The organism is uncultured Albimonas sp., from assembly GCF_963977235.1.
Taxonomy (GTDB): Bacteria; Pseudomonadota; Alphaproteobacteria; order Rhodobacterales; family Rhodobacteraceae; genus Albimonas.
In genome coordinates this window covers 1-54,573 of sequence record NZ_CAXBOD010000015.1, presented here as the reverse complement: position 1 = coordinate 54,573, position 54,573 = coordinate 1, and the positions used below count along the sequence as shown (strand labels likewise).

Annotated in this window: 53 protein-coding genes, 2 tRNA genes and 1 riboswitch (1 of these 56 only partly in view); of the genes, 27 read left to right on the top strand and 28 right to left on the bottom strand. The window is 72.1% G+C overall.

Annotated elements, in window-relative coordinates; all coding sequences use genetic code 11:
• Window positions 1–1,307, bottom strand: the 5' portion of a protein-coding gene (locus AAC134_RS09985; RefSeq protein WP_339948940.1) for a M3 family metallopeptidase. It extends 751 nt beyond the left edge of the window; only the first 1,307 of its 2,058 coding nucleotides appear in the window; the start codon lies at window positions 1,305–1,307; its stop codon lies off the left edge, out of view.
• 347 nt (window positions 1,308–1,654) lie between these two features.
• Here AAC134_RS09985 and AAC134_RS09980 point away from each other — a divergent pair, with 347 nt between their 5' ends.
• Entirely contained in the window at window positions 1,655–3,649 is a 1,995-nt protein-coding gene (locus tag AAC134_RS09980) for a BTAD domain-containing putative transcriptional regulator (protein WP_339948939.1), read from the top strand.
• 12 nt (window positions 3,650–3,661) lie between these two features.
• On the opposite strand, the gene AAC134_RS09975 is transcribed toward AAC134_RS09980, so the two are convergent.
• The 5 genes from AAC134_RS09975 to rpiA all read right to left on the bottom strand — a co-directional run bounded on the left by AAC134_RS09975 (window position 3,662) and on the right by rpiA (window position 8,551).
• Window positions 3,662–3,865 (bottom strand): DUF2065 domain-containing protein, encoded by a 204-nt coding sequence (locus AAC134_RS09975; protein WP_339948938.1) that lies wholly within the window; start codon window positions 3,863–3,865, stop codon window positions 3,662–3,664.
• Between the two features lie 104 nt (window positions 3,866–3,969).
• Window positions 3,970–5,004 (bottom strand): protease modulator HflC, encoded by a 1,035-nt coding sequence (locus AAC134_RS09970; RefSeq protein WP_339948937.1) that lies wholly within the window; start codon window positions 5,002–5,004, stop codon window positions 3,970–3,972.
• Window positions 5,004–6,191: an FtsH protease activity modulator HflK gene (hflK, locus tag AAC134_RS09965; protein WP_339948936.1), complete on the bottom strand. Its 1,188-nt coding sequence runs from the start codon at window positions 6,189–6,191 to the stop codon at window positions 5,004–5,006. The genes AAC134_RS09970 and hflK overlap by 1 nt, the downstream gene beginning before the upstream one ends.
• 101 nt (window positions 6,192–6,292) lie before the next feature.
• Window positions 6,293–7,648, bottom strand: a complete 1,356-nt coding sequence (gor, locus tag AAC134_RS09960; protein WP_339948935.1) for a glutathione-disulfide reductase — start codon at window positions 7,646–7,648, stop codon at window positions 6,293–6,295.
• A gap of 162 nt (window positions 7,649–7,810) precedes the next feature.
• Window positions 7,811–8,551: a ribose-5-phosphate isomerase RpiA gene (gene rpiA, locus AAC134_RS09955; protein ID WP_339948934.1), complete on the bottom strand. Its 741-nt coding sequence runs from the start codon at window positions 8,549–8,551 to the stop codon at window positions 7,811–7,813.
• A gap of 269 nt (window positions 8,552–8,820) precedes the next feature.
• Here rpiA and AAC134_RS09950 point away from each other — a divergent pair, with 269 nt between their 5' ends.
• The 3 genes from AAC134_RS09950 (at window position 8,821) to AAC134_RS09940 (ending at window position 12,196) form a co-directional block, all read left to right on the top strand.
• Window positions 8,821–9,744, top strand: coding sequence for a ferric reductase-like transmembrane domain-containing protein (locus tag AAC134_RS09950; RefSeq protein WP_339948933.1), 924 nt, complete (start codon window positions 8,821–8,823; stop codon window positions 9,742–9,744).
• An 81-nt stretch (window positions 9,745–9,825) separates the two neighbouring features.
• A complete protein-coding gene (locus tag AAC134_RS09945; protein WP_339948932.1) occupies window positions 9,826–11,058 on the top strand; it encodes an MFS transporter in 1,233 nt (410 codons plus the stop codon).
• Window positions 11,059–11,134: 76 nt separating this feature from the next.
• Window positions 11,135–12,196, top strand: a complete 1,062-nt coding sequence (locus AAC134_RS09940) for a dipeptidase (protein WP_339948931.1) — start codon at window positions 11,135–11,137, stop codon at window positions 12,194–12,196.
• Between the two features lie 232 nt (window positions 12,197–12,428).
• On the opposite strand, the gene hspQ is transcribed toward AAC134_RS09940, so the two are convergent.
• The gene (gene hspQ / locus AAC134_RS09935) at window positions 12,429–12,770 is read right to left on the bottom strand and encodes a heat shock protein HspQ (RefSeq protein WP_339948930.1); all 342 of its coding nucleotides are present in this window, start codon (window positions 12,768–12,770) and stop codon (window positions 12,429–12,431) included.
• 282 nt (window positions 12,771–13,052) lie between these two features.
• Between hspQ and AAC134_RS09930 the strand changes: the two genes are divergently transcribed.
• Together AAC134_RS09930 and AAC134_RS09925 are read left to right on the top strand one after the other, a co-directional pair.
• Complete coding sequence (locus AAC134_RS09930) at window positions 13,053–13,949, top strand: AEC family transporter (protein ID WP_339948929.1); 897 nt, start codon at window positions 13,053–13,055, stop codon at window positions 13,947–13,949.
• 92 nt (window positions 13,950–14,041) lie between these two features.
• Window positions 14,042–14,617 carry a transglycosylase SLT domain-containing protein gene (locus AAC134_RS09925; protein WP_339948928.1) on the top strand — a complete coding sequence of 192 codons (576 nt, stop codon included), beginning with the start codon at window positions 14,042–14,044 and terminating at the stop codon, window positions 14,615–14,617.
• A gap of 209 nt (window positions 14,618–14,826) precedes the next feature.
• Here AAC134_RS09925 and AAC134_RS09920 read toward each other — a convergent pair whose 3' ends face one another.
• Both AAC134_RS09920 and AAC134_RS09915 read right to left on the bottom strand, forming a co-directional pair.
• Window positions 14,827–15,444: a response regulator transcription factor gene (locus AAC134_RS09920; protein ID WP_339948927.1), complete on the bottom strand. Its 618-nt coding sequence runs from the start codon at window positions 15,442–15,444 to the stop codon at window positions 14,827–14,829.
• Window positions 15,445–15,611: 167 nt separating this feature from the next.
• Window positions 15,612–16,106 (bottom strand): globin domain-containing protein, encoded by a 495-nt coding sequence (locus AAC134_RS09915; RefSeq protein WP_339948926.1) that lies wholly within the window; start codon window positions 16,104–16,106, stop codon window positions 15,612–15,614.
• 503 nt (window positions 16,107–16,609) lie between these two features.
• Between AAC134_RS09915 and AAC134_RS09910 the strand changes: the two genes are divergently transcribed.
• From AAC134_RS09910 to thiD, 4 genes are all read left to right on the top strand, one after another.
• A complete protein-coding gene (locus tag AAC134_RS09910) occupies window positions 16,610–17,440 on the top strand; it encodes a MurR/RpiR family transcriptional regulator (protein ID WP_339948925.1) in 831 nt (276 codons plus the stop codon).
• Window positions 17,441–17,489: 49 nt separating this feature from the next.
• Window positions 17,490–17,580: riboswitch (TPP riboswitch) on the top strand.
• 48 nt (window positions 17,581–17,628) lie between these two features.
• Window positions 17,629–18,435 carry a hydroxyethylthiazole kinase gene (thiM, locus tag AAC134_RS09905; protein ID WP_339948924.1) on the top strand — a complete coding sequence of 269 codons (807 nt, stop codon included), beginning with the start codon at window positions 17,629–17,631 and terminating at the stop codon, window positions 18,433–18,435.
• The gene (thiE, locus tag AAC134_RS09900) at window positions 18,432–19,064 is read left to right on the top strand and encodes a thiamine phosphate synthase (RefSeq protein ID WP_339948923.1); all 633 of its coding nucleotides are present in this window, start codon (window positions 18,432–18,434) and stop codon (window positions 19,062–19,064) included. The genes thiM and thiE overlap by 4 nt, the downstream gene beginning before the upstream one ends.
• Window positions 19,065–19,105: 41 nt before the next feature.
• On the top strand, window positions 19,106–19,918 hold the full coding sequence (thiD, locus tag AAC134_RS09895; RefSeq protein WP_339948922.1) for a bifunctional hydroxymethylpyrimidine kinase/phosphomethylpyrimidine kinase: 813 nt from the start codon (window positions 19,106–19,108) through the stop codon (window positions 19,916–19,918).
• 106 nt (window positions 19,919–20,024) lie between these two features.
• Here thiD and AAC134_RS09890 read toward each other — a convergent pair whose 3' ends face one another.
• Complete coding sequence (locus tag AAC134_RS09890; protein ID WP_339948921.1) at window positions 20,025–20,345, bottom strand: DUF1476 domain-containing protein; 321 nt, start codon at window positions 20,343–20,345, stop codon at window positions 20,025–20,027.
• Window positions 20,346–20,544: 199 nt separating this feature from the next.
• Here AAC134_RS09890 and purC point away from each other — a divergent pair, with 199 nt between their 5' ends.
• From purC to AAC134_RS09840, 10 genes are all read left to right on the top strand, one after another.
• Window positions 20,545–21,309, top strand: coding sequence for a phosphoribosylaminoimidazolesuccinocarboxamide synthase (gene purC / locus AAC134_RS09885; protein WP_339948920.1), 765 nt, complete (start codon window positions 20,545–20,547; stop codon window positions 21,307–21,309).
• A gap of 109 nt (window positions 21,310–21,418) precedes the next feature.
• Complete coding sequence (locus AAC134_RS09880) at window positions 21,419–22,195, top strand: DsbA family protein (protein ID WP_339948919.1); 777 nt, start codon at window positions 21,419–21,421, stop codon at window positions 22,193–22,195.
• A gap of 209 nt (window positions 22,196–22,404) precedes the next feature.
• The gene (gene purS, locus AAC134_RS09875) at window positions 22,405–22,644 is read left to right on the top strand and encodes a phosphoribosylformylglycinamidine synthase subunit PurS (RefSeq protein WP_339948918.1); all 240 of its coding nucleotides are present in this window, start codon (window positions 22,405–22,407) and stop codon (window positions 22,642–22,644) included.
• Complete coding sequence (purQ, locus tag AAC134_RS09870) at window positions 22,644–23,318, top strand: phosphoribosylformylglycinamidine synthase subunit PurQ (RefSeq protein WP_339948917.1); 675 nt, start codon at window positions 22,644–22,646, stop codon at window positions 23,316–23,318. Before purS ends, purQ begins: the two co-directional genes overlap by 1 nt.
• A 211-nt stretch (window positions 23,319–23,529) precedes the next feature.
• A tRNA-Pro gene (locus tag AAC134_RS09865) sits at window positions 23,530–23,606 on the top strand.
• An 82-nt stretch (window positions 23,607–23,688) separates the two neighbouring features.
• A complete protein-coding gene (locus AAC134_RS09860) occupies window positions 23,689–24,804 on the top strand; it encodes a 2'-deoxycytidine 5'-triphosphate deaminase (RefSeq protein ID WP_339948916.1) in 1,116 nt (371 codons plus the stop codon).
• 119 nt (window positions 24,805–24,923) lie between these two features.
• A complete protein-coding gene (locus AAC134_RS09855) occupies window positions 24,924–26,408 on the top strand; it encodes an alkaline phosphatase (protein WP_339948915.1) in 1,485 nt (494 codons plus the stop codon).
• Between the two features lie 138 nt (window positions 26,409–26,546).
• Window positions 26,547–27,014, top strand: a complete 468-nt coding sequence (locus AAC134_RS09850; RefSeq protein ID WP_339948914.1) for a hypothetical protein — start codon at window positions 26,547–26,549, stop codon at window positions 27,012–27,014.
• Window positions 27,011–27,718 (top strand): ATP-binding cassette domain-containing protein, encoded by a 708-nt coding sequence (locus AAC134_RS09845; protein ID WP_339948913.1) that lies wholly within the window; start codon window positions 27,011–27,013, stop codon window positions 27,716–27,718. Before AAC134_RS09850 ends, AAC134_RS09845 begins: the two co-directional genes overlap by 4 nt.
• Window positions 27,718–29,046, top strand: coding sequence for an ABC transporter permease (locus AAC134_RS09840; protein WP_339948912.1), 1,329 nt, complete (start codon window positions 27,718–27,720; stop codon window positions 29,044–29,046). Before AAC134_RS09845 ends, AAC134_RS09840 begins: the two co-directional genes overlap by 1 nt.
• An 11-nt stretch (window positions 29,047–29,057) precedes the next feature.
• On the opposite strand, the gene atzF is transcribed toward AAC134_RS09840, so the two are convergent.
• Genes atzF through AAC134_RS09810 form a run of 6 tightly spaced genes read right to left on the bottom strand, consistent with a single transcriptional unit; the run spans window position 29,058 to window position 35,189 of the window.
• Window positions 29,058–30,863, bottom strand: a complete 1,806-nt coding sequence (atzF, locus tag AAC134_RS09835) for an allophanate hydrolase (RefSeq protein WP_339948911.1) — start codon at window positions 30,861–30,863, stop codon at window positions 29,058–29,060.
• Window positions 30,864–30,898: 35 nt separating this feature from the next.
• Window positions 30,899–31,276 carry a cupin domain-containing protein gene (locus AAC134_RS09830; RefSeq protein ID WP_339948910.1) on the bottom strand — a complete coding sequence of 126 codons (378 nt, stop codon included), beginning with the start codon at window positions 31,274–31,276 and terminating at the stop codon, window positions 30,899–30,901.
• Window positions 31,269–31,934, bottom strand: coding sequence for an isochorismatase family cysteine hydrolase (locus tag AAC134_RS09825; RefSeq protein WP_339948909.1), 666 nt, complete (start codon window positions 31,932–31,934; stop codon window positions 31,269–31,271). The genes AAC134_RS09830 and AAC134_RS09825 overlap by 8 nt, the downstream gene beginning before the upstream one ends.
• Entirely contained in the window at window positions 31,934–33,460 is a 1,527-nt protein-coding gene (locus tag AAC134_RS09820; protein ID WP_339948908.1) for an ABC transporter ATP-binding protein, read from the bottom strand. The genes AAC134_RS09825 and AAC134_RS09820 overlap by 1 nt, the downstream gene beginning before the upstream one ends.
• Window positions 33,457–34,176 carry an isochorismatase family cysteine hydrolase gene (locus AAC134_RS09815; RefSeq protein WP_339948907.1) on the bottom strand — a complete coding sequence of 240 codons (720 nt, stop codon included), beginning with the start codon at window positions 34,174–34,176 and terminating at the stop codon, window positions 33,457–33,459. The genes AAC134_RS09820 and AAC134_RS09815 overlap by 4 nt, the downstream gene beginning before the upstream one ends.
• On the bottom strand, window positions 34,173–35,189 hold the full coding sequence (locus tag AAC134_RS09810; protein WP_339948906.1) for a formamidase: 1,017 nt from the start codon (window positions 35,187–35,189) through the stop codon (window positions 34,173–34,175). Before AAC134_RS09810 ends, AAC134_RS09815 begins: the two co-directional genes overlap by 4 nt.
• Window positions 35,190–35,332: 143 nt before the next feature.
• Between AAC134_RS09810 and AAC134_RS09805 the strand changes: the two genes are divergently transcribed.
• Window positions 35,333–35,935 carry a superoxide dismutase family protein gene (locus AAC134_RS09805; RefSeq protein WP_339948905.1) on the top strand — a complete coding sequence of 201 codons (603 nt, stop codon included), beginning with the start codon at window positions 35,333–35,335 and terminating at the stop codon, window positions 35,933–35,935.
• Window positions 35,936–35,982: 47 nt separating this feature from the next.
• On the opposite strand, the gene AAC134_RS09800 is transcribed toward AAC134_RS09805, so the two are convergent.
• From AAC134_RS09800 to AAC134_RS09790, 3 genes are read right to left on the bottom strand one after another with little or no spacing between them, the layout of a single operon-like run.
• Window positions 35,983–36,909 (bottom strand): ABC transporter permease, encoded by a 927-nt coding sequence (locus AAC134_RS09800; protein WP_339948904.1) that lies wholly within the window; start codon window positions 36,907–36,909, stop codon window positions 35,983–35,985.
• Window positions 36,906–38,021 carry an ABC transporter permease gene (locus AAC134_RS09795; RefSeq protein WP_339948903.1) on the bottom strand — a complete coding sequence of 372 codons (1,116 nt, stop codon included), beginning with the start codon at window positions 38,019–38,021 and terminating at the stop codon, window positions 36,906–36,908. Before AAC134_RS09795 ends, AAC134_RS09800 begins: the two co-directional genes overlap by 4 nt.
• A gap of 52 nt (window positions 38,022–38,073) precedes the next feature.
• A complete protein-coding gene (locus AAC134_RS09790) occupies window positions 38,074–39,195 on the bottom strand; it encodes a BMP family ABC transporter substrate-binding protein (protein WP_339948902.1) in 1,122 nt (373 codons plus the stop codon).
• A 445-nt stretch (window positions 39,196–39,640) separates the two neighbouring features.
• On the opposite strand from AAC134_RS09790, the gene AAC134_RS09785 reads away from it, so the two are divergent.
• Window positions 39,641–40,069, top strand: coding sequence for a globin family protein (locus AAC134_RS09785; RefSeq protein WP_339948901.1), 429 nt, complete (start codon window positions 39,641–39,643; stop codon window positions 40,067–40,069).
• Between the two features lie 201 nt (window positions 40,070–40,270).
• Here the strand turns inward: AAC134_RS09785 and AAC134_RS09780 are convergent, their stop codons facing one another.
• The 8 genes from AAC134_RS09780 to AAC134_RS09745 form a co-directional block, all read right to left on the bottom strand.
• Window positions 40,271–41,242, bottom strand: a complete 972-nt coding sequence (locus tag AAC134_RS09780) for a nitronate monooxygenase family protein (RefSeq protein WP_339948900.1) — start codon at window positions 41,240–41,242, stop codon at window positions 40,271–40,273.
• 74 nt (window positions 41,243–41,316) lie between these two features.
• The gene (locus tag AAC134_RS09775; RefSeq protein ID WP_339948899.1) at window positions 41,317–41,829 is read right to left on the bottom strand and encodes a TRAP transporter small permease subunit; all 513 of its coding nucleotides are present in this window, start codon (window positions 41,827–41,829) and stop codon (window positions 41,317–41,319) included.
• Between the two features lie 8 nt (window positions 41,830–41,837).
• Complete coding sequence (locus AAC134_RS09770) at window positions 41,838–43,139, bottom strand: TRAP transporter large permease subunit (protein WP_339948898.1); 1,302 nt, start codon at window positions 43,137–43,139, stop codon at window positions 41,838–41,840.
• A 241-nt stretch (window positions 43,140–43,380) separates the two neighbouring features.
• Entirely contained in the window at window positions 43,381–44,478 is a 1,098-nt protein-coding gene (dctP, locus tag AAC134_RS09765) for a TRAP transporter substrate-binding protein DctP (RefSeq protein WP_339948897.1), read from the bottom strand.
• Window positions 44,479–44,637: 159 nt separating this feature from the next.
• A complete protein-coding gene (locus AAC134_RS09760; RefSeq protein ID WP_339948896.1) occupies window positions 44,638–46,242 on the bottom strand; it encodes a class I adenylate-forming enzyme family protein in 1,605 nt (534 codons plus the stop codon).
• A gap of 43 nt (window positions 46,243–46,285) precedes the next feature.
• On the bottom strand, window positions 46,286–47,539 hold the full coding sequence (locus AAC134_RS09755; RefSeq protein WP_339948895.1) for an acyl-CoA dehydrogenase family protein: 1,254 nt from the start codon (window positions 47,537–47,539) through the stop codon (window positions 46,286–46,288).
• A 31-nt stretch (window positions 47,540–47,570) separates the two neighbouring features.
• Complete coding sequence (locus AAC134_RS09750) at window positions 47,571–48,362, bottom strand: FCD domain-containing protein (protein WP_339948894.1); 792 nt, start codon at window positions 48,360–48,362, stop codon at window positions 47,571–47,573.
• A gap of 123 nt (window positions 48,363–48,485) precedes the next feature.
• Entirely contained in the window at window positions 48,486–49,493 is a 1,008-nt protein-coding gene (locus tag AAC134_RS09745; RefSeq protein ID WP_339948893.1) for an MBL fold metallo-hydrolase, read from the bottom strand.
• A 156-nt stretch (window positions 49,494–49,649) separates the two neighbouring features.
• Here AAC134_RS09745 and AAC134_RS09740 point away from each other — a divergent pair, with 156 nt between their 5' ends.
• Window positions 49,650–50,639: a fumarylacetoacetate hydrolase family protein gene (locus AAC134_RS09740; protein WP_339948892.1), complete on the top strand. Its 990-nt coding sequence runs from the start codon at window positions 49,650–49,652 to the stop codon at window positions 50,637–50,639.
• 64 nt (window positions 50,640–50,703) lie between these two features.
• Here the strand turns inward: AAC134_RS09740 and AAC134_RS09735 are convergent.
• A tRNA-Ala gene (locus tag AAC134_RS09735) sits at window positions 50,704–50,779 on the bottom strand.
• A 393-nt stretch (window positions 50,780–51,172) separates the two neighbouring features.
• Between AAC134_RS09735 and AAC134_RS09730 the strand changes: the two genes are divergently transcribed.
• The 4 genes from AAC134_RS09730 (at window position 51,173) to kdsA (ending at window position 54,452) form a co-directional block, all read left to right on the top strand.
• Entirely contained in the window at window positions 51,173–51,466 is a 294-nt protein-coding gene (locus AAC134_RS09730; RefSeq protein ID WP_339948891.1) for a YggT family protein, read from the top strand.
• Window positions 51,467–51,480: 14 nt separating this feature from the next.
• Entirely contained in the window at window positions 51,481–51,813 is a 333-nt protein-coding gene (locus AAC134_RS09725; protein ID WP_339948890.1) for a DUF167 family protein, read from the top strand.
• Between the two features lie 285 nt (window positions 51,814–52,098).
• Entirely contained in the window at window positions 52,099–53,361 is a 1,263-nt protein-coding gene (locus AAC134_RS09720; protein WP_339948889.1) for a Na+/H+ antiporter NhaA, read from the top strand.
• Between the two features lie 245 nt (window positions 53,362–53,606).
• A complete protein-coding gene (gene kdsA / locus AAC134_RS09715; RefSeq protein WP_339948888.1) occupies window positions 53,607–54,452 on the top strand; it encodes a 3-deoxy-8-phosphooctulonate synthase in 846 nt (281 codons plus the stop codon).
• The last annotated feature ends 121 nt before the right edge of the window (window positions 54,453–54,573 follow it).

Here is a 54,573-nt window from a genome sequence, read left to right as displayed (position 1 = left end):
AAATCCTCCTGCCCCACCATCTGGCTCATCCAGGCGCCCGAGCGCTTGGAGGGCCGGGCGAAATAGTCGCCCACGAACAGCGCGATCGGTTCGCCGTCGCGGCTGACCTCCCAGGCGCGGGCGTCGGGATGGTGCAGGGTCAGGCCCTCGACCTCGCGGAACTCCAGCCCGAACAGGCGGCCCGCGCAGTCGAACGCGGCCTCGATCATGCCCGACAGCGGGAAGTAGGGCTTCAGCTCCGCCTCCGACAGCGCATGGTCGCGGGCCCGGGCCTTCTCGGCCCAGTAGCGCCAGTCCCAGGCCTCGATCGTGGGGTTGGCGCCCTCCTCGGCCGCGACCTCGCCCAGGCGCGCGGCCTCGGCCTCGGCCCTGGCCCTGGCCGGACCCCAGACCCGCATCAGCAGCTCGCGCACCGCATCCGGGGTCTTGGCCATCTCCGGCGCCAGCTTGAAATCGGCGAAGGTCGCAAAGCCCAGCAGGTTCGCCCGCTCGATCCGCAGCGCCACGATGCGCGCGATGATCCCGCGGTTGTCGGTCTCGCCCCCGTTGGCTCCGCGCGACACCCAGGCCCGCCAGGCCCGCTCGCGCAGATCGCGCCGCGGCGCCAGCTTCAGGAAGGGCTCGACCGAGGACCGCGCCAGCGTCACCACATGGCCGTCCTTGCCCCGGTCCTTCGCCGCCCGCGCCGCCGAGGCCACCAGGCTCTCGGGCAGATCGTCGAGATCGGCCGCCGTCAGCTCCATGAACCAGGCGCTCTCGTCGGCCAGAACGTTCTGCGAGAACCGGGTGGCGAGCGTCGAGAGCTCCTCCATGATCTCCGCCAGCCGCGCCCGCCCGGCGTCGTCGAGCCGCGCGCCGGAGCGCTCGTAGCCCTGCCGCCACAGGAACAGGACGCGCGCCTGCTCGGGGCTCAGCCCCGCGTCGGGCACGGCGTCGACCCGCGCGGCGAGCTTGGGATCCATCGAGACGGCCGACCAGTGCCGCGACATCACCGGCGCCATCTCGCGCTCCAGCTCCCGGATCCCGTCGTCCGAGCAGGTGGAGGCCAGCGTGTAGAACACCGTCGCCACCCGGCCCAGACCGCGGCCCGCGGACTCAAGCGCCTCGATGGTGTTGGCGAAGTCGGGGGCCGCGTCCGAATCGCGGATCGCGGCGATCTCGGCCTTGTGATCGGCCAGCGCCCGCTCGAAGCCCTCGCGGATCGCCTGCGGCGTGGCCGCGGCGAAGGGCGGCAGGCCGTGGGGCTCGCGCGTCGGCGCGTCCAGGGCGACGGATGCGGCGGCGGTGGAGGCGGTCTCGTGGCTCATCATGGCTCCCGGTGGAGGCCCGCCAGGCGGCCGGATCCCCAGCCGGGGCGGGAGGAGGCGCCCGCTTGCCCCTTGCCAAGGACCCGCGGCGCGCGGAAGGTCTTGAGAACGCGCAGGCGATGCGCGGCTGCGACCGGCATAGCAGGGCCGGGCCGAGGCCGCCAGCGACGGCGCCGAGATCGGGGTCGGAGGCGACGGCGAGGGGGCCGGACCCGCCGACCAGGGGGCAACCAACGGGACCAATCGCGGCGGACCTTCGCAGGGGCGCGCCGCGCGACGGGGAAGGTGTGGGCATGGTGCGCGGCGGCGCAGGCGGAACTGCGGCCAGAGACGATGGCGGAACAGCCGTGAGGCACTCGGCGCAATCGATCGGCGAGGCGGCCAGCCCCGCGATGGAGCTGCGCCTGCTGGGCGCAGCCCTGGCGCGACGCCCCTGCGGCGCCGCGCTCACGGGGCTTGGCGCCAAGGGCCTGGCGGTGCTGGCCTATCTCTCGATGCAGCCCGGCCGCACGGCGACCCGCGACGTGCTGGTCGACCTGCTGTGGTCCCAGGGCTCCCCCGACCAGGGCCGCGCCTCGCTGCGCCAGGAACTGCGGCGGATGAAGCGCGCCATGGGCCCGCTCTTCGACCAGGTGATCGAGACGCCCGGCGGCCAGATCGCCCTGCTCCCCGGCTCGGTCGTCACCGACCTCGAGCGGGTCGAGATCGCCTACGCCGCCCGCGAGACCTCGGGCCTCGCGATGCTGATCGAGACCTATGGCGGTCCGCTGCTGTCGCCGCTTGCGGTCCCCGAGGCGATCTTCCAGGACTGGGTCGCGGCCCGCAATTCCCAGATCGAGGCGGCGGTGGGCGACGGCCTCCTGCGTCTGATGCTTCTGGACGAGAGCGCCGGGCGCCTCGACCGCGCCGCCGCCGCCGCGCGCAAGCTGCTCGACATCGACAGCCTGCAGGAGGACGTGCACGCCTCGCTGGTGCGCATCCACGTCGCCGCCGGCCGCATTCCCCAGGCCAGGCGCGCGGTTCAGGCCTGCAACGCGCTGTTCGAGGAAGAGCTCGGCGGCCCCCCCGAAATCGACCTCGAGGCCCTGATCCCCGAGACCCGCCCCCCCCGCACGCCGACGGCAAAGCCCCTGGCGATGGTCGAGCGCGCCGCCCGCGCCCCCACGCCCGACGACCGGCCGCTGGTCGCGCTCGCCCCGTGCCTTGGCCAGACGGACGCGAGCGCGGTCGCCGTGGCCGTCGCCGAAGCCGCGCTCGAGCAGCTCTCCCGCATCTGCTGGATGCGCGTGCGCGGCCCCGCGGCGCTCGAGGCCTCGGGCATTTCCATCGCCCACCTTGCAGCCGCCGCCGACTACGCCGTGACCCTGCGCATCGAGATCGGGGAGGAGACCGCGGCCGAGGTGGTCGCCGCCTCGCGCATGGGCGACGCGGCCTCGGTCGCCGCCCGGCGCCTCGCCATGGCGCCGGGCGGCGAACTCTCGACCGCCGTCGGCCTTGGCCGGGCGCTCGCCGGCGCGCTCTGCGCCGACCTGACCGAGCTCGAGACCCGCGCCGCGATGGACAGTCTCTCTCCCCCGGACCGGCCCTGGCCGCGCCTGATGCGCGCCCGCGGGCTGGTGATGCGCGGCGGGCCCCGCGCGGCGGAGGAGGCGCGCGCCCTGCTCGAACCGCTCGCCCGCTCCGGCGAGGCGGACGCGGCCGAGCTCTGCATGCTCGCGCTCAGCCATCTCGAGGAATGCGGCTCGGGCTGGTCCGCGAGCCCGCGCGAGGCGCTGTTCCGGGCGCGCGAGCTTGCCCTGCGCGCCCTTCGCCGGGCGCCGGGCGATCCCTGGCCCCAGCACGTGCTGGGCCTCGCGGCTTCGATGATGCTCGATCCTGACGGCGCCCGCGCCCACCAGCTCCGCGCCCTGACGATCGCCCCCGGCTTCGCCCCGGCGATCGGCGAGATGGCGCGCCTTCTGGCCCTTGCCGGCGACGCGGACGAGGCTGGCGACTGGGCCGCCCGCGCGCTTGCCGCCGCCCCTGGCGCGGCCGAGGCCGCCGCCTGGATCCGCGCCCCGGCGTTGGCGCGCTTTGCCATCGGCGACATGGAAGGCGCGCTGGAATGCGCCGACCGCGCCCTCGCCCTTCGCCCCGACTGGGCCCAGACCCGCCTGCTGAAGGCCGCCTGCCTCGACGCCCTCGGCCGCTCGTCGGAGGTCGCGCGCACGCTCGATCCCGTGGCGCGCGCGCTCTCGCGCCTCTCGCCCGAGTCCGTGCGCCTGGCCCATCCGTTCGCCGAGCCGAGGCGAACCGAGGCGCTGCTCGCCCCCCTTGCCCGCGTGGCGACCGAACCGGTCTGACCCGGCGCGCCCTCAGCGCACCAGCAGCAGGATCGCCACGCCCAGCGTCGCGCAGCCCAACCCGGCATAGCGCAGACGCTCGGGCCCCATCTCGCGCATGAATTCCAGCAGCCGCTCGAGCCGTTGCGGCGAGGTCGCCAGCAGCAGCCCCTCCACGGCCAGGATCGCGCCGAGGGCGAAAATCAGGTCACGCTTGGCGGGCGACGGCTCCGGCAACGGGCGCAGGCAATGCGGGGCTTGCCGGGCGCCGGCGTCCCCCCGAAACGAAGACCGGCGGCGCGATCGCTCGCGCCGCCGGTCCGTTCACGTCTGGCCCGCGCTCAGTCCGCGGCAGGCGCAGCGCCCGAGGGCGCGGCCTGCCCGGCCGGAGCGGGGGTCGAAGACGGCTCGGCCGGGGCCGGGGCGGGCGCCTCGGCGTTCGGCGCTTCCGAGGCCGCGGCCTCGCGGGCCGCACGCTCCTCGTCCGTCGAGGCCACGAAGGCCCCCGAGAGGTTGCCCTCGCCAAAGTACTGGAAGAACTCGCTGTCGGGCGTCAGCACGATCGACGAGTTGTTCCCCTTCAGCGCGACCTCATAGGCCCGCAGCGACCGGTAGAAGGAGAAGAACTCCTCGTCCCGACCGTAGGAGGTCGCGAAGATCCGGTTGCGCTCGCCATCGGCCTCGCCTCGGATCACCTCCGACTCCCGCCGCGCTTCCGAGACCAGCTCGATCGCCTGGCGATCCGCATTGGCGCGGATCCGCTGCGCGGCCTCCTCGCCTCGGGCCCGCTCGTCGGCGGCTTCGCGCTCACGCTCGGCCTGCATCCGCTGGAAGGTCGCCTGCAGGTTCTGCTGAGGCAGATCCACCCGGCGCAGACGCACGTCGACGATCTGCACGCCCAGGTTCAGCGACTGGGCCCGCGTGGTGTCGCGGATGCGGGTCATCAGCTCGGACCGCTCGTCCGACAGGATCGTGTCGGAGGTCACCGAACCCAGCACCTCGCGGAGCGAGGCGTTCAGGATCCGCTCCAGCCGCGGCAGGGCGTTCAGCTCGCTGTTGACCGCCTGGCGGAACCGCACCGGATCGGTGATCCGCCAGCGGGCGAAGGCGTCGACGACCAGACGGCGGTCGTCGATCGGGGTCACCTCCAGCTCGCCGCCTTCCAGCGGCAGGATGCGGTCCTCGTAGAAGACGACGTTCTGGACCAGCGGGATCTTGAAGTAGAGACCCGGCTCCCGGTAGCCCTCGGTCTTGCCGACGACCTGACCGAACTGCAGTTTCAGGGCCTGCTGACGCTCGTCCACGATGAAGATCGAGTTGACCAGCACGAAGACGACGACGACGACGAGGCCGATCAGGATGGGAAGCTTGCGCATCAGTTCGTCCCCCCGGTCCGATCGCGACGCAGCTGGTCAAGCGGCAGGTAGGGCACCACGCCCTGTCCGCCGCCGTTCCCGCCGCCCGCGATCCCGTCGCTGACGATGATCTTGTCGAGATCGCCCAGAACACGCTCCATCGTCTCGAGGTAGAGACGCTTGCGCGTCACGTCCTTGGATTCGGCATAGGCCTCGAAGATCGATACGAAGCGCGCCGCCTCGCCGCGCGCGTCGTTGACGGTCTGCGCGGCGTAGGCTTCGGCCTCCTGCACCACCTGCGCGGACTGACCGCGCGCCTCGGCCAGCGCCCGGTTGGCGTAGGCCTCGGCCTGGTTCTCCAGCCGGACCCGGTCCTGGCCGGCCGCCTGCACGTCGCGGAACGCGTCGATGACCTCCCGCGGGGGGTCGGCCTTGTCGAAGTTGACCCGCACGATGTTCACGCCGGACTGGTAGCTGTCGAGCGTGGACTGGATCAGCGCCTGCACGTCCTGGCTGACGATGGCGCGATCCCGGTTGAGGATCGGCGAGAGCTCGGAGCGCCCGATCACCTCGCGCATCGCCGCCTCGGAGACGGCCCGGATGGTCGATTCCGGCTCGGCGAGGTTGAACAGGTAGCCCGCGGGATCCGCGATGTTCCAGACCACCTGGTAGTCGACGTCGACGATGTTCTCGTCGCTCGTCAGGATCAGGCCCGCGTCCGTCTGGCGGCTGCCGTTGGTGCGGGGCACGTTCTGGCCGATGTTGATCACGTTCTCACGCGTCACCGGCACCACCTCGTAGGTGTAGATCGGCCAGGGCGCGAGGTTCAGACCCGGCTGGCCGATCCCCGCAAGCTCGCCGAAGCGGAGCTCGACGGACTGCTCGGAGTTGTCGACCGTGTAGAGCGAGGCCGCAAGCCAGGCGCCCAGCAGCGCGACGGCCGCGAGGATGTAGCCCCCCCGACCGATGCCCTCTGGCAGACCCGAACCGCCGCCGCCGCGTCCGCCGCCGCCGCCGTTCTGGCCCCCGAAGATGACTTTCAGGCGGTCGCGTCCCTGACGCAGCAGTTCGTCCATGTCGGGGCCCTGGTCGCCCCCGCCGCCGCCGGAGCCGCCGCCCCCGCCCCACGGGCCACGATCGCCGCCGCCGGAGTTCTTGTCGCGACCCCCGCCGCCCCATGGGCCGCCGGAGTTGTTGGAGAAGGGCATGACCCTGATGTCCTCCCGGATCTTTTGCGCAAAATTCGGTTCGTCGTGTAGCAGACCGGGCGCGCGGGCGGAAACCCTCGCGCCCCGCAGGGCCCTCGCGCTCAGCGCGTGGGCGTCTTCATGGTCACCAGCTCCTCGGCCGCGGTGGGATGCACCGCGACGGTGCGGTCGAAGTCCTCTTTCGTGGCGCCCATCTTGATGGCGATGCCGGCCAGCTGGATCATCTCGCCCGCCGCATGACCGACCACGTGGCAGCCCAGCACCTTGCGGGAGGGCTTGTCCACCAACAGTTTCATCAGCATCCGCTCGTCGCGCCCCGAGAGCGTGTGCAGCATCGGGCGGAACGCGGCCGAATAGACCTCGATGTCGTGGCTCTCGCGCGCCTCTTCCTCGGTCATCCCGCAGGTCCCGATCTCGGGCTGGGTGAAGACCGCGGTGGGGATCAGCTCGTGATCGGCCGCCGTCGGCGCGTTCTCGAAGGCGGTCCGCGCGAAGGCCGCGCCCTCGCGGATCGCCACCGGCGTCAGCGCCACCCGGTCGGTGACGTCGCCGATCGCCCAGATCGAGGGGACCGAGGTGCGCGAATACGCGTCCACCGCCACCTCGCCCTTCGGACCCAGCTTGACGCCCGCCTCCTCCAGCCCGACCCCTCGCGTGTTGGGATGCCGGCCGGTGGCGTAGAGCACCGCATCGGTCTCGATCTTCTCGCCGCCCGTCAGCTCGACGACGATGCCGGCCCCGGTCGGCTCCTCGATGGCGGCGACGTCGCTTTCCAGGCGCACGTCCACGCCCTTCTTGATCATCTCGTCCTGCACGAACCCCGCGACCTCGCCGTCGAAGCCGCGCAGGATCTGCTTGCCGCGGTAGAGCTGGGTGACCTTCGCCCCCATCCCGTTCAGCACGCCCGCAAACTCGCAGGCGATGTAGCCGCCGCCCACGATCACCACCCGCCTCGGCATCTCGGGCAGCTCGAACAGCTCGTTGGAGGTGATCGCGTGGCAGGCGCCGGGGATGTCGGGCACGAAGGGCGCGCCGCCGGTCGCCACCAGAATGTGTGTCGCCGTCAGATCCCGGTCATGAGAGCTCAGCCGGACCGAGTGCGGCCCCGTGACCACACCCCTCGCCCGGTGCAGCTCGACCCCGGCGGCGCCCAGGTTGCGAGCGTAGATCCCTTCCAGCCGGTCGATCTCGGCGTTCTTGGCGGCCATGAAGGCGGGCCAGGAGAAGCGGGTCTCGCCCACGCTCCAGCCAAAGCCCCTGGCGTCCTCGAAGCTCTCGGCGAAGCCCGAGGCGTAGACCATCAGCTTCTTGGGCACGCAGCCCCGGATCACGCAGGTGCCGCCGTAGCGGTATTCCTCGACGATCGCGACCTTCGCGCCGGCCTGCGCGGACATCCGCGCCGCGCGCACTCCGCCCGAGCCCGCGCCGATGACGATAAGGTCGTAGTCGTGAGACATGCGCCTCTCCCCCCGTTCAGCCCGCCCTTGCAGGCCCATGGCTTGATCCGCCGTCACACTTAGTCCCGCAGGCTCCCCGACGCCATGGGCGCCGGGGACACGCGGGGGCGAATGCCCGGGAAAAGCGCTCGCGCGCGATCACGCAATCGCGCTCGCACGCGTTCAGACGAAGGCGTCGTCGTCCTCGTCCTCGTCGATCTCCAGGACCTCGACGCCGCCGTCCTCGTAGCCCACGATCACCCGGTCGCAGATGTCGATGAACAGGCCCGTCTCGACCACGCCGGGGATCGAGTTCAGCTGCGTGGCCAGTTCATCGGCGTCGCCGATCCGCTTCAGGCGGCAGTCGATGATGTAGTTGCCGCAGTCGGTAACGTAGGGCTCGTCGCCGTCCATCCGCAGCGTGGTCAGGGCGCCCGCGACGTCGAGATCCTCGAGCGTCTCCTCGACGATGGCCTTCGTGGTCTCCCAGCCGAAGGTCACGATCTCGACCGGCAGCGGGAACACGCCCAGGTGCTCCACCTGCTTGCCCTGGTCGGCGATCACCACCATCCGGTCCGAGGCGGTGGCCACGATCTTCTCCTGCAGCAGCGCGCCGCCGCCGCCCTTGATCAGGTTCAGGTCGGGATCGAACTCATCCGCGCCGTCCACCGTCAGGTCGAGCCAGCCGGCCTCGTCGAGCGTGACCACCTTCAGACCCACCGACTCCGCATGGCGCGCGGTGCGCAGGCTCGTGGCCACGCAGGTCAGCTCAAGCCCCTCGGCCTTCGCCCGCTCGCCCAGCAGGTCCACAAACCACTTGGCGGTCGAGCCGGTGCCAAGGCCCAGACGCATGCCGTCCCGCACAAGATCGAGGGCGGCCTTCGCGGCGGCCCGTTTCGCGATTTCCGAGCGGTCGAGACCCATGGCGCCCTCCTGTGTTCTGCTCCGCGCGCCTGTGCCCGAAGCTCCCGGACGGCGCAGGAGCGGACGACCCGGTTCGGGTCGTCGACTCGCGGCTGATGTAGCGCGGATCGGGGCCCGAAACCACCGCCCGCGAACCGGGCCGCCCGACTCGCATCCGCGCAACATTTTCGTGAGCGGGGGCGCGTCGCGCCCGCATCCGCCGTAACTGGTCGGGACCGCAGTCCAGTCCCGGCCGCCCCTTCGGGCGCGGGACGACAGGAGGAGAGCGCATGGCCCAGTCGCGCGCGGCACGACCCGAGGGATGGCGAGGCGCAGCCCGCGGCTGGTCCCCCTGGCATGACCGGGGCGGGCGTCTCTCGGCCCTGCGCGGCGCGGCCTTCGCCCTCGCGATCCTGCCCGGCCTGTGGCTGGCCGCGGCCCTTGCGGGCGCTTGGGGCCCGATGGCGCTGGGGGCCGAGCCGATCCACCAGGCCGAGCATCTGACCGGCCTCTGGGCCCTGCGCTTCCTGCTCTTGTCGCTGGCGCTGACGCCGCTGCGTCGAATCACCGGCTGGGGGCGGCTCGCCCAGGTGCGCCGGATGATCGGGCTGACCGCCTTCGCCTACGCCGCCGCCCACTTCGGCCTCTACGTCGTCGAGCAGCAGCTCCAGCTCCTGCGCGTCGCCTCCGAGATCGTGCAGCGCCTGTATCTCGCGATCGGCTTCGCGGCGCTGCTGGGGTTCTGCGCGCTCGCCGCGACCTCCTTCGACCGGGCGATCCGGGCGATGGGCGCCAACTGGCGCCGCCTGCATCGGGTGGCCTACCTGATCGCCGTGCTCGGCCTCGCCCATTTTGCGCTGCAGGAGAAGCTGGACGTGGCCGAGCCCGCCTTCCTGTTCGGCCTGTTCGCCGCCCTGATGCTGCACCGGACCGCCATCGGTCTCGCCCCCGGCCGGCCCTGGCCGGAGCTTCGCATCCTCGCGGTCGCCGCTCTGGCCGCCGCGGCGACGGCGGGCGCCGAATACCTCTGGCACGACACCCTCACCGGGCTGCCGGCCGAGCGGATCCTGGCCGCCAACCTCGACCTCGCCTCTGCCCGCCCGGCCGTCCTGGTGCTGGCCGTCGCCGCCCTCCCCGCGCTGATCCCGCTCGGCCGACGCGTGAGGTCGCTGGCGCGCCCCTCGCCCCGTCCGCTGCCCGCAGAGGGACGCTGAGCCCCTTTCCTCCCGCCCCGCTTCGCGTCACTGATTGGGCCCGGACGGCGAGGGGCCGTCCGCCACACGGACCGATCACGCATGACGAGGGACAGCGAAGCGCCGAGCCCCCCCGCGCCAGGCGGCGCGGACGCGCCCCCTCCCGACCGGCTGGCCGTTGCGGTGATCTCGCTGGGCCAGCTGCTGGCCTGGTCGGCGCTCTACTACACCTTCCCCGCCCTGCTGCCGCGGCTCGAGGCCGAGTTCGCGGCCTCCGCCCTGCCCGCCTCGCTGGGGATGACGCTGTCGCTGGCCGCAATGGCCTGCCTCGCCCCCACCGCGGGGCGCTGGGTCGACCGGGGGCGGGCGCCCTGGATGATGCCCGCCGGGGCGCTGCTGGGCGCGGCGGGGCTGAGCCTGACCGCGCTGGCCGGCTCGCAGCTCCTGTTCCTCGCCGGCTGGGCGGCGGTCGGCGCCGGCGCCGCCTTCTGCCTCTATGAGCCCTGCTTCGCCCTGCTGACCCGCGCGCGCGGCATGGCCGCCCGCCGCGCCATCGCCGCCGTCACCCTGACCGCGGGCTTCGCGACGCTGGTCTCGTTCCCCGCCAACGCCGCGCTGGAAGCGGCCTTCGGCTGGCGCGGCGCGGCGCTCGGCATGGCCGGCGTCGCCGCGCTCGCCGCCGCGCCCCTGCTCGCCTGGTCCGCCCGCCGGATCGAGCGCGAGGCGCCTCCCCGCGCCCCCGGCGCGCCGGTCTCCCGCGGGTTCGGCGTGCTGACCGCGATGCGCCGGCCCGGCGTGGCGCGGATCGTGGCGGCGTTCCTGGGCGCCTCGGTCGCCCACGGCGTGATCGCGGCCCACATGCTGCCGCTGCTGGCAGCCCAAGGCGTCCCTCAGGCCGTGGCGGTCAGCGTCGCCGCCGTGGTGGGTCCGATGCAGGTGCTCGGCCGGCTCGCCCTGATCGCCTCGCCCCCCGGCTGGCCGGCTCGGAGGTTGGCCACGGCCTCGCTCGGCGGGCTCGCGCTGGCCTCGGGGGCGCTGCTCTGCGCGGGCTGGGGTCTGGGGCTCGCCGGCGCCGCGGCCTTCGTGGCCCTTCAGGGCGTCAGCATCGGCACGGTGACGATCCTGCGCCCGGTGGTGCTGGCCGAGACCTCGGGGACCGGCGACTACGGCTCGGTCTCGGGCGCCGCGGCCCTCGCCTGGATCGCGGGCATGGCCGCCGCGCCTTCGCTCGGCGGCGCCCTGCGCTCGCTGGGCGGGGCCGACGCCACGCTGATCGTCACGCTGCTCCTGTCCCTCTCCGGCGCCCTGTTGCTCAGGCCCCGCCCCCGCGCCTGACCCGGTTTTCACCGCCGCCGATCCGCCCTAGGCTCGCCCCCGCGCAGTCCGCGCGCCGCCTCCCGAGGAGCCCTTCATGTCCGCCACCCCTCCCGTCTTCGACGGTCACAACGACGCGCTTCTCAAGCTCTGGCGCGCCGAGGAGGGCGGTCGTTCGCCCGAGGACCTGTTTATCGAAGGCTGCGGCGGCCACCTCGACCTGCCCCGCATGCAGGCGGGCGGCATGGGCGGCGGCTTCTTCGCCTGCTTCGCCCCCAACGACGACTTCTCGATGGGCTTCGGCCGCGAGGAGGGGGGCGAGGGCTACTCCGTGCCCCTGCCCGACGACCTCCCCCGCTCCCGCGCGCTCGAGATCACGCTTGCCGAGGCCGGCATCCTTCTGCGTCTGCAGGCCCGCGGCGCCCTCGAGGTCGTGCGCACCGCCGCGCAGATCGAGACCTGCCTCGCCGAGGGTCGCCTCGCCGCCATCCTCCACATCGAGGGAGCAGAGGCCATCGACCCCGAGTTCCGCGCCCTCGACGTCCTTGAGGCGGCGGGCCTCCGCTCGCTGGGCCCGGTGTGGAGCCGCAACAACATCTTCGCCCACGGCGCGCCGTTCCGCTTCCCCTCGACGCCCGACACCGGGCCGGGCCTGACCGAACTGGGCCGCGAGCTGGTGCGCGAGTGCGACCGCCGCCGGATCATGATCGACCTGTCCCACATCACCGAGACCGGCTTCTGGGATGTGGCCGGATTGTCGACCCGGCCGCTGGTCGCCACCCACTCCAACGCCCATGCGATCTGCCCGCACGCGCGCAACCTGACCGACCGCCAGCTCGACGCGATCCGCGAGAGCGACGGGATGGTGGGCGTGAACCTCGCCACCGGCTTCCTGCGCCCGGACGGCATGATGGGCCCGATGGAGACGCTCGACGGTCTGGTCGCCCATTTCGCCTACCTGGTCGAGCGGGTGGGCGAGGACCGCGTCGGCCTCGGCTCCGACTTCGACGGCGCGCGCATTCCCGCCCCGATCGGCGACGCGGCCGGCCTGCCCGCCCTGCGCACGGCGCTGGAGGCGGCCGGCATGGGGGGCGAGATGCTCGAAAAGCTGTGCTGGAAGAACTGGACCCGTGTCCTGAAAGCCACCTGGGGCGCCTGACCGGAACCGGCGCGCCTGGCAAAGGCGCAAGAACACTTTGCGCTCCCTGGCGGGAGCGCAGCGGTCTGCGGGCGCCCTGCGGGCGGGCTTGGCGGCGCCTCGCGGAAGCCCGCGGTCGAAGCGAGTCCCAGTGCGCCGACCGATCGGGCCGGAGGATTCGGCTCCGTCCCGCGGCGCGAAACCCTGATCGGCCTGCGCGCCGTGCCGGCGATCAGGCCAGACGCCGGTCCGCTCAGTGGGTCTGGATCGAGGCGATCTCGTACTGGCCGCCGTCCAGCTCGCCGAACAGCTCGTGGACCTGGGGATGCTCCACCGGGTCGCCGGTCTCGTCGGGCAGCAGGTTCTGTTCCGAGACATAGGCGTGGTAGTAGCTCGTCTCGTTCTCGGCCAGCAGATGGTAGAAGGGCTGATCCTTCACGGGGCGGCTCTCCTCCGGGATCGCCTGCCACCACTCCTCGGTGTTCGCGAACTCGGGATCCACATCGAACACCACGCCGCGGAACGGGTGGATGCGATGACGCACCACCTGCCCGATGCAGAACTTGGCTTCGCGATGCATGAGGCTGTGGGCCATCCGGGTCCCCGGCGTCTTGCGAGTCTCTTGGGCGTGATTGTCCATCCCGAAACCTAGGAAATCGTTCACGCGCTGTCCAGAGCGGCGCCGCAGCGCAACATCACGCGCGTCTCAGCCGCGCCCTGCCCCCTGCCGCCTGACGCCGGCGCGCCACAGGGCTGCGCCGGCCGCCGCATCGACGCCCGGCCGCGCGCATGGTAACGCGGCTTCACGTCCCCGGCAGCGGCCGCCGCCCGGGTCCCGGGGCGCGCGCGCCGACCGGGACGAGGGGACCGCCCAGAGATGGACATCGCAATCCAGGTGCTCGAGATCGTGGCGCCCGTGTTCCTGCTGGGGCTGGTCGGCTTCGGCTGGGTCAAGGGCGGACACGAGTACCGGGTCGATTTCGTCACCCGCATGTGTTTCTCGATCGCGTTGCCGGCGCTGCTGTTCACCGCGCTCGCCAACGCCGAGCTCGACCCCGACGCCTTCGCCCGGCTCGCCGGGGCCTCGTTGCTGGCCTATCTCGCGGCGGGCTTCGGGCTGTGGATCCTGCTGCGCCTCTCGGGCCTGTCGAGCCGCACCTGGCTCGCCCCCCTCACCTTCGGCAACACCGGCAACGTGGGCCTGCCGCTGGCGATGTTCGCCTTCGGCGACGAGGGGCTCGCCCAGGCCGCCGTCATCTTCGCCGTCATGGCCTGTCTGAGCTTCACGGTCGGCGTCTGGATCGTCTCGGGCGGCGGCTCGCCCAAGGAGGCGGCCAAGCAGCCGATCTTCTACGGCGCGGCCTTCGGCCTGATCTTCGCGCTGATGGACTGGGAGCTGCCGCTGTTCCTGATGCGCTCGCTGGAGCTTGCCGGCCAGATGGCGATCCCGCTGATGCTGGTGACGCTGGGCGTCTCGGTCGCTCGGCTGACGGTGAAAGGCGTGGGGCCGGCCATCGTGCTCTCGGTCCTGCGGATCGGGGTCTGCGGCGTCGCGGGCTGGGGCGCGGCGCAGGCGCTAGGGGTGGATCTTTCGGGAAGCCACGCGCTCGTCCTGCAGATGATCATGCCGGTCGCCGTCACCTCCTATCTGATGGCCGAGCGCTACGCGGCCGAGCCCGAGCGCGTGGCCGGCGCCGTCGTCGTCTCGACCCTGGTGGCGGTCCTGACCATCCCGCTCGCGCTGGCGCTGATGCTGCCGGACGCAGGGTTCTGAACGACGCGCTTCAACGTCGGCCCGCAATGCGCTATATTGGTTCGCAATAACGAGCAGACGACCAACCGACCGAAACAGGCGGACCCGACATGATGGCGCGCATCACGGCCGCGTCGCTCCTGGCGCTGGGGATCCTCTCCGGCTGCGCGAGCGACTCCCAACCCGACAACGTCGAGAACGCCTGCGCGATCTTCGACGACCGCCCCCACTGGGAGCGGGCGATCTTCCGCGCCGAGCGCAAGTGGAACGCCCCCGCCCACGTGGCCATGGCGATCATCTGGAAGGAAAGCTCCTTCCGCGACGACGCCGCCCCGCCGAAGAAATACATTCTGGGCTTCATTCCCAACGGCCGCATTTCCTCGGCCTACGGGTTCAGCCAGGCCATCGACGGCACCTGGGACTGGTACAAGAAGGAGACCGGGAACAGCGGCGCCGACCGGGACGACTTCGACGACGCCTCGGACTTCGTCGGATGGTACATGGCCAAGAGCAACAATCTCGACGGCATCGCGATGACCGACGCCTACAACCAGTATCTGGCCTATCACGAGGGCCACGCCGGCTTCCGCAGCGGGCGCTGGAAGGACAAGGCCTGGCTGCGCCGCGTCGCCTCCGAGGTGCATCGCAAGTCCCTGGAATACGAGCGCCACATCGCCGTGTGCACCTGACGCGGCGCGGCAGGCCGCACGGCGAAAGCCGCGGCGCGCGCGCGCCCCGGGACTGACCCGGGGCCTCGCGCGGCCATGGCCGGATCGGCCAATCTCCCAAGAATTCTCCGGGTGTTCCGCCCTCTGGGTGTCTTCGCACGCCGCTGCGCTTCGCAGCCGCCCGCGTCGACATGCGTCGCCGCAGGGTTCGACCGCGCCTCGAGGCGTCGTCAGGCGATCCCCGCCTCCCTCGCGACCATCGCCGCCTGGGTCCGGTTCCGGGCGTCCAGCTTCCGGCACAGGGTCTTCACGTGCAGCTTCACCGTCACCTCCTGCAGCTCCAGCTCCCGCGCGATCTCCTTGTTGGAGAGGCCCCGGCAGAGGCCGCCCAGCACCTGTCGCTCCCGCTCCGAGAGCTTGTCCTCCAGCGGGTGCGTCGCCGCCTCGGGCTCGGGCGCGGTCATGAAGGCGACGGGGGCGTAGATCTCACCGGCCAGCATGAAGCGCACCGCATGGACCAGCGAGGCGGCGGCCAGGGTCTTGGGAAGGAAGCCCGCCGCGCCCGCGTCCAGCGCCTCGCGCGCCACCTGCCGGCTCGCGGCGCCCGACATCAGCGCCACCGGCAGCCCGCCATTCAGGCTCAGCGCGCGGCAGAGCCCGTCGAGCCCGTGCATGCCCGGCATCTCGTAGTCCAGCAGCACCAGGTCGAAGGGGCCTTCGCCCTCGATCCGGCGAACCGCCTCGGTCAGGCACTCGGCCGATCCGACCTGCAGATCCGGCTCCCGCGCCAGGAACGCGCACAGCGCATCGCGCACCAGCGCGTGGTCGTCGGCGATCAGCAGGCGCATCGGCTGCGCCTCCCGTCGATGCAGGCGGAGCCTGCGCAGGCAGGGGCTGGGCAGGCAGAGGCTGGGGCGTCGGTCGGACCGACGGGGCGGGGTTCGGCGCCGCGATGGATCATGTCTCGACTCCGGCCAGGGGGGAATCATTGGCCGGCAGGTAACGCGATCAGGCGTTAGCGTTCGGTGTCCGCGCCGCCGGTTCCGGCCTCCTGCGCGGCGGCCCTGCCCGGCGCGCACAGGCCCGCGCCGCCCACTTCGGGGTAGGCTGCTCCGATCATCGTCCGCGCGAGCTGGTCATAGGCCGCGACCCAGGCCTCGCGCGCCCTGGGCGTGAATCTCTCGCCCAACTGCTGCTCCAGCATCCAGATCAGCGCCCGCCCCACGGCGGCGTAGTCCTCGGGCCGCACGCCATAGCCGACGTGGCGCAGCGCCAGTTCGGCCACCGGGCCGCGCAGGGCCATGGGACGATCAAGCGACTCGATCACCAGCGCCAGCGTCTCGGTCAGCTTTCGCCCCTGCTCGGCCGGATCGCCGGCGAACAGGACCTGGCTCTCGGGGAGGATCTGGAACAGCCGCCCGTAGAACAGCCCGGCCGCAAGACTGCGCTCGGCGAAGACCGGCGCCCAGGTGGCGCGGATTGCCGCGATCTGCTCCGCATCGAGATCCATGTCGCCCTCCGGCCGAAGTCCCGCACCGTCATTCTACCGGGAGTCGGCGCCACGTCGAGCGGCAAAGGCGCCCAGGACGAATCGGCCCTGGGCCGCCTTCCGGCCGGACATGAGCGGATCGCCAGGCCGGTTCACGGCGCCGGGCGTGGGGACGCCCGGCGCCGATCCTGCGGGTGAGAACGCCGCCGGGCCTGGGAAAGCCCTCCGCGGCCGGGGCGCCGTTGCGTCCCCCTCCGCATCTGCGCCCTTTCAAGCTACGCGGGCGCGCAGATCCCCGATGGGCAAGCTACCGGTTTCCTTGGCTCGGAACGTCTGGGGTGGCGGTCCGAGCCGTCGGGGGTCTGCAGTTCGAGGCGGGTCTGGGGCCGCCGCGAACCTTGAAAGCAGGATGAAACTGATCTTTCATCTCGTCAATGGGAATGAAACCGCCCTTTCAAAGCGAATCGACTCCCGCGGCGCCCGCGACGCGGGAACCCCCTCCGGCCGCCGGCGCCGAATCCTCGTTGATCCAGCGCATCCATCGCGTCTACGCGGCTCTGCCCGACGGCGAGCGCAGCGCCGTCGACCTGGTGCTCGAGGGCCCCGGAGAGCTCGCTCTGTGGTCGGCGGCCGAGCTCGCCTCGCGCGCCGGCGTCTCCGCGCCCACCGTCTCGCGGCTGTTCCGCCGGCTCGGATACGCCTCCTACGACGAGGCGCGTCGCGACTCGCGCGCGCTGCGGGCGGCGGGATCTCCCCTCTATCGGGGCGATCCGATCCCGGGCGGCGCGGAGGCCGACGGCGTGCTCGCCCGCCACCAGGCCGCCGAGATCGCCGCGCTGGAGACCACGTTCGCGCGCCTCGACCCGCGCGAGGCCACCGCCGCCGCGCACCGGCTGGCGACGGCGCCGCGGATGCGGGTGGCAGGCTTCCGCAACAGCTATTTCGTGGCCGAGTATGCGCGGATGCTGTTCAGCCAGATCCGGCCCGACGTGCAGCTGCTCAACTGGAGCGGGCAGACCGCCGCCGAGTCGCTGGGCGACGTGGGCCCCGAGGACGCCGTGCTGCTGATCGACCTGCGCCGCCGTCCCGCGGGGTTCGCGACCTTCGCAGGGACCCTGGCCGAGACCGGCGCCGACGTGGTCGCCATCTCGGACTCCTCGACGCGCCCCGGCGCGGGCGAGTCGTGGACGCTCGCCTGCGCCGTGAACACGCCCCAGACCTTCGACGCGCCCGGCCCGGCCTTCGCCCTCGTGCGGCTGCTGGCCTGCGAGGCGATGCTGCGCCTCGGCCCCGCCGCCCGCCGCCGCATCGAGCGGATCGAGCAGCTTCACGACTCCCTCTCCGACCTCGCCTGACCGCGCCCGCGCCTTGCATCCTCCCGCGCCGGCGGTCTAGCGTCCGCCCCAGACGCGACAGGGGCGCCCGTCAGGGCTGAGACGCACCCTTGGAACCTGATCCGGATCGCACCGGCGGAGGGAGTCGCGACGGGACCGCCCCTCGCCGTCCCGCCGCGCCCTCCCCGCCGACCTTGGGAGGACCGACCATGAGCCAGACCGCAGACCTGACGCCCGGCGCTCGCCTCGCGGCCATGCGCGCGGGCGCGCCGCTGGTTCACAACATCACCAACTACGTGGCGATGAACGTGATGGCCAACGCGCTGCTGGCCGCCGGCGCCTCGCCCGCCATGGTCCACGCGCGCGAGGAGGCGGCGGGCTTTGCCGCCATCGCCGCCGCGCTGACCGTGAACATCGGCACCCTGTCCCCGCCCTGGGCCGAGGCGATGGAGGCCGCCGCAGCCTCGGCCGTCGCCCACGGCAAGCCCTGGGTCCTCGACCCCGTCGCCGTCTTCGCCTCCCCCTACCGGACCGAGGTCTGCGCCCGCCTCGTCGCGCTCAGCCCCACCGTGATCCGGGGCAACGCCTCCGAGATCCTGGCGCTCGCCGGCGGGACCGCGGGGGCGGCCGGGGCCGACGCGGGCGACGAGGTCTCGGCGGCCGAGGCCGGCGCGCGCGCCCTCGCCCTGCGCAGCGGCGCGGTGGTGGCGGTGACCGGCCCGGTCGACTTCCTCACCGACGGGAGCCGCGCGTTCCGGGTGGCCAACGGCCATGCGCTGATGCCGAAGGTCACCGCGCTCGGCTGCTCGCTGACCGGCGTGGTCGCGGCCTTCGTGGCCACCGGCGAGGACCCGCTGGCCGCCACCGCCGCCGCGCTGGCCTTCTACGGCCTCGCCGGAGAGCGCGCGGCGACGGGCGCGGCCGGCCCCGGCAGCTTCGCCGTCGCCTTCATCGACGCGCTGCATGCGCTGAGCCCCGCCGACCTCGACGCCGGCGCGCGGATCGAGACCGCATGACCCGGCCGCCCTTCGACCCGCGCCTCTGCCTCGTCACCGACCCCTCGGCCCCCGCCGGGGTGGTCGAGACCGCCGTAGCCGCCGCCCGCGGCGGCGCGGCCCTGATCCAGCTGCGCGACAAGACCGCCCCCGACGCCGAACTGCTGGCGACCGCCCGCGCCCTGCGCGAGGCGCTCGGCCCCTTCCCCCACGCCCGCCTGCTGATTAACGACCGCCCCGACATCGCGCTCGAGGCCGGCGCCCACGGCGCCCACGTCGGCCAGACCGACGCAGAAATCGCCGAGGCGCGCCGCATTCTCGGTCCCAACGCGATCCTGGGCCTGTCGATCGAGAATCCCGCGCAGCTTGCCGACGTCGACTGGTCGGCCGTCGACTACATCGGCGCCGGCCCGGTCTTCGCCACGCCCAGCAAGACCGACGCCGCTCCGCCGATTGGCTTCGAGGGCCTCGCGGTTCTGGCCGCCGGCGCCCCGGTCCCCACACTCGCCATCGGCCGGATGACCGCCGCGCATGCCGGCGCCGCCCGTCGCGCCGGCGCCGCCGGCCTCGCCGTGGTCTCCGCCCTCTGCGCCGCGCAGGACCCGCAGGCCGCCGCCCGCGCCATCCTCGCCGCCTGGGACGCCGGCTGATCGCCGCGCGCCCCCGACCTCTCTGGCCAAGGAAATCCCCCATGCCCCGCGCCGTTCCCAACATCCTGTCGATCGCCGGCTCCGACCCCTCGGGCGGGGCCGGGATCCAGGCCGACCTGAAGACGATCTCGGCGCTCGGCGGCTACGCCATGGCCGCGCTGACCGGCCTGACCGTGCAGAACACCCGCGGCGTGCGCGACCTGCACATGCTGCCCCCCGCCTTCGTCGCGGCCCAGGTCGAGGCGGTGTTCGACGACGTCCCCGTCGATGCGGTCAAACTCGGCATGCTCGGCGCGCCCGAGGTGGTCCAGGCGGTGGCCGGGGTCCTCGCCGCGCGTCGTCCGCCCGTGGTGGTGCTCGATCCGGTGATGGTCGCCAAGGGCGGCGCCCGCCTGCTCGCGCCCGAGGCCGAAGCCGCCATGCGCGCCCTCCTCCCCCTCGCCGACGTGCTGACCCCGAACCTGCCCGAGGCCGCGGTCCTGCTCGGCGCGCCCGAGATTACGACCGAGGACGAGATGCTCGCGACCGCCCGCGCGCTGCTGGCGCTGGGCCCCCGGGCGGTGCTGCTGAAAGGCGGCCATCTTCCCGGCGACCGCCCCAGCCCCGACCTGCTGGCCTGGGACGGCGGCGCCCTGCCCCTGCCGGGCGAGCGCATCGTCACCCGCAACGCGCACGGCGCGGGCTGCACGCTGTCCTCGGCGCTCGCCACGCAGCTCGCCCTGACCGGGGGCGACCTGCCCGAGGCGGCGCGGCGCGCGAAGGCCTATGTCGCCGCGGCGATGCGCGCCGCCGACCGTCTCGACGCGGGCGGAGGGCACGGCCCGCTCGATCACTTCTTCGCCCTGCGCGGCTGAGCGCACGCCCGCGCCGCACGGCGCACGAAAAAGGCGGCGCGCCAGCCGGGCGCGCCGCCTTGTCTCTCTCGTCGCGCGCCCCCGGGCCCGGGGGCGTCCGCGGGTCCTACTCGACCTCGCCCATCAGCTGGGTCTTGGCCACCGCCATCAGCTCCTGCATCTTGGCGCGCAGCTCGCCCGCGGGCGCGCCCTTCGCCTCGAGGTCGGCCTTAACCTTGCGGAACACGTCCTCGTCGCCAGCCTCCTTGAGATCCTCGACAACGATCGAGCGCGCGTAGTCCGCCGCCGCATCGCCCTCGAGCCCCATCAGCCCGGCCGCCCACAGTCCCAGCAGCCGGTTGCGGCGGGCCTCGGCGCGAAAGCGCATCTCCTCGTCGTGGGCGTACTTGCTTTCGAACGCCTTTTCGCGATCGTCGAACGTGGTCATCGCGGTCCTCCGTATGTCGCCGCTCCGGGCCTCCCCCGGCGTGGCCCCCTATATAGGCGAGCCGCGCCGCGGACCCCATAGGCGCCCTAACTTCGATCCGCCTAAGAATCCTTGCGACAGGTCAATCGAGCGACTAAATGGCAGGCCCCGGCGCGCGGGATCCTCCCGCGCGCCCGTTGATCTTTTTCCGGGGCTCCCGATGGCGCGACGCAGACTGGTCTACGAAGGCAAGGCGAAGATCCTCTATGAGGGTCCCGAGCCGGGCACGTTGATCCAGCACTTCAAGGACGACGCCACAGCCTTCAACGCCGAGAAGAAGGACGTCATCGACGGCAAGGGGGTGCTCAACAACCGCATCTCCGAGCATATCATGACCGGCCTGAACGAAATCGGCGTTCCCACCCATTTCATCCGCCGCCTCAACATGCGCGAGCAGCTGATCCGCGCGGTCGAGATCATTCCGCTCGAGATCGTGGTGCGCAACGTCGCCGCCGGGTCGCTGGCCAAGCGCCTGGGGCTCGAGGAGGGGATGCAGCTCCCCCGCCCGATCATCGAGTTCTACTACAAGGACGACAAGCTCGGCGATCCGATGGTCACCGAGGAGCATATCGCGGCGTTCAACTGGGCCTCCCAGCAGGACGTCGACGACATCATCGCCCTGGCGCTGCGCGTCAACGACTTCCTCTCGGGCATGATGCTGGGCGTCGGCATCCGCCTGGTGGACTTCAAGATCGAGTGCGGCCGCATCTACGAGGGCGACTACCAGCGCGTCATCGTCGCCGACGAGATCAGCCCGGACAGCTGCCGCCTGTGGGACGTCAAGTCGGGCCAGAAGCTCGACAAGGACGTGTTCCGCCGCGATCTCGGCGACCTGGCCGACGCCTATTCGGAGGTCGCCTCGCGCCTGGGCATAATGCCCCGCCGCAACGGCCGCGCGGGCGTCGGACCCAAGCTGGTCCACTGACCCCGCCGCGAGGCGCAGGCCCGGACATGAAACGGCGCCCGCCCCCCGGCGGGCGCCGTTCCTTTGCGCGCCCCGGATCGAAGCTCCCCCCTCCCGTCCCCGAGGCCCGATGACCCTGCGCACCCTCGCCGCCGCCGCGCTCGCCGCGATCCTGATCGTCGCGATCGCGGCCGCCGCCTGGACCGGCCTGCGCCGCGTATCGGGGACCGAGTTCGTGGCCCTCGAGTCCCACCCCGGCTTCCGTCGCCTCGCCTCCGGCCCGGGCGCCGCGCCCGCGGCGAGCTCGGGCGCGGGCGCGGCGCTTGTCGGCCTGGACGGCCGCGCCCGCCCCGCGCCGCCCACGCCCGGAGAGCTCTGCGGCCTGATCTGGTCCGCCCCCGGCGTCCCGGCCCAGGGTCCGCTCGCCTCCCCGCAGCGCATCGCGGTGTTCTCCGACGCCAACTGCCCCTACTGCCGCCGCCTCGACGAGATCGTGGCCGCGCTCGCCGAGGACCGCCCCGACCTGCGCATCGTCCACCACGAATGGCCGGTGCTGGGCGAGGGCTCCCGCCTCGCCGCCCGCGCAACCCTCGCCGCCGCCGCCCAGGGCGCGGCCGAGCCGATGCGCCGGCGCCTGCTGGCCGCGCGCTTCGTGATCACCCCGGCCTATCTCGAGCGGGCGGCGGCCGCCCTCGACCTCGACCCCGCGCGGCTGGTCCGCGAGATGCGCTCCCGCCGGGTCGAGGCCGCCCTCGCCGCCACCTCGCGCGCCGCCGAAACGCTCGGCTTCCTCGGCACGCCCGCGGTGGTGATCGGAGGAACCCTTGTCACCGGCGCCGTCTCCCGCGGCGCGATCGACCGCCTGCTGGCGCTCGAGGCCGACCGCTCCGACGCCCCCTGCCGCTGAGCCCACCGGCGCGACGCCTCCGCAGACCCGGGCCCGCAGGGCCCCGCGAGGGGGACGGCCGGGCGGGGCGATGCGGACGCGCAGCGGACGCGAGGGCCGCCCCGGCCGGCTGGCGCTCGCGTCCGCTGCGGCCCCCCGCCCGCTTGCCCCCTCGTGCGATCCGCGCTATCGCCCGGCGAAATCCCCCCAACGGCCCCGGGAGACCCGCCATGAAGGCCCGCGTCCACGTCTCGCTGAAAACCGGCGTGCTCGACCCGCAGGGCGAGGCGATCCGCCACGCGCTCGGGACCCTCGGCTTCGAGGGCGTCGAGGGCGTCCGCCAGGGCAAGCTGATCGAGCTCGAGCTCGCCCAGACCGACCCCGCCGCCGCCGAGGCCGAGGTCCGCAGGATGTGCGAGGCGCTGCTGGCCAACCCGGTGATCGAATCCTACTCGATCGAGATCGCCTGATGCGCGCCGCGGTCATCGTCTTCCCCGGCTCCAACTGCGACCGCGACATGCAGGTCGCCCTGCAGGCGGTCGCCTCCGCGCCGGTCGAGATGGTCTGGCACAAGGACACCGCGCTGCCCGGGGGCCTCGATCTGGTGGCCCTGCCCGGCGGCTTCTCGTTCGGCGACCACCTGCGCTGCGGCGCGATCGCGGGCAAGTCGCCGATCATGCGCGCCGTCTCCGATTTCGCCCACGCCGGCGGCCATGTCCTGGGCGTGTGCAACGGCTTCCAGATCCTGACCGAGACGGGTCTGCTCCCCGGCGCCCTGCTGCGCAACGGCGCCCTGAAGTTCCTCTGCAAGCCGGTTCCGCTGACCGTGAAGACCTCGGCCAGCCCGTTCACCTCCGCCTGGACCGCCGGCGACACGGCGCTGATCCCCATCGCCCACCACGACGGCGCCTACGTGGCCGATCCGCAGACGCTGGCCGAGCTCGAGGGCGAGGACCGCGTCGCCTTCGCCTATGCCGAGGGCGCCCCCAACGGGGCCGTCCACGACATCGCCGGCGTGCTCTCGGCCAACCGCCGGGTGCTGGGCATGATGCCCCACCCCGAGCGGGCTGTGGACCCCGCCCACGGCGGCGCAGACGGCGCGCCCCTGTTCCGCAGCCTCGCCGAGGCGCTCGTCTCCGCCTGAGCCGCGGCCCGTCCGTCCGCCCTGCAAGGCGCCGCGCCCCCGCGGCGCCTTTGTCGTTCCAGACCCTCCCGCCGCCGCCTGCGCGCCCTGAAGGACGCCGCCCTGGGCCCGCGCCCGCGCCTGCCTCGACGTCCTCGCGATCCATCGAAAAAACCTGTCCGGCGCCCTCTTGCCACCACCCCCGCGCCCGGCTAAACCCCGGCTCGTCGAGCGGGCTATAGCGCAGTCTGGTAGCGCGTCCGTCTGGGGGACGGGAGGTCGTAGGTTCGAATCCTGCTAGCCCGACCAATCGAGCGCCAGCCGGCAACGGCTGGCGCTCTTCGCATGGGCCCCCGGCTTCGCCGCGCCCGCCGCGAAGGGAGGGAGAGCCATGACCGCGCCCGCGCAGCCCGAGACGGGGCCGCAGCGCCCCGGCGTTCTGCCCTCCCAGGAACTCCGCGCCCTGATCGCACAGGGCCGCATCTCCGCCGACGTCCCGATCCCGGCCCCGCAGGTCCAGCCCGCCAGCCTCGACCTGCGGCTCGGGGCCATCGCCCACCGGGTGCGCGCCTCGTTCCTCACCGGCGCCGACTCGACGGTGACCGAGCGTCTCGAGCGCTTCGCCATGCACTCGATCGACCTCACCCAGGGCGCGGTGCTGGAGAAGGGCTGCGTCTACGTGATCCCGTTGCAGGAGCGTCTGGACCTGCCCGCCGACGTCTCCGCGGCGGCCAACGCCAAGTCCTCCACCGGGAGGCTCGATCTGCTCACCCGCCTGATCACCGACGGGGGAGAGGAGTTCGACCGCGTCGATCCCGGCTATTCCGGCCCCCTCTACGCCGAAATCTCCCCCCGCAGCTTCTCGGTCCTGGTGCGTCCCGGCATGCGCCTGAACCAGATCCGCCTGCGCCGCGGGAGCCTCGCGTTCTCCGACGACGACCTGCGCGCCCTGCATGCGCGCGAGCCGCTGGTCGACGTCGCCCCGATCATCGACCACGGCCTCGCCTTCTCGGTCGACCTGACGCAGCGGGGCGATCAGCCCGTCGGCTGGCGCGCCAAGCCCCACACCGGCCTGATCGACCTCGACCGCATCGCCGCCTACGAGGCGTCCGAGTTCTGGGAGCCGCTGTTCCCCGCCCCCCGCGGCGGCCTGATCCTCGATCCCGGCGCCTTCTACATCCTGGTCAGCCGCGAATCCGTGGCGATCCCGCCGAACTACGCCGCCGAGATGCAGCCCTACCTCGCCATGGCCGGAGAGTTCCGCGTCCACTACGCCGGCTTCTTCGACCCCGGCTTCGGCCACGCCTCGGCCGGGGGCGCAGGCTCCCGCGGGGTTCTCGAAGTCCGCTGCTACGAGGCGCCCTTCGCGCTCGAGCATGGCCAGGTCGTCGGGCGCCTGGTCTACGAGCCGATGGCCGAGATCCCCGACGTCCTCTACGGCGCCGATCTCGCCTCCAACTACCAAGGCCAGGGCCTGAAGCTCGCCAAGCAGTTCCGCGCGCCCTGACCGCGTCGGCCAGGAGCGTTATGAAATAACATAACGCCTTGATGTCACTCAATCTTCACGCCAGGCTTGCGGCCGCTCTGCTATCGCGTCGCCACGCAACCTGATCGAGGAGAGGGGACATGCTCCGCAATTCCGCCGCCCTGGCGCTGACGCTCGCCGTCGCGCTTCCGGCCGCAGCCCAGGACCTGCCGCAGGCCGGCAGCCAGTGGTTTGCCGACGCGCAGGCGGTGATCGAGGCCCGCAAGGCCGCGACCCCCAACACCAACCGCGCCCGGAACGTGATCCTGTTCGTCGCCGACGGGCTGGGCGTGGGCACCAACTACGCCGTGCGCGTCTTCGACGGCCAGCAGAAGGGCCTGCTGGGCGAAGAGAACGTCCTCCCCTACGAGGCGTTCCCCAACGTGGCGCTGGTCAAGACCTACAACATCAACGCCCAGACCCCCGACTCGGCCCCCACGGCCGGCGCGCTGAACACCGGCGTGAAGCAGCGCTTCAACCTCATCAACCTCGGCGAGAACGCGATCACCGGCGACTGCGCCTCCGAGGCCGACAACCGCCTGACCACCTTCGCCGAGATCGTCGAGGGCATGGGCAAGTCGGTGGGCATCGTCTCGACCGCCCGCCTGACCCACGCCACCCCGGCCGCGGTCTACGCCAAGACCGCCTACCGCAACTGGGAGGCCGAGGCGCCCGAGGGCTGCGCCGACATCGCCTCCCAGATGATCGAGGCCATCGAGACCGGCCTGGTCGACGTCGCCCTCGGCGGCGGCCGGCGCAACTTCCACGGCGCCGAGCAGATGGACGGCGACGGCAAGGGCGGCCGCCGCAAGGACGGCGTCGACCTGATCGCCGCCGCCCAGGACTCCGGCGTGCAGTACGCCTGGAACACGCAGACGGCCCAGGCCTTGAAGCTCGACGGCTCCGCCCCGATCCTCGGCCTCTTCGACGCCTCGCACATGAAATACGAGCATGACCGCCCCGAGGGCGAGATCGGCCTCGTCGACATGACCCGCATGGCCATCGAGACCCTCTCGACCAACGAGGAAGGCTTCTACCTCGAGATCGAGGCCGGCCGCGTCGACCATGCCAACCACGCGGGCAACCTGCACCGCACCCTGACCGATGGCGTCGCCTTCGCCCAGGCGGTGGCGCTGGCCGACGAGCTGACCGACGACGCCGACACGCTGATCATCGTCACCGCCGACCATGAGCACGCCATCGCCTTCAACGGCTACTGCGGCCGCGGCACCCCGATCACGGGCCTGTGCCACGACATCGACAACGCGGGCGTGAAGCACTCCGACGAACTGGTCACCGCCGACGACGACAAGCCCTACTCGGTCGTGGGCTATCTCAACGGCCCCGGCGCGGTGCTCAAGAAGGGCGAGGACGGCGTCTATTCGGGCGAGCGCGCCACCCTGACCCAGGCGCAGGCCACCGATCCCGACTTCCTCCAGGAAGCGCTGATCCCCAAGTCCTCCGAGACCCACTCGGGCGAGGACGTGGTCGCCTGGGCCAAGGGCCCCTGGGCGCATCTGCTGGGCGGCACCATCGAGCAGAACGTAATCTTCCACGTCATGCACGCCGCCGCGACGGCCGAGTGATCCTGCGCTAGGCTTCGCGGGGGCCCGCCGCGCGCGGGCCCCCGCCTTCCGTTCCGGCCCCCGACGCCTGCGCGCCGAGGCCCGCCACCAGGCGCGACGCCCCCGTCGGGGCCGCGCCGCGTCTCCCGGGAGACCGCCATGACCCTGCCCCGCCTCGCCGTCGCGCCCGCCCGCCGGGACCTGCTGCGCGCGGGCGTTGCGCTGGCCGCCGCGCCGCTCGCGCTGCGCGCGCCCGCAGCGCTGGCCGCCGACGAGCCGATCCGCCTGCGCGAGCTCTATGAGAAAGACCTGTCCTTCTCCCCCCTCGCCACCGACCTCGAAGGCGAGCGGGTGACGATCGAGGGCTTCATGGCCCCGCCCCTGAAGGCCGAAAGCCGGTTCTTCGTGCTCACCAACCGTCCGCTGGCCGTCTGCCCGTTCTGCGAGACCGAGGCCGACTGGCCCGACGACATCCTCGCCGTGCTCACCCGCCGGGTGGTCGACGTCGTCCCCTTCAACATCGCCATCGCGGTCTCCGGCCGCCTGTCGCTGGGCGCGGCCACCGACCCCGACACCGGGTTCGTCAGCCGCGTGCGCCTCGAAGAAGCCGAGGTCGACCGCGCATGAAGCATGAGCGTCCCGTCCCCGCCGGGACCCGCGCGCTCGCCCCCGGCGACCTGCGCATCGAGGGGCTGGAGGTCCGCGCCCCCGACGGCCGCACGATCCTCTCGGTCGACCGCCTGCGCGTGCCCGCCGGCGGGACGCTGGGCATCCAGGGGCCCTCGGGCGCGGGCAAGTCGACGCTGCTGCACGCGATCGCGGGCCTGGTTCCCGCCGCCGCGGGCCGGATCCTGTGGGGGGAGACCGACCTCGCCGCCCTGCCCGAGGCGGCCCGCGACGCCTTCCGCCGCCGCTCGCTGGGCATGATCTTCCAGGACTTCCTGCTGCTCGAGGAGCTATCCCCCCTCGACAACGCCGCCGTCTCCGCCGCCTGGGCGCCGCGCGCCGAGCGTCCCGCGATCCGCGCCCGCGCCGCCGAGCTGCTGGCGCGCTTCGGCGCCCCGACCACCGCGCGCAACGTCTCCGCCCTCTCGGGCGGCGAACGTCAGCGCATCGCCGCCGCGCGGGCGCTGGCGCGCAACCCCGCCGCGATCCTCGCCGACGAGCCCACCGCCAGCCTCGACCGCGAGAACGCCGACCGGCTGGTCGCCGACCTCCTCGCAGCCGCCCGCGACCGCGGGCGCACGGTGATCGCCGTCAGCCATGACGCCGCGATGATGTCGGCGATGGATCGCGTCATCCAGGTGGTCGACGGACAGGTGCGCCAGTGATGCCCGAGGCGGTTTCCGACCTCTGGCGCGCCCTGCCCAACGCGGCGCAGGATCTCGCGCTGACCCTGCTGCTGCTGGCCCCCGCGGCGGCGCTGGCGGCCCTTGCCATGCGCGGCCAGGCGCCCTGGCCGCTCGCCCGGGCGCTGCTGGTCCGCTTCCGCTGGACCAACCTGCTGTTCGCGGGTCTGATGGCCCTCTCGGTCGGCCTCGGCGGCGCGCTGCTGAGCCAGGAGCGAGCCCTGCGCCAGGCCGCCGCCCGCGCCGCCGGGCCGTTCGACGTGATCGTCGCGGCGCCGGGCGACGAGATCCGGGCGCTGCTCTCGACCGTCTACCTGCAGCCCGCCGCCGCCCTGCCGCTGCTGGGGCCCGAGGCGCTGCGCGCGATCCAGGCCGACCCGCGGGTCTCGCTCGCCGCCCCCGTCGCCTTCGGCGACAGTCACGCCGGCGCGCCCATCGTGGGCACGACCGCCGCGTTTCTCGACCGCCTCGCGGGCCCCCTGGCGGAGGGCCGCGCCTGGGCGCGCCATGGCGAGGCCATCGCCGGCGCCCATGCGGCGATGACGCTGGGCGAAACCGTCGCGCCCGCCCACGGCCATGGCGACGCGGCCGAAGCCGACGCCCACGCCGGCGAGTCCCTGCGCATCGTTGGCCGCATGTCCCCGACCGGCGGCCCCTGGGACCGCGCCATCCTCGTGCCCATCGAGACTCTGTGGGAGATGCACGGTCTCGCCCCCGGCCACGCGCCGGAACGGCCCGAGCAGCTGGGCCCCCCCTTCGACCCGGACTACTTCCCCGGCGCCCCGGCCTTCGTGCTGTCGGGCGAGCGCCTCGCCGACGCCTACGCCATCCGCGCCCGCCACGACGGCGAGGGGACCATGGCCTTCTTCCCCGGCGCCACGCTCGCCCGTCTGCATGCGGTGCTGGGCGACGTGCGCGAGGCGATGTCGCTGATGGCCGTCCTTACCCAGGCGCTGGCCGCCGCAGGCGTGCTGGCGGGGCTGGTGGCGCTGGCGCGTCTGTTCGCCCGACGCTTCGCCCTGCTGCGCGCGATGGGCGCGCCGCGGCGCTTCGTGCTGGGGGTGGTCTGGCTCTACGCCGCCAGCCTGCTGGGGGCGGGATGTCTTGCCGGACTGGCGCTGGGCTGGGCCTCGGCAGGGCTGGTCTCGGCCGCGCTTTCTGCACGGACCGACATGGCGGTCGCCGCCTCGCTCGGCTGGCCCGAGATCCAGCTCGCCGCCGCCGCCTTCTCGGCGGCCTCGCTTCTGGCGCTGGCCCCCGCCGTCGCCGCCTACCGGCGCGCCCCGGCCGAGGACCTGCGCGCCGGCTGAGGCTTCCGCGATCAGGCGGCGTCCGAGGCGCCCGCCGCGAGGTAGGCGCGCCAGCCGCCGTGGGCGGTGACGTCCTCGGCCCCCTCCAGGCCCGCCGCCTCGCACAGGAACCCCTTCACGCTCGAGCCGTCGGCGAGCTGCACCGTCCCGATCCCCAGCGGCGAGGGCACTCCGGCGATGAACGCTCCGAACCGGGCCATGGGGACGGCCCAGACCTCGACCGCGATCTGCGCGCCGTCCTTCGCGCGCACCATCCCGGGCCGCTTCGGCGGGCCGCCCGGCAGAGCGTAGAGGCGATAGTCGGCCGAGGTCGTGGTCGCGGCCAGGAACCGCGCCCCCAGCCGGGTCAGCTCCGGGTTCAGCGGCAGGCCCGACATGTGCGCGCCGACCGCCGCCAGCGCGATCTCGTCGTCCATCGCCGCGGCCGCGCGCTCCGGCCCCCGCGGCGCCGCCCACCCCGTCGCCCCCAGCGCGACGCCCGAGCGGTCGTGCAGCGTCTCGCCCAATGCGGCCAGCTGCGCGTCGCGCCCCGCGCGGCCCAGCAGCGTCACCGAACCCGGCCGCCCGTCGGCCCGCGCCGCCATCGGCACGGCCAGTCCGCACATGTCCAGCAGGTTCACGAAGTTGGTGTAAGTCCCGAAGTTGGAGTTCGGCGTCACCGGGTCCGCCTCGAGATCGGCCACCGAGTAGAAGGTGGGGATCGTCGGCACGGCCATCAGGTCGACCGCGTCCAGCATCGGCTGCACGATCCGCTTGAGCGCCTGCAGCGCGTACTGCCCCTTGAACGCGTCGGCGGCCGAGTATCCTTCCGCCTTGCCGATGATCGCGCGGGTGACCGGGTGCATCTCCTCGGGGCGGTCGCGGATGATCGCCTCGGTCGCGGCCCAGCGCTCGCCGACCCAGGGACCGTCGTAGAGCAGCCGCGCGATGTCGTAGAAGGGCTGGAAGTCGAGCTCCACCAGCTCCCCGCCCAGCGCCGCAAGCTCCTCCAGCGCGGCGTCGTAGGCGGCTTCCTGCGCGGCGTCGCCAAGGAAGATCCGCGTGGCGGGCGTCGGCACGCCGACCCTGAAGGCGGGGGGACAGGCCGCCAGCGCCGGCGTCGAGGCGGGCCGCGCGTAGGCGTCGGAGGGGTCGAACACCGCCGCCGCCCGGAACGCCGCCCAGGCGTCCCCCACGGTCAGCGCGAAGATCGAGATCGTGTCCAGCGACCGGCAGGCCGGGACCAGCCCGGTCGCCGAGATCGCCCCCAGCGACGGCTTCAGCCCCACGATGTTGTTCAGCGCCGCCGGCACCCGCCCCGAGCCCGCCGTGTCGGTCCCGAGCGAAAAGCTCACCAGCCCCCGCGCCACCGCCACCGCGGACCCCGAGGACGATCCCCCCGGCACGATCGCGGGATCCACCGCGTTCCTGGGGATCGGATAGGGCGAGCGCACGCCCACCAGCCCCGTGGCGAACTGGTCGAGGTTGGTCTTGCCCACCAGGATCGCGCCCGCCGCCTTCAGCGCCGCGACCGCCACCGCGTCCTGCGAGGGCTGGTAGGCCGAGGCGGGACAGGCGCAGGTGGTCGGGCAGCCGGCGGCGTCGATGTTGTCCTTGGCCGCGAAGGGCACGCCCCACAGCGGCATCGCGACGGGATCGAAGGGCGGCAGCGCCGCGGCGGCGGCCCCGGCGGTCTCGGGGTCCACGAGGTGGATGAAGATGCCGGGATCGCCCGCCGCCTCGATGCGCCGGTAGACTTCCGCGATCACCTCGATGGGCGAGACGCCGCGCGCGTAGGCCGCGTGAAGGGCCTGGATATGGAAGGGCAGGTCCTTCATGGGACGCCTCGCTTTCTTGGTTGCTCGGGCGGCGCTCAGGCCGGCTCCACGAATTCCACGGGGCGGGTCCAGTGGATCAGGACCACGCAGCCGTCCTCGGACCAGACGCTGTGCACGCTGCCCTCGGGATTGAAGACGATGTCGCCCGCCCGGGCCACACCGTTGTCGTCGGATTGGGACCCCTCGAGCACCACGATGGTCTCGAGCCCCGTATGCCGGTGCCGCGGCACCGAGGCGCCGGGCGCGTAGCGAAGAAGCGCGACCGCGGCGGGGCCCTCCGCCAGGCGGTGGATCTCCACCCCCTCGCGGAAGAACTCGAAAGGCAGCGCCTGCCAGCCGCCCGAAAGCGCCAGGGGCAGGAAGCCGCGCAGCACGGCGGGCGCGTCGGTGACGGGCGTCAGGGGATCAGACACCGATCGCCTCCCGGATCCGGTCGCTCGTGGCGGTCCAGCCGACGATGGCGCCCTGGGCGCGGATCATCTCGATGGCGGCCTGCTTGAAGGCGGGGAAGTAGGACTCGGTCGCATCGGTCGCGAGGATGCACTCATAGCCCCGGTCGTTGGCCTCGCGCATCGTGGTCTGCACGCAGACCTCGGTGGTGACGCCCGCAAAGACCAGCTGGCGCAGGCCCTTGGCCTGCAGCACCTGGCCGAAGTCGGTGGCATGGAAGGCGCCCTTGCCCGGCTTGTCGATCACGGTCTCGCCCTCCGCGGGATAAAGTTCGGGAATGATGTCCGCCCCCGGCTCGCCGGCGATCAGGATCCGGCCCATCGGCCCCGCGTCCCCGATCCGCAGCGCCGGAGACCCCCGGTCGCGCTTGGCGCGCGGCAGGTCCGACAGGTCCGGGCGGTGACACTCGCGCGTGTGGATCACCGGCAGGCCGGCGGCGCGGAACCCCGCGATCAGCCGCGCCGTCGTCGGGATGATCGCGCGCAGCAGGGAGACGTCGTTGCCCAGGCTCGCGCCGAAGCCGCCCGCCTCCATGAAGTCGCGCTGCATGTCGATCACCACCAGGCCCAGCGCCGAGGGGTCGAGCTCGATGGGGAACGGCTCGGCCGCGAGCGTCGCCATCACGCGTGCCCCGCCATGTGCCGGCCGATCTCGGCCACGTCCGCCTGGCCCGCCTCGACCTCATAAGCGAAGCGGCCCTCGGACATCACCAGGATGCGGTCCGACAGCTCCAGGATCTCGTCCAGGTCCTCCGACATCAGCAGCACCGCCGCGCCGGCGTTGCGCGCGGCCATGATCCGCTGGCGGATCTCTGCCACCGCGGTGAAGTCGAGCCCGAAGCACGGGTTGGAGATGATCAGCAGGTCCACCTCCCCCGAAAGCTCGCGGCTCAGCACCGCCCGCTGGACGTTGCCCCCCGAGAGGCTCTCGATCGGGCTTTCGAGGCTGGCGGTCCTGACCTTGAAGGCCTGCACCAGCTCGGCCCCCAGCCGGGTCATCCCCGCCCCGTCCAGCCACCGCCGCGCGCCCTTGCCGTTCACGTCGAAACTGCGGAACGCGATGTTCTCGGCCACGCTCATCTTCGGCGCGCAGGCGTTCTTCAGCGGCTCCTCGGGCAGATATCGCACCTTCAGGCGGCGCTGCTCCTCGCGGGTGGCGCGGTAGGGTACGCCGTGGACCTTGATGACGCCCGCCTCGCAGGGGCGCTGCCGGGTCAGGATCTCCATGAACTCCGACTGGCCGTTGCCCGAGACGCCGGCGATGCCCACGACCTCGCCCGCGCGCACCTCGAACCCGTCGATCTCGATCTGCCTGAGGCCGCTGCCGTCGGCGGCGCGCACGCCCTCGACCCGCAGCACCGCCTCGCCCGGGGTCCCGGTCCGCGCGGCGGACCTGGCCAGCGTCTCCGCCCCCACCATCAACTCGGCCATGTCGGCGTGGCTCAGGTCCGCGACCCGCCCGCCGCCGGTCTTCGCCCCCCGCCGCAGCACCGAGACCTCGTCCGCGAAGGCCGTCACCTCCCGGAACTTGTGAGAAATCATCAGCACCGAGATCTCGCCCGCCTCCGTCAGCCCCCGCACCACCCCCAGCACCTCGTCCGCCTCGGCGGGCGTGAGCACCGAGGTCGGCTCATCGAGGATCAGGAACCGCCGCCCGAGATAGAGCTGCTTGAGGATCTCGAGCTTCTGCCGCTCCCCCGCCGAGAGGCGCATCACCGGCACGTTCAGCGGCGCCTTGAACGGCATCGTGTCGATGAACGCCTCGAGGTCGCGCCGTTCGCGGCGCCAGTCGATGATCCTGGGCGCGTCCTCGCGGCTGATCACCAGGTTTTCGGCCGCGGTCAGCGAGGGGACCAGGGTGAAATGCTGGTAGACCATGCCCAGCCCCATGGCATGGGCGGCGCGGGGGTCGGGGATGTCGACCTCGCGCGCGCCCACGATCACCGAGCCTTCGGTGGGCGTATAGAAGCCCATCATGCATTTCACGAGCGTCGACTTGCCCGCGCCGTTCTCCCCCAGCAGGGCGTGGAACGAGCCCGGCGTCACCTTGATCGAGACATCCTTGAGCGCCGTGAAGCCGCCGAAGCGCTTGGTCATGCCGACCGTCTCGACGCCCAGCGCCTTGATCCCGGGGGGGAGGACGGTCATGCGCCCACGCCCTCCAGGCAGGCGATGTAGTCCGCCGAGTTCGAGACCGCCCCGAACACGCCCCCCTGCATCTTGATCATCTTGATGGCGGCGTGGTGGTTGCCCATGTCGGTCGCCCCGCAGCAGTCCTCGAGCAACAGGCACTCGAAGCCGCGGTCGTTGGCGTCGCGCATGGTGGTGTGCACGCACACGTCGGTGGTGATGCCGGTCAGCACGAAGTTCTGGATGCCCCTCGTGCGCAGCAGCAGTTCCAGGTCGGTGGCGTAGAAGCTGCCCTTGCCCGGCTTGTCGATGATCGGCTCGCCCGCGATGGGCGCCAGCTCCTCGATGATCTCCCACCCCGGCTCGCCACGGGTGAGGATGCGCCCGCAGGGCCCGGGATCGCCGATGCCGGCCCCGATGCGGCGCGAGCGCCAGCGCTTGTTTTCAGGCAGGTCGCCGAGATCCGGCCGGTGCCCCTCCCGCGTGTGGATCACCAGCCCGCCCCAGGCGCGCATGGCGGCCAGCACCGCCTTGATCGGCGCGATCGGGGCGCGGGTGTTCGACAGGTCGTAGCCCATCTTGTCCACATAGCCGCCGACGCCGCAGAAGTCGGTCTGCATGTCGATGACGATCAGCGCCGTGTTCTCCGGCCGCAGGTCGCCATTGTATGGCCAGGGATACGGGTCCGCGGCCAGCGGTCCGGTCGTCTCGACGATCCCATCCGTCACGTTCATTCCGCGGCCTCCTTCGCGCCGGGGCTGTAGGTCCGCTTGGGCTCGGGGAAGCCGCAGGAGGTTCCGTCGGTGATCTTCACCGCCTCCTCCCAGGGCAGCCGGGCCGTGCCTGCGACCATGTCCTGCATGAACGTGTAGGGGCAGTCCTGCGCGCCCCCCTTCACCGCCACGTAGCCGCGGTGGAACAGCTGGTAGATGTTGTTCTCCACCCCCCAGCCCGCGCGCGCCTCGCGCACCAGGTCCGGGCGCACCTCGGCCGAGATGATCTCGTCCGGCCGGCCCGAGGTCCCGTGCGCGACCACCGAGCCGTCGAAGTTGCAGATCATCCCCTCGCCCATCGAGTCGAAGGTCCCGTCAGAGCCGCACATGCACACGTTCGCGGTCACCATCAGGTTCTGGAAGGCGTTGGCCTGGTTGGTGAAGCGCCAGCTGTCGCGGATCGGGGCGGTGTAGCCAGCGGTGCGCAGCATAATCTCGGCGCCCTTGTAGGCGCATTCGCGCGCCATCTCGGGGAACATGCCGTCATGGCAGATGATCAGCGCCAGCTTGCAGCCCTTGGGGCCCTCGATCACCGGGATGCCCTGATCTCCCGGCTCCCACGGCTCCACCGGAACCCAGGGGTGCATCTTGCGGTAGTAGAGCTGGATCTCCCCCTGGTCGTCGATCACCAGGCCGGTGTTCCAGGGCATCCCGCCGGGGTTCTTCTCCATGATCGAGAAGCAGCCCCAGATCCGGTTGTCGATGCAGGCTTGCCGGAAAGCCGCCACCTCCGGCCCGTCGATCGCGCACATGATCGCCGGGTTGATGTCCATCGACAGGCCATGCAGCGCGTATTCGGGGAACACCACCAGGTCCATGCCCGCCATGTTGCGCCGGGCCTTGCCCACCATCTCGACGATCCGCGCGGTCTGGCGCGCCAGGTCCTCGGGCGTGACCACCACCGGCAACTGCAGCTGCACCAGTCCGATCACCACGCCGTTCGGGGAGGGGTTCAGTCCGCCCAGGCCGTTCATCGCGCTTCCTTTCTTTTCGTCCGCTGTCGCGAGGGCGCCATGCGCCTGCCATCGCGTCGCCGCCTCGCGGCGCCCATATCGTCCCCAACACCCCCGCCGGCCCGCCGCGAGCGACCGCCGGCCAGACGACCCAGGAGAACCTCATGACTCGACGCGCATTGCCCTTCACTCTTGCCGTTTCCCTGGCGGCGGCCGGCGCCATGGGCCTGACCCTCGTCGCCGACGCCGCGCGCGCCCAGGACGCCACCGCCAAGATGCTCAGCCCCGAGGGCAACCCGGTGGGCGTCGCCTCGCTCTACAACACTCCCGCGGGCGTGCTGATCGAGCTCGAGCTGACCGAGGCGCCCGAGGGCGAGCACGGCTTCCACATCCATGCGGTGGGCGAGTGCGGGCCCGACTTCGGCCACGCCGGCGGGCATCTCGGCGGCGACGAGGCCACGCACGGCTTCCTGTCCGAGGACGGCCCCCACGCCGGCGACCTGCCCAACATTCACGTGCCCGAGAGCGGGACGCTGAAGGTGACCACGCTGGCGCCGCTGGCCAAGCTCGCCGACTCCGACGGCGAGACCCCGGCCGAGGCGCTCGAGGAGTCCGCCCAGGCCCTGTTCGGCGGCCGCGGGCGCACCGCGGTGCTCGATTCCGACGGCGCCGCGCTGATGATCCACGCCGGCCCCGACGACTATGTCACGGACCCGGCCGGCGCCTCGGGCGACCGCATCGCCTGCGGGGTGATCGAGGCGCTCTGAGCGCGCGGGCCTGCGAAGATCGGGGCGGGGGGACATCTCTCCGCCCCTCATTTCGTGATCGACAGCTCGCCCGGCGCGCCGCTCATGGCCCGCGTGGTCGAGGAGGTGGCGATCAGCATGCCCAGCGTCAGCACGTAGGGCGCGGCGTAGAACAGATAGTAGCCCGAGGTGACGCCCACCGACTGCAGCGCCGGACCCAGCGCCCCCGCGCCGCCGAACAGCAGCGCCGCTCCGAAGCACTGGATCGGGTTCCAGCGTGCGAAGATCACCAGCGCCACCGCCATCAGCCCCTGCCCGGACGAGATCCCCTCGTTCCAGGACCCGGGGTAATAGAGCGACAGATACGCCCCCGCCACGCCCGCCGAGGCGCCGCCGACCGCGGTCGAGGCGATGCGGATCCGGTTGGGCCGCAGCCCCATGGCCCGCGCGGCGTCGGTGGAATCGCCCACCACCCGCACGATCAGCCCCACTTTCGTGGCCCGGAACACCCACCACAACGCCACCGCCATGCCCGCGCCGATCACGAACAGCACGTTGACCCGCAATGCCGCCTGCACCTGGGGATAGGACGACCAGGCGCCGAGCTCGATGGCCGGCAGATCCGGCGCGACCGGCTGGATGTAGGGCTTGCCGAAGAAGAAGGCCAAGCCCATCCCCAGCAGCATCAGCGCGATGCCGATGGCGATGTCGTTGACCCGCGGCAACGAGCACAACAGCCCGTGAACCAGCCCGAAGGCCGCCCCCGCGATCGCCGCCGCCAGCACCCCCGCCCAGGGGTTCCCGGTCTCGTAGGCGATGGCGTAGCCGGCCATGGCGCCGAAGACGAGCGTCCCCTCGAGCCCGAGGTTGATGCGCCCCGAACGCTCGGTCAGGCACTCGCCCAGGCTCACGAACAGGAACGGGGTCGAGACCCGGATCGCGCCGCCCAGGATGGCCAGCGGAACGCCCCACAGGCCGATGCCGGTCTCGCTCATGTCCGGCTCCAGCGTTCGGGCGCAAAGATCTTGAAGCGGCCGTAGAGGGTCTCGGAGACCAGGATCGCCACGAAGACGAAGCCTTCGAGCACCAGCACCGTCGCGTCGGGGAGGTCCATGCGCCGCTGCACGAGGCCCGACGAGGCCTCCATCCCTCCGATCAGGATCGCCACCGGAATGATCGCGAGCCCGTTGTGCCGCGCGAGGAAGGCCACCAGGATCCCGGCATAGCCGTAGCCCGCCGCGAGGCTGCCGTTGGCCGAGCCCTGCACGGCCGAGACCTCGAGCATCCCCGCAAGCCCCGCGAAGGCGCCGCCCAGCGCGGTGAAGCCGATCAGCAGGCGGCCCACCGGCAGCCCCTGGATCTGCGCCGCGCGCACATTGCCGCCCACGAGGCGCGCGGCGAACCCCCAGGTGGTCTTCTCGATCAGCACCCAGGCGATGACGCAGCAGAGCGCGCCGACGGCGAAACCCCAGTGCACGTCCATCCCCGGCAGGTCGCCGATCCGCAGCCCCTCGGCCAGCGGCGCGGTCGAGGGCTTGTTGAGGCTGGCGGGATCGCGCAGCGGACCCTCGACCAGGTGGTTCATCAGCGCGATGGCGATATAGGCCAGCAGCAGCGAGGAGATGGTCTCGTTCACCCCGCGCTTCTGGCGCAGCGCGCCCACCGCGCCGATCCAGGCGCCCCCGACCAGCATCGCGGCCAGCGCCATCAGCGGCACGCCGATCAGCGCCGGCGCCCAGGGCATCGCCGCGCCCAGCCCGCCGGCCGCGACGCCGCCCAGCACGATCGCGCCCTCGCCCCCGATGATCATCAGCCCCAGCCGCGCCGGCAGCGCCACGCACAGCGCCGCCAGCAACAGCGGCGCGGCGCGGCTGAGCGTGTTCTGCCAGCTGAACCACGTGCCGAAGCCGGCCTTGTAGACCAGCGCGTAGAAATCCGCCGGGCTCTTGCCGAGCGCCAGCAGGAACAGGCCGAAGGCGGCCAGTCCGACGATCAGCGCGCCAAGCGGCAGGCAAACCGCCTCCAGACGCCTTGCCCATCGGGCAAGGGCGCCGGAGGCGGCCGGGACCGTCGCGATCTGCGCAACGGAGGCGGCCGCGGAGGGCATGGGGGATGCTGCAGCCTGGTCCGACATCGCGACGGTCCCTTTTCGAGAGCGATCAGGAGGTGGAACCGATGACGCCCTCGACCAGGTAACCCATGCTCTCGAGCTCGACGTCCGTCTCGACGAGGGCCGCGCCGGCGCCGACAATCGTTTCGCCGTCGTTCGACTTCATCGGGCCCTTGAAGACCGAGAAGCCGCCCTTGAGGATCTCGGCCTTCGTCGCCTCGAACTGCGCCCGCGCCTGATCCGACACGGCGGGGCCCAGCGGCGACATCTTGATGAAGCCCTCGGCCAGCCCGCCCCGCACGAAGTTGTCGATGGTCCCGCCCGCCTGCACGGTCGCGACCATGTCGGTGTAGACCTTGGCCCAGTTCCACTCGGCGCCGGTCAGGTATTTCTCGGGGGCCAGCGCGGACTGGTCGGCGTGGTAGCCGCAGACGAAGGCGCCGCGGCCGGCGGCGGTCTCGATCACCACCTTGGGCCCGTCCACGTGGCAGGTGATGACGTCGGCGCCCTGGTCAGTCAGCGCGTTGACCGCCTCGGCCTCCTTCACGGCCAGCGACCACTCGCCGGTGAAGATCACCTGGCAGGTGATTTCGGGGTCGACGGCGCGCGCGCCCAGCAGGAACGAGTTCACGTTCTGCAGCACCTGCGGGATCGGCTTGGCGGCGACGAAGCCGATGCGCTTGCTCCGGGTGGCGTGGCCCGCGGCGATGCCGTTGAGATACTGGCCGAGGCCGATGTAGCCGAAGTAGGAGCCGACGTTCATCGGGTGCTTGTCGGCCGACCACATGCCGCCGCAGTGCTCGAACCGCAGGTCGGGGTACTTCTGCGCCATCTCGAGGATATGCGGGTCGAAGTAGCCGAAGGAGGTCGGGAACAGCAGGCTGGCGCCGTCGAAGTTGATCATCGATTCCATCGACTTCTGGACTTCGACGGATTCGGGGACGTTCTCCTCCTCGACGACGGTGACGCCGTCCATGGCCTTTACCGCGGCCGCGCCCTCGGCATGGGCCTGGTTGTAGCCGTAGTCGTCCCTGGGACCGACGTAGATGAAGCCGATGGTCAGGTCGGCGGCGTGCGCGCGCGTGGCCAGCCCCCCCAGCGCGGCGGCGCCTGCGAGCGCCGCGGAGGATTTCAGGAAACCGCGGCGCGAGGTGCGGTGGAATTGGGTCATGATCGGCTCCCGGGCTCGCCATGGAATGTCCTGGGGCGGCGCCCCCCGGGGCCTGCGCCGCTCCGCGATGCGCGGCGCTCGGCGTCGGGCCCGGTCCGCCCTCGTCCGAGAGTTCACCGCAAGCGAGCGCGTATGTAATCTGCTAGTTTCGCAGCGCACCGCTTCATTTTTTGCAGCGCTCAGCCGCAAGCGAGGGCCGTCGCGGGCGGGCGCCTCGCGGCGCGCGCGCCGGCCTGATGGGACGAGAGCGCCCACCCATGAGATCGAGGCGTTGGGGGAGCGCAGGGCGGCGCCGAGCGAAGACTTCGGCGCGCGTCATCTTGACGTTATGTCAAGACTTGCGCGCTCTTGTCCGGGACTGCGCGCGGCGCGGGCGGGCGGCGAGGCTTGTCGTCCCCGACAGACACAGCGTCCCGGCCTGGCCGGGCGGCAGGAGATCACGCCCATGACCCCCGAGCAGGTGGCGCTGGCGCAGACCAGTTTCCGGAAGGTGGTGCCGATCGCGGACGCGGCCGCCGACATCTTCTACGGGCGGCTGTTCGAGCTCGAGCCCGGGCTGCGACGGCTGTTCCCCGAGGATATGGCCAAGCAGAAGCGCAAGCTGATGCAGATGCTGGCGGTGGCGGTGCAGAGCCTGCACCAGCCCGAAACGGTTATCCCGGTCGCGCGGGAGCTTGGCGCCCGCCATGTCGGCTATGGGGTCGAAGCGACGCATTACGGAACGGTCGGGGCGGCGCTGCTCCACACGCTGGAGGCAGGGCTGGGCGAAGACTGGACGCCGGAGGTCGCGGAAGCCTGGGGGGAGGCCTACGCGATGATCTCGGAGGTGATGAAGGCCGGGGCGGCGGAGGTCTGGAGCGAACCGAAGGGCTGAGGGATCAGACGGCCGCTGCAACGTGCGCGGTCGGCGGGACGGCTCTGTCGCGGGCAAGCCCGCGAGGCGCCCGCCCGCCGACCCCGTCGCGGGACGACGGGACGCGCGACGGCTGGCGGCGGGGGGGTCGACCTGGCCGCCGCGGCGGCTTTCCAGGAACGGGGGCCGGGGCATGTCAGCCCCGGCCTCCTGCCGCAGGGCTCAGGCCCAGGCGGCCGAGGCTGCGGAGAGCTTTGCCTTGCACTCGGCCACCATGCGCTCGATCAGCTGGGCGCAGGTGGGGATGTCTTCGATCAGGCCGCAGACCTGGCTCGCCCAGACGAGGCCGTCGTCGACCTCGCCCGACTCAAGCGCCGCCCGCCCCCGGGCGCCCGCGACCAGCGCGTGCACGTCGCCGAACTCGGCCCCGCCGGGGCGGGTCTCGATCGAGACGACCTCCTGCGAGACCGCGTTCTTCAGCACCCGGCCGGTGTTTCGGAAGCTGCGGAAGATCAGGATGGTGTCGCGCTCGCCGGCCTCGACGATGGCCTTCTTGATGTTGTCGTGGATCGGGGCCTCCTGGGTCGCGCAGAAGCGGGTGCCCATGTTGACGCCCTCAGCCCCCAGCGCGAAGGCCGCGGCCATGGTCGCGCCGTCGCCGATGCCGCCCGAGGCGATCAGAGGGACCTTCACCGCCCGCGCCGCGGCCGGGAACAGGACCAGACCGCCCACGTCATCCTCGCCGGGGTGGCCGGCCGCCTCGAACCCGTCGATGGAGATCGCGTCGACGCCGGCCCGCTCGGCCGAGAGGGCATGGCGCACCGAGGTGCACTTGTGCACCACCTTGCCCCCGGCGGCGTGGATCTTCTCGATGAAGTCCTTGGGGCTGCGGCCGGCGGTCTCGATCACCTTCACGCCGTTGCTCAGCGCCGCGTCGAGATACTCGTCATAGGGCACCGGCTGGGCGGTGGGGAAGATCGTCAGGTTCACGCCGAAGGGCTTGTCGGTCATTCCGCGGCAGCGCTCGATCTCGACGGCCAGCCCCTCGGGCGTGGGCTGGGTCAGGGCGGTCAGGATGCCCAGGCCTCCGGCCTCGGAGACGGCCGCGGCCATCTCGGCCCGCCCGACCCACTGCATGCCGCCCTGGATGATGGGGTACTTCGTCCCCAGCAGCTCGGTCACTCTGGTCTTCATAAGGGGTCTCCCTGGTCTCGGTCGCCGTCGCACGGCGGAAGTGTCAGGCGCCGCGGGCGAGCGCGGCCGCATCGTCAGGCGCCGCGGGCGAGCGCGGCGCGGAAGTCGCGGAGGCACAGGCGCACCGCCTCGACCAGCATCAGCGCGAAGGCGATCGGCGCCATCGCGGCGACCGGCCAGGCTGGCCAGGTGCCCGTGCCGATCTGCACCGCTCGGGCGGTCTCGAAGGACTTCAGCGCGTAGCGGGCGCAGTAGTAGGCCACGATGGCGTAGACGCAGACCTCGATCAGCAGCACGAGGCCCGCCACCAGCTTGCCCACCGAGCCCTTCATGACCCCGTCCAGGATCTCGAGCCGCGGGAACGTCGCCTCGCGGTGGGCGAGCGGCAGGCCCCAGAACACCATGATCGGGAACAGCACCGACTCGATCATGTTGAAGGCGCCCGGGATCAGGTCGGTGTGCAGCACGTAGCGCCCGAAGACCGTCAGCACCGTCAGCCCCAGGATTCCCAGCAGGCAGACCCCGCCGCCGATGGCGGCGAGCCCCCACTCGAACTTTCCCAGCGCGTCGTAGGATCGTCTCAGCATATCGAACCTCACTGGATCTGGGAGGGAAGCCAGGTCACCACGCCGGGAATCTCGACCATGATCAGCGACACGATCACCGCCGCCACCAGGGCGAACAGTCCCGTGGTGCGGAAGATCGGTCCCACCGGATGCCTGACCGCCGCGCAGGCGGCATAGGTCGCAAGCCCCACCGGCGGCGTCAGCAGCCCCAGCGAGATCATGAAGCAGGCCATCACGCCGAACCAAAGCAGGTCCACCTGGGCGGCCTCGAGCACCGGCAGGATGATCGGGATCAGCAGCACCATCACGGCCGCCGACTCCAGCAGCAGACCGCCGATGAAGAAGGCGAGCAGCATCAGGGCCACCAGCACCGTGGGCTGGCCCAGCAGCGGCTCGACCGCCTCCAGCAGCTCGCGCGGCGCGCGCGAGAGCGACAGGAACCGCCCGAAGGCCTGCGCGCCGATGACGATGATCATCAGCATCGAGGTGACCTTCACCGAGTCCACCAGGCTGTTGAAGATGTCCCGCAGCCCGATGCGGCGCAGCGCGGTCATGCCGACCAGGGCGGTGAAGGCGCCCAGGCCCCCGGCCTCGCCGGCGGTGAACACGCCCCCGTAGATTCCCCCGAAGATCACGAACATCAGCACGACGACGAAGATGAAGGCGGCCACGGCCGAGGTCGGCAGCGCGGTGTCGGCTTCGGACTCGGCCGGCGCGGCGCCGGGTTCGACCTCGCCGAAGACCCACAGGCAGCCGATGTAGCACAGGATGCACAAGAGGCCGGGGATCATCGAGCCGATGAACAGGTGCCCCACCGGCACCAGCGTCAGCGAGCCGTAGAAGATCATGATCAGCGAGGGCGGGATGATCGCGGCGAGCGAGCCGGAGACGGCCGCCAGCGACACCGCGAACCGCTTGGTGTAGCCCACCTGCTGGAGCTGCGGCCCGGCCATCACGGCGAGCGCGGCCGACGTGGCGGCGCCCGAGCCCGAGACCGCGCCCAGCATGCCGCCCGAGACGATGGTCGCGGCCCCCAGCGGGAAGCGGCGCTTGCCGGCCAGGCGATAGCCGACCCGGAACAGGTCCTCGACCACCCTGCCCCGCAGCAGGAACTGCGCCATCAGCAGGTAGAGCGAGATGATCGAGAGCGAATAGGACGAGGCGGCGCCGACGATGTCGGCCGCCAGCAGCCCGTCGAACAGGCGCGTGCCCATCATCGCGAACATGCCGACGATGCCGGCGCCCATCAGCACGATCGCCACGCTCTGTCCCAGGATCAGGAACACGGCGAACCATGCGGAGACGAGTATCAAGGCCTCATGTGAGGTCATCGGGTTCCCCGCGACATGAAAAGGTCAGGCGGAGGGCGCGGCGCGCGACCCTCCGGCGCGGACCGCCGCCCCGGGAGGCGACGGTGAGATGCGCCCCAAGGGGCGTCTGCCAGATGCGCCCCTTTGGGGCGACCGCCAGATGCGCCCCTTTGGGGCGACGGCCAGATGCGCCCCTTTGGGGCGACGGCCAGATGCGCGGACGGCCGGCCGCCGCCCCGGGGGGCGAGGGCCGGCGCGGGGATCAGTCGGCGAGGTATTCGGCGACGCCCGGGGGCAGCTCGCCGCCCTCGGCCAGCACCAGCTCGGACCACAGCTGCGCGGTCTTGCGGGCGGGATGGCCGTCGGCCTCCAGCGTCTCGATCCACTGCTTCCAGGTGGCCACCGCGGCGGTCGCGATATGGTCGCGCAGGTCCTGGGGCAGATCCTCGGCCTGCACGAACTTGGTGCCGGCGGCCTCGGCGGTCTCACGCACCTCGACATACTGCTTCTGGATGAACTCGGCGTTCTCCAGCGCCGTCTCGCGGATCGTCTCGTCGAAGATCCTCTGCTGCTCTTCGGTCAGGCTGTCCCAGGAGGACTTGGAGATCGCGTGGTAGCTCTCCCAATGTCCCAGGGCGACGCCCTCGATCGAGTACTTCAGCAGCTCGGTCATCGAGTAGGATTTCCAGTCGGCGACCGAGAGCAGGATCCCCTCGATGGTCTTGCGGCTCAGCGCCTCGTAGGCCTGGGCGGCGGGCATGGTCACCGGGTTCACGCCGAGGTTCTCGAGCGTCATGGTCTGCAGCGCGGCGCCGGCCCGCAGCGGCAGGCCCTGGAAATCGGCGGGCGAGGTGATCTCCTTGGAGGTGGTGTTGATCACATACGGCCCGGAAGCGCCCAGAGCCCAGGCGACGATGTTCTTCGGCTCGATCTCGTACTGGTAGAAGGTCTTGCCGTCCTTCAGCTCGACGTCCGAGTCCATCAGCTTCTGGAACGCCCGGGTGATCTGGGCCGAGTCCGTGCCGTAGACAGGCAGCTGGCTGACGTCGGTCAGCGGGAAGGCGCCGGGGATGTAGGGGGCGAGCAGCGGCGAGATGATGTCGACCGTGCCGCCCTGCAGCGCGTCGAGCCCGCGGCCCACGCCCACCAGCTCGCCCGCGTAGAAGCGGGTGAAGGTCAGGTCGGTGCGCTCCTCCATCTTGGTCGCGAACGGGTCGAGCACCTGGCCCACCCACATGTGGACCTGCGGCAGCGAGGCCGAGATCATCAGGTTCTGGGCGGCCGAGGGGCCTGCGGTCGCGGCCAGCGCGGCGACGCCGGCAAGGGCGCCTTTCAAAAGGGTCTTCACGGGGGTCTTCATGGTGTCTCCTCCCAGGTTGCGGCCCGCGTTCGAGCGGGTCCGATCGATTGACGGTCGTTTCTTGTGTTGGGCGCCGCCCTCCTGAGGCGGTCGCCGGGGTCGTGTCGCGAGGCGCGGGACGCGCGCGCCGGGCCAGGTCGGGTGGGGTCGGGCGCGCGGTCAGGCGCGCTCGACGAAGTCCAGCTTCTCGCGGATGTCGCGCTTCATGATCTTGCCGTTGTGGTTGCGCGGCAGCGGCTCGGGCGTGATCGTGAAGCTCTCGGGCGCCTGGTAGTCCGCGAGCTCGCGGCGGCAGTGGGCGGCGAGCGCGCCCTCGTCCAGCCGTTCGGGCGAGACCACGACGGCGTGCACCCGCTCGCCCAGCACCGGACAGGGTTTGGCGACCACCGCGCTTTCGGTCACCCCGGGGAAGGCCGCGAGCACGCTTTCCACCTGGGCCGTGAACACCTTGTAGCCGCCGCGGTTGACCATGTCCTTCTTGCGGTCGTGGACATAGACGAACCCGTCTTCGTCCACCGAGCCGATGTCGCCCGACTTCCAGAACCCGCCCGCGAACTCCTTCGCGGTGGCCTCGGGGTTCTCCCAGTAGCCGGGCACGACCATGGGGCCGAAGTGCCACAGCTCCCCATGCGCGCCCGGCGGGCATTCGCGCCCGTCCTCGTCCATCACCACGGTGATCGCGCCGTAGCTGGACTTGCCCACGCTCAGCCGATGGCTGGCGGTGTTTTCGGGGGGCATCATGGTGACGGGCGAGGTCGTCTCCGTCGCGCCGTAGCAGTTCATCAGCTTGAGGTTCGGCAGCTTCTGGGCCAGCCGCTCGATGGTCGGCGCGGGCATCGGCGCGCCCCCGTAGCCCCCCCAGCGCCAGGCCGAGAGGTCGTGGTTCGCAGGATCGTCCTGCACCAGGCACAGGTTGTACATCGCAGGCACCATGGCCGCGTGGGTCAGCTTCTCCGCGGCCGCCAGCTTGAGGAAGGCGGCGGCCTTGAACTCCCGCATCACCAGCAGCGTCGCCTGCGCGCGCACCGCCTTGTGCACGCCCCCCACCAGGCCCGTGACGTGGCTGAGCGGGGCGATCACGCCCTCCCGATCTCCCGGGCGGCTGTCCATGAAGCTCGCGAAGGCGCTGGCCGAGTGCACGATCCCCAGATGGGTCAGCATCGCCCCCTTCGGCACGCCCGTGGTGCCGGAGGTGTAGAGGATCGTCGCCACCGCCTCCTCGTCCGGGCGCGCCGGCGGCGGCGCGGCCTCGGGGTCGGCGCCGAGCAGACGGTGGTAGTTGCAGAACCCGTCGACCTTGCCGAGCGCAAAGCGGCGGACCAGCGCCGGCGTCTCCTCGGGCGGGGGGACGATGGCGGCCGCCTCGGGCTCGCAGATCAGCAGCTTCGCGCCGGACTGGACGAGCGCATGGCGCAGCCCCGGCGTCTGGTCGCGCAGCGACAGCGGCACCAGGATCGCGCCGAGGCGCGCCACGGCGTAGGTCAGCACCACGAAGGGCGCGTCGTTGCCCAGCAGCAGCGCCACACGGTCGCCCGGCCCCACGCCCTCGGCGTGGAGCGCGGCCGACAGCCGGCGCACCTCCTCGTCGAGCTGCGCCCAGGTGAAGCGCAGCTCTCCGCAGACCAGCGCCTCTGCGTCGGGGCGCGCGGCGACCGCGGCCTCGAGCATGGCGTGGATGTCGGAGGGGCGGTCGACGAAACAGTCGACCACCCTCGATCCGTAGTGCAGCTCCCGTCTCGTCGCGGGGTCTATCGCTGCGGCCATGGCGTCCTCCCCGGGTCGCGGCCTTGCGGGTGCGGCGTCCGCCTCAGTGCGGGCGCACGTAGTGGTGCGTGTTGGCGCCGACGCGGCCCTTGGCCTTGCCCAGCTCGTCGCGGGCGATGACCATCAGGTGCACCTCGTCGGGACCGTCGATGAAGCGCAGCGCCCGGCCCCAGGTCCACAGGTAGCTCAGCGGCGTGTCGGGCGTGATGCCGGCCGCGCCGAAGACCTGCATCGCCCGGTCGGTGATCGAGGTCTGCAGGCGCGCGGCCACCACCTTGATCGCCGAAACGTCGACCCGCGCGGCTTTCGCACCTTCGCGGTCCATCTTCCATGCCGCGCGCAGCATCAGCAGGCGGGCCTGGTCGATGTCGAAGCGGGCCTCGGCGATCCAGTCCTGGATGTTGGCCCGCTCGGCCAGCGCCTTGCCGAAGGTCTTGCGCTCCAGCGCCCGCTCGCACATCAGCTCCAGCGCCAGCTCGCACTGGCCGATGGTGCGCATGCAGTGGTGGATGCGCCCCGGCCCCAGCCGCGCCTGGGCCAGCATGAAGCCGTCGCCCTCCGAGCCCAGCATGCAGTCCGCCGGCACGCGCACGTTCTCGTAGAGCACTTCCGAGTGACCCTCGGGCGCGTGGTGATGCATGATCGGCACGTCGCGCACGATCTTCACGCCGGGCGTGTCCATCGGCACCAGGATGAAGCTGTGCTTCTTGTGCCGGTCCGCCTCGGGCGAGGGATCCGAGACGCCGAACACGATGGCGAGCTTCGCATTGGGATGCATCGCCCCGGTCGAGAACCACTTGCGCCCGTTGATCACATAGTGGTCGCCGTCGCGGATGATCGTCGTCGAGAGGTTCGTCAGGTCCGAGGAGGCGGTGTCCGGCTCGGTCAGCCCCACGATCGAGCGGATCTCGCCCATCATCAGCGGCTCGAGCCAGCGCTTCTTCTGCTCGGGCGTGCCGAACTGGTGGAGGATCTCCATGTTGCCGGTGTCGGGGGCCGAGCAGTTGAAGACCTCCGAGGCCCAGGGCACGCGGCCCATGATCTCGGCCAGCGGGGCGTATTCGAGGTTGCTCAGCCGGGTGCCCGGCTCGTCGTCCTTCAGGCCGGGCATGAACATGTTCCACAGGCCGGCCTCGAAGGCCTTGGCCTTCAGGCGGTCGAGCAGCTCGATGGGATACTTGCCGGTGCTGTGGAAGGTCTCATGGAACTCCTGATTGGCGGGCAGCACGTGGGACTGCATGAAGTCCTCCAGCCGCGCCATCAGGCTCTGGGTCTTTGCGGAATACTCGAAGTCCATGGGTCTCCCCCTTCTCGTCGGGCCGCGCGCGTCAGGCGTCGCGCGGCGTGGTCTCTCTGGGTCCGCGCGGGGCGCCCGCTGCCGGGACCAGCGGAGCGATGGGCGCGTCCATCGGCAGGCCCGCCATCAGGTAGCCGCGGCGGAAGTCCACCGCATGGCGCAGCGTCCAGTCGCGCGCCACGTCGGGATCGCCGAGGCGGATCGCGTCGATCACCCGCCCATGCGCCTCGAGCTGCCGGGCGGGCGCCTGCGGCAGGTGGGGCAGCAGCGCCTCGAGCCCGGAGTAGAGCAGGATGCCGATCGGCTCCTGCGCCAGCGCCAGCGCGGGGTTCTTCGTCGCCTCGGCAATGAACGAGTGATACTCGAGGTCCAGCCGCACCACCGCCCGGTCGTCGCGGGCCTGCGTCGCCTTGGCCATGCGCGTCTGGTTGCCCTGCAGGCGGGCGACGTCCTCGTCGGTGGCGTTGCGGGCTGCGAGCTCGGCGGCCAGCGGCTCGATCTCGACGGCCACGCGCCAGAGCTGGTCGAAGGTCACCTCCAGCATCCGCAGCGCCCGGCTGTTGCGCGAGGCGAGCTCGCGCGCCTTCGGCGTCGCCACCACCAGCTTGCGCGGCGAGGAGCGGCGCACCAGCCCCTCGGATTCCAGTCTGCGAATGCCCTCGCGCACGGTCGAGCGGTTGACCCCGAACAGCGCGGCGAGCTCGACCTCGCCCGGCAGCTGCTCGCCCGGCTGAAGCCGTCCCTCGAGGATCTGCGACTCAAGCTGCGCCGAGACCTGCTCATAGGCCTTCGAGACCTGGATGGGCCTGGGCCTGAGCCCCATGCGCGTCGCTCCCCTGCCGGCGTGCGGCGACCGGGCGTTGTCCGCCCGGCGTTCAGTGTCGGTTTGTCGGACACTAATCGGGACGCGCGCCGAGTCAATCTTCGCGTGGCGCGCGCGGCCCGCTCAGCCCCCGCAGGCGCAGTCAGGCCCGTGCAGATGGCCGTGGACGGGCCCCAGCCCCCATTTCTCCCGCAGGGCCTTCATGTGGGCGAAATAGGGAATCGCCTCGCGCACCGGCCGCTCGCCGCCAGCGAAGTCGTCGTAGAGGGTCTGCACGTTGACCACGAGGCGCTCGGGGTCCCCCCGCGAGGCGAAGCGCCCCAGTTCGATGTCATGGGCGGCGGTCAGGAAATCGAGCCCCGCATCGAAGCGCCGCCGCGCCTCCTCGGTCACGAAGACCAGGTAGTCGCGCATCGCCCGCACCCCGTCCTTGTCGGTCACCGGCCCGTGGCCGGGCACCACCACCTCGACGTCCATCGCCAGGATCCGGTCGCAGGCCGCGATCCAGTTGCTCAGCGGCCCCGCCCAGGCGATCGGCGTGCCCTCGTTGAACAGGATGTCGCCGGTGTAGACGACCTTCTCGCGCGGCAGGTGGACCAGCGTGTCGCCCCGGGTGTGGGCGGGACCGACCTCGATCAGCCGCACCTCGCGCTCGCCGACATGAAGCGTGGTCTCGCCGGAGAAGGTCTCGGTCGGCGGGGTCAGGGTGATGCCCGAGAAGTCGAAGGGCGCGAAGCACTCGCGCACGAAATCCCCCGCCGCCCCCAGCGCCGAGGGATCGGCCATCAGCGCCTGGAACATGGCGGGGGGCACGTGGTCGAACTCCTCGGCCGTGCCTTTGCTGGCGACGATGCGCGCGCCGTCGACCAGCTGGTTGCCATAGGTGTGGTCGCCGTTGGCGTGGGTGTTGACCAGCGTGCCGATCGCCTCGGCCTGCGGGACGGCGGCGCGCATGGCGGCCAGCATCTCGCCGGTCAGCTTCAGGTCGAACAGCGTGTCGACCAGCAGGCTCGCCTCGCCGTCGGTGATCAGCCCCGCATTCGACCAGCCCCAGCCGCCGTCGGGCTGCAGCCAGGCCCAGCAGCCATTGCCGATGTCGTGCAGGCCGCGCGTGAACTCCCGGTTCGCCATGGTCTCCTCCCTTTGTGGTCGCCTCCGGTTCTAGCGCGCCACGGCCCGGCGCGCAGCCGCGAACACGACCGGCCGGCAGGCTTGCGCGGCCGCGGCCCCGGCGCGAAGCTGGGCATTGAAGCGGGCCGCCAAGGCGCCGCCGCAAGGGAGGACCGCATGAAACTCGTCACCTACGTCGCCCCCGACGGCGCGCCGCGCGCCGGCGCGCTGGTCGCGGACGACGCCCGCATCGTCGACCTTGCCGCCGTCGAGGCCGAGCTGAACGGCCCGGAGTTCGACGGATTCGTCTCCGTGCTGACGATGATCGAGGGGGGCGAGGCCACGCTCGACCGCGCTCGCGAGGCCATCGCCCGCGCCCCGGCCGAGATGACCCTCGATCGCGCCGCCGTCCGCCTGCTGGCCCCGATCCAGCCCCCGCCCCAGATGCGCGATGCGCTGTGCTTCGAGAAGCACCTGGTGCAGGCCTTCCAGGCGGCCCGCAAGGTGCGCGCCCAGGCCTCCGAGGACCCCGCCGCGGCGCTGGCCGAGATGGAGCGCACCGGCGTCCTCTCGGTCCCGCAGACGTTCTACGAGCAGCCGATCTACTACAAGTGCAACCGCTTTTCGGTCTGCGGGCCGGAGACGGACGTGGTCTGGCCCGCCTATTCGCAGCTGATGGATTTCGAGCTGGAGTTCGGCGTCTACATCGCCCGCGCCTGCAAGGATGTGCCGAAGGCGCGCGCCCGCGAGGTGATCTACGGCTACACGATCTTCAACGATTTCTCGGCCCGCGACGCCCAGACCGCCGAGATGGGCGGCCAGCTCGGCCCGGCCAAGGGCAAGGATTTCGACGACGCCAACGCCATGGGCCCCTGCCTGGTCACCGCCGACGAGATCCCCGACCCCTACGACCTGACCATGATCGCGCGGGTGAACGGCGAGGAGTGGGGCCGGGGAAACTCCGGCGAAATGCTGTGGAAGTTCGAGGACGTGATCGCCCACGTGTCCGCCTCCGAGACCCTGCGCCCGGGCGAGTTCATCGGCTCGGGCACCGTCGGCAACGGCTGCGGGCTCGAGCACCTGCGGTTCCTGAAGGCGGGCGACGTGGTGGAGCTGGAGGTCGAGCGCATCGGCGTCCTGCGCAACCGCGTCCTCGCCCCGACCTGACGCCAGCCCCGCCCCCGAACGCCGCGAGGCCGCCCGATGGGCGGCCTCGTCCTGCGCGGGGATTTGGTGGAGCCGAGGGGGATCGAACCCCTGACCTTCGCATTGCGAACGCGACGCTCTCCCAGCTGAGCTACGGCCCCGTCGGCGGGCTCTCTAGACGGGGGCCGGGGGGGCTGTCAAGCGGGCCTGTGGCGCAAAGAACGCCTGAACGCGAGGCGCCGCAACGACAGGGGCGCCTGGGCCCGATGTCAGGCCCGCGGCGCAGGGCAGGCGTCGCGGGCTTTGCCGGCGGTCCCGCAGGCGACCGGACGCAGGCGGGATGAGCCGGGGGCGCCGGGGAAAGCCGCGGGGAGGCTCGGGCCACGGCCCTTGCGGTGAGGGGGAGTGTGGCGACTCTCCGCAATGCGAGACGAATGTGAGGACGGCGACGGCGCGACTCGGCGCCCCGGAGGCCGCGCGAGAGTTGATCCGGGGGCGGCCCGCCGCTACCTGTGCCGCACTGACTCCGCCGCCGCCGCATGGATGACCGCCAGATGACCTCGATCGCCATCATTCTCCTGATGATCCTCAAGTTCCTGTGGTGGGTCGTCATCATCCACGCGGTGATGAGCTGGCTGATCAATTTCGACGTGATCAACCTGCGCCAGCGCTTCGTCTACACGATCTGGTCGACGCTCAACCGGCTGACCGAGCCGCTCTACCGGCCGATCCGCTCGGTCCTGCCCTCGATGGGCGGCCTCGACCTCGCGCCGCTGGTGCTGATCTTCGCGATCCTGGCGTTGCAGGTGCTGATCTCCAACAACCTGATGGGCGCGGCCTACTACTGAGCGGCCGACCGACGATGACCGATGCCGACCCGCGCCCCTGGCGGCCGGCCGAGGGCGGCGGCCTGCTGCTGGCGGTGCGGGCCACGCCGCGCGGCGGGCGCGACCGGATCGCGGGGATCGTGAGCGACGCCGAGGGTCGCCCCGCGCTCGCCATCCGCGTCTCGGTCCCGGCCGAGGGCGGCAAGGCCAACGCCGCCGTCGTCGGCCTGCTCGCCCGCGCCGCCGGCCTGCCGAGATCCGCCGTGACGCTGCTTGCCGGCGAGACCGCGCGCGGCAAGCGCCTGCGGCTCGATGGCGACGCCGTGGCGATCGCGGCCCGTCTCGAGGCCGCCCTGCCCGCCCGCTGAAGTCCGCGCGCCGCTCGATGGCCCCGCGCTCGCCCCGGAGCGCCTGCGCCGCAAGCTCGCCGCGGGCGCGACCCTGCAATCGCGCCGCGTGCGCGACGTCGGAGGCCGGCGCCGCACGCGTCGCGGCGCTTCCCCTCGGGCCGGCGGAGCGCCCGGGCCGGGCCCGCGGCGTAGGATCGCGCCATCACGCATTGCCGCCCCCCGCCTGATCGCCTAACCAAGTCCCCTGCCCCCGGACGGCCCTCTCGTTCGCGGGACCTTGATGCAGCGGGTGGGAGCCGGGGAATGTACAAGCTGTGGTCCTTTGTGTCGGAGTACTCGTTGCTCCTGATCGCCGGGGCGCTGGTGGCGCTCGGCTGGGCCAACGTCGCTCCCGACAGCTATCACCATTTCGTCGAGTTCCCGCTGATCGACGACTTCTTCATCGGCCACCTGCATGTCGACGCCGAGGGCCACGCCCACCGCACCCTGACCCTGCACTACCTGATCAACGACGTGCTGATGGCCCTGTTCTTCGCCATCGCCGGCAAGGAGGTCTGGGAGGCCGTGGCGCTCGAGAACGGCTCGCTGCGCGGCAAGAAGGCGATGACCCCGCTGGTGGCGACGGCCGGCGGCATGCTGGGCCCGATCGCGGTCTACCTCGGCCTTGCCATGGTCATGGGCTCGGAGACCTATGACGCGGTCTCGCGCGGCTGGGCGATCCCGACGGCCACCGACATCGCCTTCTCCTACCTCGTCGGGCGCATGGTCTTCGGCGCCGGCCACCCTGCGGTGCGCTTCCTGCTGCTGCTGGCGATCGCCGACGACGCCGCCGGCCTGATCATCCTGGCGATCTTCTACCCCTCGGGCGACCTCGCCCCCCAGTGGCTGCTGCTCTCGATCGCCGCGGCGGGGGGGACCTACCTGCTCGCCAACTGGCTGCCCCGGCGCATGGACCGCGGCAAACAGGACCGCCCGAACTCGACCTGGGTGCGCAAGAAACTCGGTTTCTGGCCGTATCTGGTCGGCGGCTGCGTGTGCTGGTACGGCTTCCAGGAATCGGGCATCCACCCGGCGCTGGGCCTGCTGCCGATGGTGATGACCCTGCCCCACGCCGACGTCAGCTTCGGCTTCTTCTCGGAGGCCGAGGAGCACCTGCACGACCTGCTCAACGAGGTCGAGCACGGGTTGAAGATCCCCGTCGAAGTGATCCTGTTCTTCTTTGGCCTCGCCAACGCGGGGGTCGAGTTCTCGGCGATCTCGGCGCCCACGTTCCTGGTGCTGGCGGGCCTGCTGATCGGCAAGCCGCTGGGCATCGCCTTCATGGGCTGGCTCGCCGCCAAGCCGATGGGGCTCGGGCTGCCGGAGGGGATGCGCATGATCGACCTGGTGGTGATCGGCTGCGTGGCGGCCATCGGCTTCACCGTGGCGCTCTTCGTCGCTTCGGTCGCGTTCGAGGCGGGGCCGGTCCAGGATGCCGCCAAGATGGGCGCGCTGCTCAGCTTCTTCGCGGCGGTGATCTCGATCTTCGCGGGCATCGTCACCCGGGTGAAGAAGGTCCACGGCTGACGCCTTCGCGCGTCCGGCGCCGGGCCGGGCCCGGCCCGGACCCCGCGCCCGAGGCCGCAATCGATCCGCCCCGGGCCGCGTCCCGGGGCGGTCTCGTTTCGGGGGGCTGCGGGGCTCCCGGTTCCGTCCCCCGGCGCCGGCGCCGGCCAGCCCGCCGCCCCCCTGAAACGGCCCCGCAGCGCCCGAACCGCGCGCCCGTCGCGAAGGTGCTGGACGCCTCGGCGTCGCCGGGCTAGGACGCCGACATGACCGAAGCCAAGACCGTCCGCGTCGGCGATCTCGCGATCTCCAACGCCCTGCCGCTCACCGTGATCGCCGGCCCCTGCCAGCTGGAGGGGCTCGAGCATGCGCTCGACATCGCCGGCGCGATGTCCGAGGCCTGCCGCGCCGCCGGCCTCGGCTATGTGTTCAAGGCCAGCTACGACAAGGCCAACCGCACCTCCCTGTCGGGGCGCCGCGGTCCCGGCGTGGAGGAGGGTCTCGAGATGCTCTCCGAGATCCGCTCGCGCACCGGCCTGCCGGTCCTGACCGACGTCCATGCGCCCGACCAGTGCGCGATGGCGGCCGAGGCGGGCGTGGACATCCTGCAGATTCCGGCCTTCCTGTGCCGCCAGACCGACCTGCTGCTGGCCGCCGGCGCCACCGGCAAGGCGGTGAACGTGAAGAAGGGCCAGTTCCTCGCGCCCTGGGACATGGCCAACGTCGCGGCCAAGGTCGCCTCGACCGGCAACGAGGCGATCCTGCTGACCGAGCGGGGCGCCTCGTTCGGCTACAACGCGCTGGTGACCGACATGCGCGGCCTTCCGACGATGGCGCAGACCGGCTACCCGGTGATCATGGACGCCACCCACGCCGTGCAGCAGCCCGGCGGCCTCGGCGGCTCGTCGGGCGGCCAGCGGGAGTTTGCGCCCGTCCTCGCCCGCGCCGCCGTCAGCCTCGGCATCGCCGGCGTCTTCATCGAGACCCACGAGGCCCCCGACGAGGCCCCCTCCGACGGTCCCAACATGATCCCCCTGCGCGAGATGCCCAGGCTCATCGACACGCTCGCCGCCTTCGACCGCCTGGCCAAGTCCCACCCGATCGAGATCTGACGCGCCGGCCCTGACACAGCCGCCCCCAGGCGCCCGAACCGGCCCCCCTCGCGAAGCGCCTGTTCCCCGGAGCCGTCCGTCGCTGATGCCGATCAGAGCGACTCGCCCGCAGGGGTCAGGG

Bases quoted from the DNA above. Each gene is read 5' to 3' on its own strand.
- AAC134_RS09970 (WP_339948937.1), bottom strand. From the start codon at position 5,004: ATGCGCAAGCTTCCCATCCTGATCGGCCTCGTCGTCGTCGTCGTCTTC.
- hflK (WP_339948936.1), bottom strand. From the start codon at position 6,191: ATGCCCTTCTCCAACAACTCCGGCGGCCCATGGGGCGGCGGGGGTCGC.
- gor (WP_339948935.1), bottom strand. From the start codon at position 7,648: ATGTCTCACGACTACGACCTTATCGTCATCGGCGCGGGCTCGGGCGGA.
- rpiA (WP_339948934.1), bottom strand. From the start codon at position 8,551: ATGGGTCTCGACCGCTCGGAAATCGCGAAACGGGCCGCCGCGAAGGCC.
- AAC134_RS09950 (WP_339948933.1), top strand. From the start codon at position 8,821: ATGGCCCAGTCGCGCGCGGCACGACCCGAGGGATGGCGAGGCGCAGCC.
- AAC134_RS09945 (WP_339948932.1), top strand. From the start codon at position 9,826: ATGACGAGGGACAGCGAAGCGCCGAGCCCCCCCGCGCCAGGCGGCGCG.
- AAC134_RS09940 (WP_339948931.1), top strand. From the start codon at position 11,135: ATGTCCGCCACCCCTCCCGTCTTCGACGGTCACAACGACGCGCTTCTC.
- hspQ (WP_339948930.1), bottom strand. From the start codon at position 12,770: ATGGCCCACAGCCTCATGCATCGCGAAGCCAAGTTCTGCATCGGGCAG.
- AAC134_RS09930 (WP_339948929.1), top strand. From the start codon at position 13,053: ATGGACATCGCAATCCAGGTGCTCGAGATCGTGGCGCCCGTGTTCCTG.
- AAC134_RS09925 (WP_339948928.1), top strand. From the start codon at position 14,042: ATGGCGCGCATCACGGCCGCGTCGCTCCTGGCGCTGGGGATCCTCTCC.
- AAC134_RS09920 (WP_339948927.1), bottom strand. From the start codon at position 15,444: ATGCGCCTGCTGATCGCCGACGACCACGCGCTGGTGCGCGATGCGCTG.
- AAC134_RS09915 (WP_339948926.1), bottom strand. From the start codon at position 16,106: ATGGATCTCGATGCGGAGCAGATCGCGGCAATCCGCGCCACCTGGGCG.
- thiM (WP_339948924.1), top strand. From the start codon at position 17,629: ATGAGCCAGACCGCAGACCTGACGCCCGGCGCTCGCCTCGCGGCCATG.
- thiE (WP_339948923.1), top strand. From the start codon at position 18,432: ATGACCCGGCCGCCCTTCGACCCGCGCCTCTGCCTCGTCACCGACCCC.
- thiD (WP_339948922.1), top strand. From the start codon at position 19,106: ATGCCCCGCGCCGTTCCCAACATCCTGTCGATCGCCGGCTCCGACCCC.
- AAC134_RS09890 (WP_339948921.1), bottom strand. From the start codon at position 20,345: ATGACCACGTTCGACGATCGCGAAAAGGCGTTCGAAAGCAAGTACGCC.
- purC (WP_339948920.1), top strand. From the start codon at position 20,545: ATGGCGCGACGCAGACTGGTCTACGAAGGCAAGGCGAAGATCCTCTAT.
- AAC134_RS09880 (WP_339948919.1), top strand. From the start codon at position 21,419: ATGACCCTGCGCACCCTCGCCGCCGCCGCGCTCGCCGCGATCCTGATC.
- purS (WP_339948918.1), top strand. From the start codon at position 22,405: ATGAAGGCCCGCGTCCACGTCTCGCTGAAAACCGGCGTGCTCGACCCG.
- purQ (WP_339948917.1), top strand. From the start codon at position 22,644: ATGCGCGCCGCGGTCATCGTCTTCCCCGGCTCCAACTGCGACCGCGAC.
- AAC134_RS09860 (WP_339948916.1), top strand. From the start codon at position 23,689: ATGACCGCGCCCGCGCAGCCCGAGACGGGGCCGCAGCGCCCCGGCGTT.
- AAC134_RS09855 (WP_339948915.1), top strand. From the start codon at position 24,924: ATGCTCCGCAATTCCGCCGCCCTGGCGCTGACGCTCGCCGTCGCGCTT.
- AAC134_RS09850 (WP_339948914.1), top strand. From the start codon at position 26,547: ATGACCCTGCCCCGCCTCGCCGTCGCGCCCGCCCGCCGGGACCTGCTG.
- AAC134_RS09845 (WP_339948913.1), top strand. From the start codon at position 27,011: ATGAAGCATGAGCGTCCCGTCCCCGCCGGGACCCGCGCGCTCGCCCCC.
- AAC134_RS09840 (WP_339948912.1), top strand. From the start codon at position 27,718: ATGCCCGAGGCGGTTTCCGACCTCTGGCGCGCCCTGCCCAACGCGGCG.
- atzF (WP_339948911.1), bottom strand. From the start codon at position 30,863: ATGAAGGACCTGCCCTTCCATATCCAGGCCCTTCACGCGGCCTACGCG.
- AAC134_RS09825 (WP_339948909.1), bottom strand. From the start codon at position 31,934: ATGGCGACGCTCGCGGCCGAGCCGTTCCCCATCGAGCTCGACCCCTCG.
- AAC134_RS09820 (WP_339948908.1), bottom strand. From the start codon at position 33,460: ATGACCGTCCTCCCCCCCGGGATCAAGGCGCTGGGCGTCGAGACGGTC.
- AAC134_RS09815 (WP_339948907.1), bottom strand. From the start codon at position 34,176: ATGAACGTGACGGATGGGATCGTCGAGACGACCGGACCGCTGGCCGCG.
- AAC134_RS09810 (WP_339948906.1), bottom strand. From the start codon at position 35,189: ATGAACGGCCTGGGCGGACTGAACCCCTCCCCGAACGGCGTGGTGATC.
- AAC134_RS09805 (WP_339948905.1), top strand. From the start codon at position 35,333: ATGACTCGACGCGCATTGCCCTTCACTCTTGCCGTTTCCCTGGCGGCG.
- AAC134_RS09800 (WP_339948904.1), bottom strand. From the start codon at position 36,909: ATGAGCGAGACCGGCATCGGCCTGTGGGGCGTTCCGCTGGCCATCCTG.
- AAC134_RS09795 (WP_339948903.1), bottom strand. From the start codon at position 38,021: ATGCCCTCCGCGGCCGCCTCCGTTGCGCAGATCGCGACGGTCCCGGCC.
- AAC134_RS09790 (WP_339948902.1), bottom strand. From the start codon at position 39,195: ATGACCCAATTCCACCGCACCTCGCGCCGCGGTTTCCTGAAATCCTCC.
- AAC134_RS09785 (WP_339948901.1), top strand. From the start codon at position 39,641: ATGACCCCCGAGCAGGTGGCGCTGGCGCAGACCAGTTTCCGGAAGGTG.
- AAC134_RS09780 (WP_339948900.1), bottom strand. From the start codon at position 41,242: ATGAAGACCAGAGTGACCGAGCTGCTGGGGACGAAGTACCCCATCATC.
- AAC134_RS09775 (WP_339948899.1), bottom strand. From the start codon at position 41,829: ATGCTGAGACGATCCTACGACGCGCTGGGAAAGTTCGAGTGGGGGCTC.
- AAC134_RS09770 (WP_339948898.1), bottom strand. From the start codon at position 43,139: ATGACCTCACATGAGGCCTTGATACTCGTCTCCGCATGGTTCGCCGTG.
- dctP (WP_339948897.1), bottom strand. From the start codon at position 44,478: ATGAAGACCCCCGTGAAGACCCTTTTGAAAGGCGCCCTTGCCGGCGTC.
- AAC134_RS09760 (WP_339948896.1), bottom strand. From the start codon at position 46,242: ATGGCCGCAGCGATAGACCCCGCGACGAGACGGGAGCTGCACTACGGA.
- AAC134_RS09755 (WP_339948895.1), bottom strand. From the start codon at position 47,539: ATGGACTTCGAGTATTCCGCAAAGACCCAGAGCCTGATGGCGCGGCTG.
- AAC134_RS09750 (WP_339948894.1), bottom strand. From the start codon at position 48,362: ATGGGGCTCAGGCCCAGGCCCATCCAGGTCTCGAAGGCCTATGAGCAG.
- AAC134_RS09745 (WP_339948893.1), bottom strand. From the start codon at position 49,493: ATGGCGAACCGGGAGTTCACGCGCGGCCTGCACGACATCGGCAATGGC.
- AAC134_RS09740 (WP_339948892.1), top strand. From the start codon at position 49,650: ATGAAACTCGTCACCTACGTCGCCCCCGACGGCGCGCCGCGCGCCGGC.
- AAC134_RS09730 (WP_339948891.1), top strand. From the start codon at position 51,173: ATGACCTCGATCGCCATCATTCTCCTGATGATCCTCAAGTTCCTGTGG.
- AAC134_RS09725 (WP_339948890.1), top strand. From the start codon at position 51,481: ATGACCGATGCCGACCCGCGCCCCTGGCGGCCGGCCGAGGGCGGCGGC.
- AAC134_RS09720 (WP_339948889.1), top strand. From the start codon at position 52,099: ATGTACAAGCTGTGGTCCTTTGTGTCGGAGTACTCGTTGCTCCTGATC.
- kdsA (WP_339948888.1), top strand. From the start codon at position 53,607: ATGACCGAAGCCAAGACCGTCCGCGTCGGCGATCTCGCGATCTCCAAC.